A 56,365-nucleotide genomic window follows, 5' to 3' on the forward strand; every position below is an offset into this window, starting at 1 on the left:
CTCGGGCCGTCACCCGGGCTGGGCCATTCCTCACGGAACGGCACCATCATAAGCGATCGCGCTAATACAAGGGTGGGTTAGCGAAGCGTAACCCACCTCTTTCGCTTCCGCGGAGGTGGACCGTGGTGGGTTACGCCTTCGGCTAACCCACCCTACGACTGTGTCTCATCCAGCGCCACGAACCTGAACGCGTCCCCGTCGCGCCTGATATGCCCGCCGGAAAAATGCCCGCCGATCACCAGCGTCGGGGTGTCGGCGAAGCGCGAGAACAATTCGCGCCGCGTCCCTGCCGATTGCTGCGGGTCGGAATCCACCGTCGAGCACCAGTCGAGATGCGCCATCTGGCAGGGGTGGTGGGCCGCGTCGCCCGCGAGCAACGCCTGCTCGCCGCGGGACCGGATCAGGACGCTCATATGTCCGGGGCTGTGGCCGGGCGTCGGGATCATGCTGATCTCCTCGCACAGCCGGTGATCGCTCGGGATCAGCTCGGCGAGGCCGGCGTCCACGATTGGTTTCACGGAATCATTGAACACGGCCGCCTTGTCCGGCTCGGTCGAGTGATCGCGCCAATAGTCGTATTCGGTCTTGCCGAATACGTAGCGGGCCTTCGGGAAGCTCGGCACCCATTGGCCGCCATTGAGCCTCGTGTTCCAGCCGACATGGTCGACATGGAGATGCGTGCACAGCACCGTGTCGATGCTGTCGGGCGCAAGGCCCGCCGCCGTCATCATCTCCAGGAACGGCGTATTGCGGTTGTTCCAGGTTGGGACGTTGCGGCCCTGCTTGTCGTTGCCGAGGCCGGTGTCGACGATGATGCGGCGCGACGGCGTCTCCACCACCAGCGAATGGATCGACATTTTCAGCCGGCCCTCGTCGGTCGCGAAATGCGGGATCAGCCAGGGCAGTTTCTGAATTTCCTCATGGCTCGCCAGTGGCAGGATGAAGCGCGTCGAGCCGACCGTCTCCATTTCCACGAATTTGGTGATCCTCACCTCTCCGACCGTCCACTGCATCCGGCGCGTCCTCTTGTTCTGGTTGAGGCCGACATTGCGTGTTTCCGTGGGGCGCCGCAATGGATCATCGGGTGCGATGCGGCGTTATCGGGGAACCCGAGGAAAGCCAAAAGAGGGAGCCATGCCTGAGCTAGCGATTTCCGCCGAGAAGATCGCCTTCCTGATCGAGAAGGCGCGCGAGTACGACGTCAAGGAGGCAGACTCCGATCCGGACTCCGGGTCCAATCCGACCGATGACGATGCGATCGACGTGTTGCAGGACAACGGCTCCGATCCGGTCGGCGAGGAGCTCACAAGCTTCATCAGCGCCCTGAACGAGGACGAGCAGATCGATCTCGTCGCGCTGATGTGGCTCGGGCGTGGCGACGGCGGGCCGGACGACTGGGACGATCTGCGCGCCCGCGCCGTCGAGGCGCGCACCGAACATCAAAATCCCCGGCGAGAAACCGCGCACTATCTGCTGGGAGAGCCGATGCTGGGCGACCTGCTCGCCGATGGCCTCGACGCCTTCGGCGTCGACTGGACCGACGAGCGCCCGAGCGCGGATTCATCGAGCTTCAGCGAGCGCGACGAAAACGAGCCGACCAAGCGGCGGTGAGCTGTCACTTAACCTCTCCCCGCGAAGGGCGGGGAGAGGGAGAAGAGGAACTTACAGCGTCCCCGGGAACGCGCCGCCGTCGAGCAGGATGTTCTGCCCGGTGATGAAGCCGGCCTTGGCGCCGCACAGGAAGGCGCAGGCGTAGCCGAACTCGTCGGGATCGCCGAAGCGGCCGGCGGGGTTGAGCTTTGCGCGCTCGGCCAGAATCTGCTCCGGGGCGATGCCCCGCTTGTCGCCTTCGGCCTTCGCCGTACCGCGCAGGCGATCCGTTTCGAACGGGCCCGGCAATAGCGCATTGATGGTGACGTTGTTGATCACGGTCTTGCGCGAGAGGCCGGCAATGAAGCCGGTGAGGCCGGCGCGCGCGCCGTTGGACAGGCCCAAGATATCGATCGGCGCCTTCACGGCGGCCGAGGTGATGTTGACGATACGGCCGAACTTGCGCGCCATCATGCCGTCCACCGTCGCCTTGATCAGCTCGATCGGCGTCAGCATGTTGGCGTCGATCGCCTTGATCCAGTCGTCGCGGGTCCAGTTGCGGAAATCGCCGGGCGGCGGGCCGCCGGCGTTGTTGACCAGGATGTCCGGATCCGGGCAGGCCTTCAGCACGGCCTCGCGCCCCGCTGATGTCGTGATGTCGCCGACGATCTCGGTGACCGTCACGCCCGGGTGGGCCTTCCGGATCTCCTCGGCCGTCGTCTTCAGCGCGTCCGCACCGCGCGCAGTCAGCGTGACATGCACGCCCTCATTGGCGAGCGCCATGGCGCAGGCGCGCCCCAGGCCCTTGCTGGATGCGCAGACGATGGCGCGGCGACCTTTGATCCCAAGATCCACTGTTTCACTCCGTAATGTCAGGCAGGTTTGGAGGCGCCACTGTAGCCAACCTCACCACCGTTGATAAGAGACGGGCTGTTGCCAAAATGCATGGCGCGCCCGCGGAAGAAGGTCACGCGCGTCAGATGGGCCGCTCCCTCTTGATACGATCGATGGCGGCTGCGGCTTCAGGCGGCAGGGACTTGAATCCCATCTGTCCGGCAGCGGAGAACAGTGGGCGCAATTGCGACCCGACGAGGAACGGCGGCTGCCGGTTGGCGGGCACCAATTGATCGAAGACCAGGACCAGCGTTGTTGCGACGAGGCCGACCCGCACGGCTCCCAGCGCTGCGCCGCCGATGCGGTCGCCGAGCCCGGCTTCGCCGACCGCATCGTCAAGCGCGGCGCGGCCAAGATGTCCGAGCGCCATGCCGGTCGCGACGAAAACGCCGAAGAACAACGCCCAGCCCTGAAGCAAAGGCGGGGCGGTCTCACCGGCCGTGTGAGGCGTGATCAGCGACATCAGCCAGATGGCGATCGGTGCAGCCAGAAGATAGGCGAGGATCGTGATCGCACTGCGCAGCAGGCCGGTCCTTAAGCCAAAGCCGATCGCCACGGCCAGCGCTGCATAGACTGCGAGATCGAAACTGTTCACGAGCCGGGCCCCTGCATGTATGGAACGAGTGAACGGCGAACCGATCATTCCGGTTTCAGATCGCTAAAATCGTCGGTATCTATGCGGGGCACACCCTGGGAACTTCGCCATGTCAGACCTATTCGGCGTCAGTAAAGAAACCATCCTCGTCACCGGCGCGAGCCAGGGCCTGGGGCGGCAATTCGCTCGGGTTCTGGCTGCGCATGGCGCGGCCGTTGCACTCGCGGCGCGCCAGACCACCAAGCTGAAGCGCCTTGAGGACGAGATCCGCGGGCGTGGCGGCCGCGCCGCGGCGATCGCGCTCGATGTCACCGACACGGCGTCGATCGCGAGGTCAGTCGATGAAGCGGAAGCGGCGCTCGGTCCCATCACCGTGCTGATCAACAATGCGGGGATTGCGATCGAGAAGCTCGCGACCGAGCAGACCGAGGCGGACTGGGACGCCGTGGTCGGCGCCAATCTCAAGGGCGCCTATTTTCTTGCAACCGAGCTGGCGCGACGAATGATCGCACGCAAGCAGTCGGGCAATATCGTCAACATCGCCTCCGTGCTCGGCACCGGCGTGTTGAAGGCGGTCTCGCCTTACGCCATCTCCAAGGCCGGCATGATCCAGGCGACGAAAGCGATGGCGCTTGAGCTGGCCGGCAACGACATCCGCGTCAATGCGCTGGCGCCCGGCTATATCGACACCGAGATGAACCACGATTTCTGGTCGACGCCATCAGGCGAACGGCTCACCAAGCGCATCCCGCAGCGCCGCGTCGGCGCCGAATCCGATCTCGACGGCGCGATCCTGCTGCTGGCCTCAAACGCGTCGCGGTATATGACGGGGAGTGTGGTGACGGTGGATGGTGGGTTCTTGTTGAGTTGAACCATCTCGTCGTTCCGGACAAGCGCAGCGTTTTACTCAGATGTCGTCCCGGCCTTCGCCGGGACGACAACGTGAAGATAGCGCCGCTCTAACTCGCCCGCATCTCTGCCCTGATCATATCCGCGGCCTTCTCGCCGATCATGATGGTCGGGGCGTTGGTGTTGCCGCCGATCAGGGTCGGCATGATCGAGGCGTCGACGACGCGCAAAGCGTCCAGGCCATGCACCCTGAGCTTCTGATCGACCACGGCGAGCGCATCGGTGCCCATCTTGCAGGTGCCGACGGGGTGATAGACCGTGTCCACGCGGGCGCGCAGGATGTTGCGGATATCGTCGTCGGTTTTCACGTCGGACGTAATCATGTCCTTCTTCTGCAAAGCGCGCATCGAGGGCGTCTCCATCAGTCGTCGCGTTGTCTTGTAGCCAGCGACCATCGCTTCCACATCGGCTTCCTCGCCCAGGAAATTCGGATCAATCAGCGGCGCCGCTGTGGGATCGGCGTTCTTCAGCCATACGCTGCCGCGGCTCTTCGGCCTGAGCAGGCAGACGTGGCATGAGAATCCCGCCTCCTTGTGACGTTTGCGGCCGTGGTCGTCGAGCATCGCAATGACGAAGTGCAGTTGGATGTCGGGCAGGTCGAGATCGGGCCGGGTTTTCAGGAAGCCGCCGCACTCGGCGAAATTGGTGCTGATAAGGCCGCGGCGCTCGCGGCGGTACCGCTGGATGGCGCGGAGCAGGGATGGCAATCGGCCAAGCGATGAGTGAGCGAAATGCGGATAGTCGGAAGCGTAGATGAACACGAAATCCGGATGGTCCTGCAGATTGCGGCCGACGCCCGGCAGATGATGGACAACGCCGATGCCGTGGTTGTCGAGCGCAGCGGCATCGCCGATTCCAGACAGCATGAGGAGCTGCGGCGACTGGAAGGCGCCCGAGGCGAGGATCACCTCGCCCCTCGCACGGAGCTGCCTCTTCTGCTTGCCCTGCAGATATTCGATGCCGACCGCGCGCCTGCCCTCGAACAGGATTTTCGTCGCCTGTGCCTCGGTCTCGACGCGCAAGTTCGCGCGCGTTCCGATGTGGGGTTGCACATAGGCGCGCGCCGCGCTCCAGCGCTCGCCATTGTGTTGCGTCACCTGGTAGCTGCCGAGCCCTTCATGGTCCTCGGCATTGAAGTCCTCGCGGGTCCGAAACTGCGCCTCGCGCGCGGCCTGAAGGAAGACGTCGTGGATCGGATTGTCGGAGCGCAGCTTGTTGACATGCAGGGGGCCGTCCTTGCCGTGATACTCGCCGTCGAAATCGGCGTTGTTCTCCGAACGCTTGAAATAGGGCAGCACGTCCGCGTACGACCAGCCGGTGTTGCCGAGCGAGGCCCAGTGGTCATAGTCCCATTTGTTGCCGCGGATGTAGACCATGGCGTTGATCGCCGAGGAGCCCCCCAGACCCTTGCCCCGCGGTTGATAGCCGACACGGCCGTTCAATCCCTTCTGCGGCACGGTGTCGAATGCCCAGTTGGCCGCACTGTACGGCAGGGCGAGCCCGAACGGCGTGGTGATCCGCCAACTGTCGTTCCGACCGCCGGCATCGAGCAGTGCGACCGAGGTCTGCGCATCCTCCGACAGCCGTGCTGCCACAGCACAGCCGCCCGAGCCCGCGCCGACGATTACGAAATCGAATGTGTCAGTCATTGTTCTTCCCCCTGCAATGCTCTTATTGTTTTCGTCATTGCGAGCTCGCAATGACGGCGTTGAGAACTACGCCATGAACCGCGTCACCTCCTCCAGCCGCGCGATCTTGCCAGGCTCGGGGGCCTGCTCAGCCCGCGCCACCGTAGCGTGAAGCGAATCGCCGAGCGCAGCCCACGGGCGGCTGGTCAGTGATTGGTCCACGGCGTTCCCCCGTCATCATGTTGCCGCAAGCTGGCCCTTTGCGGAACTTATGACAAATACTGACCTTTTTGCCCCCAATGGGTGCATTTTGCCTGTCATAAAGTCGAAAAAAAACGTCCCCCGGCCTTTCCAAAGGCCCCCGCGGTTGATACATAGCCCTCGCACCCGACGGGCTTCGCGCCCCGGGTTGCCTTCCAAGGAAGCCTTTGGGACGCGAAAGCAAGCCACGCCACCCGCGCTGGTCCAAATTCACCGTCCCCGGGACTCTCATCGAAGGCGCTGCAAAGGTTTAACGCGGGGTGGAGCAGCCCGGTAGCTCGTCAGGCTCATAACCTGAAGGTCATAGGTTCAAATCCTATCCCCGCAACCAAACGAGAGAAGGCCCCAGCAATCTGAAGGATTGGCTGGGGCTTCTGCTTTCTGGTTGGCCATTTCGTCGGGCGACCCGCCTTCGGGGCGTATTGCAGCCTGCTTCGCTGAATTGTTGCTCGATTTCAGTGTGCGCCCAGATAGGCGGCCTGGATGCTCTCGTCCGACCGCAGTCGCGCGCCGCTGCCCTGATCGACGATCATGCCGTTCTTGAGCACATAGCCGCGGCTGGCGATTGCCAGCGCCATGTGGGCGTTCTGCTCGACGAGCAGGATCGTGACGCCGCGCTTGTTGATCGTCTCGATGATATCGAAAATGCGCTCGACGAAGAGCGGTGAGAGTCCCATCGACGGCTCGTCAAGCAGGAGGATTCGAGGCCGCTGCATCAGCGCGCGCGCGACGGCGAGCATTTGCTGCTCGCCTCCCGACAGCGTGCCGCCAAATTGCTTGCGGCGTTCGGCGAGCCGCGGGAACAGCTCGAACATCTCGTCCATCCGGCTGGCGATATCGGCGGTCGAGCGGACCGTGAAAGCACCCATTTCGAGATTCTCGGTCACGGTCAAATCGGCAAAGATGCGCCGCCGCTCCGGGACATGGGCAAGGCCAAGCCGCACGACGTCGTGTGGCGGCACCGATCCGAGAGAGCGTCCGTCCAGCAGGACGTCGCCGGAGCGGATCGGCAGCAGGCGCGAGATCGCACCAAGCGCCGTCGTCTTTCCGGCGCCGTTGCTGCCGATCAGCGTAACGATTTCGCCTTCGTTCACGATCACCGACAGGCCGTGGATGGCGTGGATCGCCCCGTAGAACACGTCGATGCCTTGAACCTCGAGAAGAGGGCGAGCCGTCGCTTTCGATGCATTCGTCATGACGCCTCTTCGCTCTCCGGTGTGGCCGTCCGCGCCGCGACGCCACGGCCGAGATAGGCTTCGATCACTTTCGGGTGCGTCCTGATGTCATCCGCCCCGCCTTCCGCGATCTTGCGGCCATAGTCGAGCACGACGATATGATCGGAAACAGTCATGACGAGCCGCATGTCGTGTTCGATCAGCACCACCGCGATGCCGAGTTCGGACCGGATCCGCAGGATCAGCGCCTTGGCATCCTCCGTCTCTTGCGGATTCATTCCAGCCGACGGCTCGTCGAGCAGCAGCAGCTTCGGCTTCGTCGCGAGCGCGCGCGCGATCTCGAGGCGTCGTTGCTCGCCATAGGCCAGACTCCCCGCCAGCGCGTCTGCTCGCTCCGCAAGGCCGACAAACCGAAGCAGCTCAGATGCGTCCGCAACCGCGGAACGCTCCTGATCCGCGTAAACGCGCGTGTGGAACAGAGCGCCCCAGTACCCCGAACGCATATGCATCGATCGCGCGACGAGCACATTCTCGAGGGCCGTCATTCCCGCGAACAGACGGATATTCTGAAAGGTCCGCGCGAGGCCCGCGGCCGCGACCTGATCCGGTCTCAGGCCAACGAGGTCGACGCCGTCGAGCAGCGCCGTGCCAAGGTCGGGTCGGTAGATTCCGGTGATGAGGTTGAAGAACGTGGTTTTGCCCGCGCCGTTCGGCCCGATCACCGAAACGATCGATCCGCGCTCGACCTGCAGGGTGACGTCATCGACCGCGGTCAGGCCGCCAAACGATTTGCGCAGGCTCGCCACGTCCAGGAGAAGATCGCCGGTCACGAGACCCTCCCGGCGTTCTTGGCGGAGATCGGACGTCGTTGGGCGGGGACCAGCCCGCGCGGTCGATACAGCATCATGGCGATCAGAATGAGGCCGAAGATCAGCCGCTCGTATTTGGAGGGCTCGAACTGCGTTGGCAGGTTGGCGAAGGACCAGCCGAAAATCTCAAATCCAGTCGCGCGCAGATGGTTCAAGCCGGCCGACAGCGATTTCAGGACCTGCAGATTGAGGATGGTGACGAGGCCGGCCCCCATCATCACGCCACGTATCGAACCGAGGCCGCCCAGCACGATCATCGCAAGGACGCCGATCGACTGATTGAAGTCGAAGCTTTCCGGGCTGACGAAGGTCTGCTTCGCGGCGAACAGGACGCCCATGGTTCCCGCGAAGGCTGCGCCGGTCGCGAAGGCGATCAGCTTGGTCCTCACCAGCGGAATGCCCATAGCCTGCGCGGCGATCTCGTCCTCGCGGATCGCCAGCCACGAGCGCCCGATGCTGGAACTGTCCAGCCTGCGATTGGCCAGCACGGCCACGAGAACCAGCGTGAGCACAACCGCATAATAGATCAGTGCCTGCCATTTGAAGGCCGGCGCGGTGGTGGTTGCGAGGGCGCCGGCGACTTCCGTGAGCGGCTGCGCGATCGCGGCGATTCCCTGCGGGCCGTTTGTGATGTTCACGGGCTTGTCGAGGTTGTTCGCGAGGACACGGATGACCTCGCCGAACCCCAGCGTGACGATGGCGAGATAGTCGCCCTTCAACCTCAGCACCGGCAACCCGAGCAGTGCGCCCGTGCCGGCCGCGACAAAGACGGCGGCGACCGCGACAACGAAGAAGGCGTCGCCTTGCAGCGGAAATCCCACGCCGAGCAATGCGGCTCCGTGGGGAGAACTGACAATGGCCCAGAGATAAGCCCCAACCGCGAAGAAGGCGATGAATCCGAGATCCAGCAAACCGGCGAACCCGACCACGATGTTCAGCCCCAGCGCCAGCACCGCGAAGATGCCGACTTGAATGGCGACATCGAGATAGAAGGTGTTGCGCATCCCGATGATGGGCAAGGCGCACAACAGCACGAAGGCAAACACGGGCATGCCGACGCGCGGATCGCATTTGTCGAAGTCGCTGGCGATGAAGAGCGGCACGAGCAGCGCGAGGAACGCGGCGGTGTCGATCAGACCGTTGCCCGTAAATACGAATACGCACAACAGAGTCACCGCCAGTGTGTAGGCGATCAACCACACCGATCTCTTGGGAAAGCCGGGGGCCATGGATCAGACCTTTTCCGTGGAGGGACGCCCGAGAAGGCCCGTGGGTTTGAAGATCAAGATGAGGATGAGGATACCGAAGGCAAAAATGTCCTTGTATTCGGTACCGATCGCATTGTTCGTCAGGATCGGAACGAACGTGCCGATCAGCATCTCGATCAAGCCGAGCACGATGCCACCAACCATGGCCCCGGGGATCGACCCGATCCCGCCGAGGACCGCGGCGGTGAATGCTTTCAGACCGGGTATGAAGCCCGAGAACGGATCGACGCGCCCGAACTGCAGCGCGTAGAGAGTCCCCGCGACGCCGGCGAGCGCGCCACCGATCAGGAAGGTCAGCATCACGATGCGATTGACGTCGATGCCCATCAGGCTTGCCGCCATTCGGTCCGTTGCGACCGCTCGGATTGCCTTTCCAAGGCGCGTCTGATTGACGGTATATCTGAGCCCCGCCAGCATCGCTCCCGCGACGATGAGGATGACGAGCGATTTCATCGGAACGCTGTCGTTCGGCGTCAGCGGCAGGGGGATGTCGAAGAAGGGCATCGATGGGAATGGCCGGATGAACTGGCCGAAGAGGCTTTCGACGAAGCGCACGGCGTCCTGGAGGAAAAGGCTGATCCCGATGGCCGTGATGAGCGGCGCCAGCTTTGGCGCGTTCGAGCGTCGCAGTGGCCGGTAGGCGATCCGCTCGGCGAGCCCCGCGAGCGCGGCTGAAACCGCGGCCGCAACGATCATCGCGAGCACCAGTTGCGCGACGGGGTGGAGCGAGGAGCCGGCCAGAACATAGGTGAGCAGTTCGACCGCGACGACGGCGCCCACCATGAAAATCTCAGAGTGGGCAAAATTGATCAGGCCCAGCACACCGTAAACCATCGTGTAGCCGAGCGCGATCGTGGCATAGAGAAGGCCGAGGATCAGCCCATCCGCCAGGGTCGGCGGAAGCAATTCGAGAGCCAACTGGAAGGACATGTCGACGTTTTCCGAAGGCGCTATCCGCCATAGTGCCGGGTCTAAGTCAGGGATCGGAAGAAGGCCGCGGGGCGGGCCCCCGCGGCCGCACTACTTGTCGACCCTGGTCAGGACCCGCCGGGGGCAGCGACGTCGATGATCTTGACGATCTTGTTGGCATCGGCCGATTTGCCAGCCTCGATCACGACATACTTCGCGCTCGCGATGTCTCCGCGATTGTTGAAGGCGATCGCGCCGGTCACACCGTCGAACTTGACGCCGCGAACGGCTTCCGCCACCGCGGCGCGGCTGGGCATGGTGCCGCCCTTGGCCTTCGCTGCGGCGACGATCGCCTCGATGACGACGCGAGCGCTGTCGTAGCCGTAGGCGGAGTAGACCTCGGGGTCCTTGTTGAACTTGGCCTTGTAGGTCTGCGCGAAGGCCGCGGCGGCCGGCATTTGAGACAGTGGTAGCGCGGTCGTCGTGAAATAGGCGTTCGTCATGTTCTCCGGCCCCGCGATCTTTTGCAGGTCGCCGCTATCCAGGCCGTCGCCGCCAAGGAACGCTGCCTTGAGGCCCTTCTGCCGCATCTGCTTGATGATCAGGCCGCCCTGGGGGTAGGTGCCGCCGTAATAGATGAGGTCCGGCTGGTCGACGCGCGCGCGGTTCAGGATCGATGAGAAGTCGGTCTCGTTCTGGTCCATGCCGGTGGACAGGATGACATTCGCGCCGTTCTTCCGGGCCGCCGCTTCAAAGGTCTGGGCGATACCGGAGCCATAGGCGGACTTGTCGTTGATGATGTAGACCTTCTTCGCTTTCAACGTGTCCATTGCGAAGTTGGCGCCCGCCGGTCCTTGAATGTCGTCGCGACCGCAGATGCGGTTGGCGATCGCCCGCGTCGTCTCACGATCGGTAATCGCCGGATTCGTGTTGGCCGGGGAGACCATCACGAGATTGTCCTTGGCATAGACTTCCGAGGACGGGATCGCGACGCCGGAATTGTAGTGGCCGACGACACCGAGCACCGCGGGGTCGTTGAGGATTCGGTTGGCGTTGGCGACCCCGACGTTCGGCGTGGCCTGATCGTCCTCCGGCTGGAGCGACAGCTGGAAGCCCATGTCGGTCAGCTGCTTGCCGAACTGGGCGACAGCCAGCTGTGCGCCGAGCATGATGCCTTCGCCGGCGACGGATTGCTGTCCCGAGAGAGGCGATTGCGTGACGATCTTGATCGTCCCTTTGTCCTCGGCGATTGCCGCGCCGGTGAGCAGCAGCAGGCTGGTGGTTGCCGCAGTTAAAGTCTTCATCAGTCTCATGGTGACTTCCCCGTGTTCGAGAGCGCCCGATCAGCTTGCCCAGATCGGCACAAAGACGCTGGGAGCGATCATCGAGTGGGGGATTTCGTCCGGCTATTTGGCGGCTTGCGTCATCTTGACGTTTGCTTACGCTCAGGCAGCGTCAAATAGCGCCAGAAAATGCCGGACCGAGGTCAAAGGCCATGTTCAATCGGACCTGGACCCGGCCAGCGACTTGCGGAGCTCATTGGTCGAGAGCAGGGCGGGCAGTCCCGTCTGCGGCAAAGGTCGGCAACCGTCATGGCCCGGGCGACACTTGATTTCCCTGCCAGCTGGCGCGGCAGTCGAGCCTACGAACTGGGCACCGCGGGATGAGCGCCGCAGTTGGCGAACAGCGCCAGTTTGGCGATCTCCGTGGGAGCAATCCTCTCGTGGATCATGCAAGCGGTGCGAAGACCCCCGGGGGATCACTGGTTGGGGGCGCCTCTGCTTGCGCTGTCGCGGAGTTTCCATATTATGCTTTTGGAGCGTCAATTAGCGTCAGGTATGGATGGCCAGGGCGAAGGGCACTATGGGGGCGGCCGAGGATTCCGCCAGCGAGATGCAGCGGTCCTTCTCGGAAAATCTTCGTCTGGCCTGCAGCTACGCGCCGTCCGTCTCGGAGGTCTGTCGTCGTCTCGACATCAACCGCACGCAATTCAACCGCTATCTGCGTGCGGCGGCGCGACCGTCACCCAACATCCTCAACCGTCTCTGCGACTATTTTGGCGTTGAGGCGACCGAGTTTCATCTGCCGCCTCCGCAGTTTGCGCGCATCATCGCGCTCAAGCGGCACACCTCGAAACCGCGCCCGCCCTACGCCGATGCCATCGACAAGCTGCGCGCGGCATCGCTCCCGACGCTGCGCGGCTATGTCGGCTACTATTACGTGTACTATTACTCGATGAGTTCGCCAGGGATGATCCTGCGCGGCCTCATGCATCTGTTTACGCACGACAACGAAGTCTACTACCGGCGTATCGAGCACTTCTCCAATCAGGAGCGGACGGATGCCGCCTTCAAATGCCGGTATTCCGGCGCCGCCTTGTTCTTGGAAGACCGGATCTTTCTGATCGATTCCGAGACGTTGACCAGCAACGAGATCACTCAGACCATTCTGTTTCCGTCGCGGCGAAACAAGATCGCCCGGCTGACCGGGCTGATCATGGGCGTGTCATCGGGAAACCAGCGCAGAATTGCCTGCTCCCGCGTTCTCCTGGAATGGTTGGGCGCAGAGATCGACATCCGACCTGCGTTGGCGAATTGCGGGCTGTTTGCGCCTGACGCGCCGTCGATACCGCGGTCCATACGGGATATGATCGACAATACGATGCCGCCGGGAGCACCGCTGTTTTATCCGGTTGACGCATGACACGTGCGCGGCCGTTCAAGACAACGGCCACGACACACCAGTTTCACTGCTGAGCGCCCGAAGGCACGAGCTGCTCGAGACCTTGCTCCGGCTGAGCTTCCGACAATTCGAGCCAAAGCCGAACGAGAGCTGCCTCGGCCGTTTCTTCGCCCCCGTTCTCCACGCCAAGACGCCATAGTGGGGCGCCGGCGGCGTAAGCGCCTGGTGTAAGGCCGCCTTGCTCGCACTGGCTGACTGCCCGCAACCGGCATCCTCTCCGGATGGCAGCATCAAAAGCACCAAGCAGATCGTCGCGGCCCGCGATCGTGCCTGCCCCGAACAATCGTATGACGGCACCGTCCAGCTCCGCCAGCGCCGCCGAGATCATGCGGGCCGGCATACCCGGTGAAATCGTCAGAATCGACACGCGCGCATCACCGAAACGCCGCGGACGAAAATGCGGCGCGTCGACCTGCGGTGTGATGGCGCGAAAGGAATCTGACGCGCGGGAGTGGCGCTTGACCAGTCCGGATGCCGCGATCATGCGCCCCGCGAAGGCAAGCCACACACCGGGTGGCGCGCTGAGGGCCGATTGAAGCGCGAGCGCGAGATTCGATTCGGCGTCTCCGTCCGTGCCGAGCGGACGCATGGCGCCGCACAGGATGATCGGAAACGGCGCTCCCGCCAGCGACTGGCTCAGCGCGGCGCCGGTGAAGCTCATCGTATCCGTGCCATGCGTGATGACGGCACCGTCGCCGGACCATCCTTCGAGATGTGAAATGATCTGGTTCCAGTGCTCGCGGCCAATGTCGGCGCTATCGACGAGGGGGGCGAATGAGCGGATCGACAACCGCGCGCCCGGTGGTCCAAGTGCTGTGGCCGCATCCTCCAGCACACCGGTGGCGGGGGCCAGCCCGTCGGCAGATCCGCGCATGCCGATCGTGCCGCCCGTGTGAATGAGCAGGATTTCGCGGCAACGTTGGCCCGACGCCTTGGCGATCTGATCCGCGTCCACGTTCATTGAACCCGGGCCGCCGATGCCTGGCCTTGTGCGCCAGCAAGCGAACGGTCGACCAATTCACGTGCAACGAGGTCGGTGACGTCGATGAGCCTCTTGCCGGTTTCGATATCCGAGATCAACGGCAACTCGGTACAGGCCAGAATGACGTGATCCGACGTCAGGCCTTCAACGAGGGTCTGGAGGCGTGGCCGCAGCGAGGGATCGCGGCTGCCGAGACGCTTCACGTCGAGAATGAGGTTGTGCAACTCCGCGGTGTCGGCCGGTGTCTCGATCGCCACGAGATCGCTCAGTGACCGGTAGGCAGACCACGGTCCAAGACTCGTCACCGGAGCGGCACCCAAGAGGGCGATGCGGTCGACGCGATTGCTCGCAACCCAGGCCGAAAGCGCGGATTGGAAGGACACGAATTCCCCGGGCAGGCCCAGCGATGCAATGCGCGGCGCGAACAGGTTGAGGGTATTGCAGGCGATTGCATAGGCGTCCGCCTGGACCGCGATCGCGGCGATCGTCTGTTTCAGGCTGTGCCAGACGATGTCTTCGTTCTCTTGGAGATCCATCGACAAGCCCAGTGTGGGCTCGGACAAGACCACGACCCGCGGGGCGTCGAGATCTCCGCGAAATTGTTCGCCGAAAAGCGTCTGGTTGCGGGCAAGGACCTTGCTCCAAAGATCGATGCCGGCCTCAGGCCCCGAGCCCGCGACAATCCCGATCGACGCCCGCGTCGCCCCTTCTCTCGTCGGCCTCATAGCGTCGCCCTTGTTCGTCGAACACATGCCCGTAGATTCTCATTCGCAACCTCCATGCCAATTTCGCTTTCTGTCGCTTGATGATGCGAAACGATGCTGGAATCGCGTCAAAGAGTTGCCGCCGGCGCTTCGCGGTCCTGACCCGGCCGTGCCGGCCGGGCGAGGGCTCGTCACTTCAGGGCCGCCATGTAATCGCGGATCGAATGGTCAGGGATCGCCTTGCGCGCAATCAAGTGGTGAACGCAGTTGGCAGCAAGGTCGAACGAGCGGTAGCAATGATGCGCAATCATTGCCAGATGCTTGAGTTGCTCGACCGTCATGTCGGCTGGCCGCATGAAGTTTCGCACATAGACGATGTCCGCCTCCAGCAACTGGTTCATGGTCGCATTGGGATTGGACGGGTCGCTCAAGGGAGCGATCATGCGACGCTTGATGCCCGTGAAGGCGTGGGGGACGAACCCCTGCTTGCGCAATTCGTTATCGATATCGCCGAATGTCGGCTGCTCCTTGTAGAGGCAAAGAAACGGGACCTCCGTTTGGATGGCGACCGCCTGCTTCAGCTTTTGCCGCCCGCTTCCGAAGACGGCCAGTTCGGCGCCCTGAACGTCGATCTTCAGGAAATCCAGATCCCGGATTTCGGTGATATCGTCGAGCCGGCGGGTCTGGACCGGATGTTCACTGACCACGCTGCCCCATTCGGCGAATTTCGCGAAATGCGAGAGCACATTCTGATCCGGGAGCAGCAGGCTTGTCATTCCCGGTAGTTGGCAGAGACGCAGCTTTGCTTTGTGCCCGTTTCCGACGACATAGTGATAGTAGCTCTCTAGGTCGCTCTTGCGGGCATTGAGCTCGGCGAGCGCCGAGTCCTGCGGTTCAAAACCGACGACGGTGCAAAGTCTTCGTTGCAGCATCGCCTTGTAGGGCGGCTCACCGTCGATCGGATTGGCCCCGACATCGACCACCGAGGTCAGCCGCGCCGGCTGGATGAGATCGTTCAGAAGGTCCGGTTCGTTGTTGCTCATATGACCGCCGTGGCCGCTCCTGGTTCTTCGGTCAGATCCGATGGTGATGCAATGAGGACTCTAAGAGCTTGGGCGTCGAAAGGCAGGGATTTGACAGCAGTATCCTGTGTCGATTGCGCCAGATATATCTCAGAATCCGGGAAAGAAAATGGCCCGCATGATGCGGGCCAGAGGTCACGAATGATGCGCGTCTTCCGCGCGTCGCGGCAAAGTGCGTGGCGGCAGTGTCCCGCCCGTTTCAGGAGATCATGGCTTTGACTTGCGCAGTGTCCGCAAACTCGGTCAGCTCGACGATTTTTCCGTCCTGAAATCTGAACAGGTCCAGGATGTCGGTCTCCCAGTTATTCCCGGTCGGGCGATATCTGACGAGGACGCGGGACTGCACCGCGGCACGCTGCCCCTCGACCAGGTCGCTCAGGATGTCGCGCTTTAGGAAGTCGAAGTTGGCAATGAATTGACCGAAAGCCTCTCGCAAGGCCTGGTGTCCCTGAACCCTTCCGGTGAGCTCGAGCGCGCTTTTGTCGCCGACCAGCGTGAAAGCACCTTCGGGATGAAAAGCTGCGACGAGGCCCTCCACATTGCCGGCTGCGCGCGCCGCATAAGCTGCCATGATGACTTCGATCATGTCTTCGCGATGTCCCATGTCGGGCTCCCTGCAACATATCTCACGTCGGGACAGACTAGCTACCTTTGCGTGCAAAGGCAAAATCCCAGCGCTCGTGCGCGAGCTCGCCACGGACGATTTGCCGCAAGTGATCCAGTTCACACTTGGTGTGATGGAACCTGTTGTAGCCTAAGGTTGCATTTGGAAAGCGACCCATTTCGAACGAGGCCCCTGGATTTCATGGGCCGGATTGCCCACGCGGCACGCTGATCTTTTTAAGGGCGTATCCCTGTCTCGGGTCCGTGCCGCGGCTGACGGGCAGGCGATGGAGGGGGCAGCATGAGCGAATCGACCGCCCAACAGCGCGTCAACTGGCGGACATTCGAGTGTAACCAGCACGCAATGGTCCGCATCTCCTTTGGTCCCGACGAGATCCTTGTCGCGCCCCCGACGGCTGACGCCTGGCAGGCGCTGGCGATGGTGCTGGCAGCGCACGGCTACAACATCAGGACGGCCGACACCGACAGCTACAACTGCCGCGCCATCACCGGTGGTACCGAGAAGAGCCTGCACGCCTACGGCATTGCGCTCGACGTCAACTGGACGACGAACCCGTACAAGGAGACCTCGGACCAGCGCAAGGTCCGCTTTTCCGACCAGACGACGCAGGATCTGCGCGCCCAGGACGTCAAGCGCAACCTCGCCGACACCGACATGACCCAGGCCATGATCGACGACGCGCTTGCGATCAGGACGGTCAACAAGAAGCGGGTGTTCGAGTGGGGTGGCAACTGGATCAATGTCAAGGACACCATGCATTTCGAGATCGACGTCAAGCCGGACGATCTCGCGACGGGCATCGACTGGAGCTCGGTGAAGGGAAACACCCCAAACGGCCGGCCCGTGCCAAGCCGGCTGGTGGAAACGCGCGGCGGCGGCTCGCCCCTGCAAGGCGATATCAGGCTCGGAAACTTCGAGAAGGTGCACGCGCTCATCGAGAAATGGGAGGGCGGCTACACGAATCATCCGCGCGATCCCGGTGGCCCGACCAACATGGGCATCACGCTGAAGGACCTGTCGGACTGGCGGCACGCACCGGTCACGGCCGATGACGTGCGAAACCTCACGCGGGACGAGGCGCTGCAGATCTTCCGCGCCAACTACTGGACGCCGGTGCATGGCGACGAGATCCCACTGCCGGCCGCCCAGGTCGTCTACAACACCGCCGTGCTGAGCGGGACGGGGCGCGCCATCCGTTTGTTGCAGCAGGCCTTGGCCCGTCAGCAGAGAGGGCTCGACGTCGACGGTCGCATGGGGTCGTCCACCATCGACGCCTGCCTTGCCGCCGATCAGAAGATGCTGGTCGAGGACTACTGCTCGACCTACGAATCCTATCTGCGCGGCCTTCCCATCTTCGACACGTTCGGCCGCGGCTGGCTCAACCGGCTCGCCGAAATCCGGCAGACGGCGCTCGGATGGGCGGAAGCGCCAGAGATCAGCAGTCCGGACATCGTGCCGCGGGAACTGCAGCCGACGCCCATCCTGGGGACCGAACTCAGGTTCGGCGACAAGGGGGCGCTGGTCGAGGGCCTGCAGCGGAAGCTGACGGAGCTTGGCTATTCGCTGGGCGAGATCGACGGCCAGTTCGGCACGCTGACGCGCGAGGCGCTGCTGGCGTTCCAGGCCGACAACAACGTTTCTCCGACCGGTGTCCTCGATGCGGCCACCCAGGCCGCCTTCGCCCGGCCGCAGCCGCGTCCGCTCTCGCGCGATCGCCTGTCCGCGACGCCGGACGATCTGCGGGCGAGCGGCTCGCAGACGATCAAGGCCGCTGACAATACCAAGATCGCCGGCTGGATCTCATCGATCCTCGGCGCGCTCGGCATCGGCAACAGCGCCGCGGTCCAGGTGATCAACAACAACGTCGCGACGCCCCCGCCGCCCAACCTGTCCCAGTTCCTGGGAGAAGTGCAGAAGCTGCTGACGTCACCGCAGTTGCGTGCCGATCCGGCGAACACCCAGCAGGTGCTCGATGCCGCCAAGCAATTGCAGAATTTCAACGTCAAGCAGCTGGTGTCGCCGGAAAATATCCAGATCCTCGACAATATCCGCGGGCTCATACCCGCCAATGTCATCAGCTCAAATCCGGCACTTTCCAATTTCTTTCAGATCATCGACGGAGCGCGCGGGTTCACCCAGTTCCATACCATCTTCGACGCCTTGCCCGGGATGTTTGCCAACGACTCGACGCTTCAACTCTTGTCGAAGGGACTGTCGGTCGCGGCGAGCAGCGTGATCCCGGGCTTCGGCGGATCGCTCGCGGCGCTCGCGATTGGCCTTGCGACGAACTATTTCAGCAATCGCGTCATCGACGCCCGCACGCGCGACCACGTCACGGGCGCCAACACGAACCGATGACCATGAACGACACCACCCAGACAATCATGTCGGCCGCAACGGCCATTCCGTCCAACTCGGGGGCGAGCCATGATCATTGACACCAACATGCGGACGACTCCGCTTCTAGCCTCCCTGAGGCAGAGCGGCGTCGATACCATCATCCGCTATTATTGCCGCCACACGCGGCAGCCCGAAAAACGGCTGACGCCCGACGAAGCCGAAGCCATCATTCGCTCAGGGATGAGGCTTGCCGTCGTCTACCAGGGCGCTGGCGATTCCGCAGGCTCGTTCTCGGCGGATGCAGGTGCTCAGGACGGCGCCTACGCACGCGACTATGCGGCGAACGTCATCGGTCAACCCGGCGGTTCGGCGATTTACTTCGCCGTCGACTATGATGCGTCCGATGCGGACATCCGCACGCGCATCGTTCCGTATTTTGCCGCGGTTCGGAAGGCCCTGACGGGCGGGGCGGGCGCGGCCAGCTACCAGGTCGGGGTCTATGGCAGTGGCGCGGTATGCCAGGCGCTGCTCCAGGCCGGACTGGTGTCGTTCACCTGGGTCTCCCAATCGGGCGGTTTCAACGGCACTACCGCCTTCCTGCGCTCCGGGCAGTGGAACCTGCATCAGCGCCTGCCTTCGACGCTCTGTGGCCTGAGCGTCGACCAGGATGACCCCAATCCGCAACGGCCGCAGTTCGGTGCGTTCAATCAACTCACGACGGGCGCGCCTGCGCTCGCAAACATTGGTGTGGCGAGCAACTACGCACCGCTGCCATCCATCAGCACGACGTTCGTGCAGCAGCAGCTCCAGCGTCTCGACTACCCGCCGGGGGCGATCGACGGCGAATACGGGCCGCTGACGCGCGCGGCGCTGCTCGCGTTCCAGGCCGACAACAATCTGCCGCTGACGGGAGTGGCCGATGCCGCGACCGCCGCCGCATTCGAGACCGCGCGCCCGCGTGCGCTCGACCCGAGCCGCGTGCGGGCGACGGCCGACGATTTGCGCAAGATGGGCTCCCAGACCGTCAAGCAGGCGGATCATACCAAGACCGCCGGCTGGATCGCGTCGATCCTCGGTGCGTTGGGCATCGGCAACAGCGCGATCGTCGGGATGGCGAATTCGGCAGGCGCAGCAGTGCAGCCCGCGCCAAGCGGACAGTTGCCGCAGGGGTTGTTCAAGTTTCTGAACGACCTCCAGATCTTCCTGTCGTCGGGACAGTCGGCCGACAAGCTGGAGTCGATCAAGGAAGGTCTCCGCCAGCTGCAAGGCGTCGACCTGAAGAACCTGATCACCCCGGAAAACGCCAACCTGCTGCAGCAGTTGAAGGCTCTGATTCCGACGGACGTGCTCACGAAGAACCCCGACCTCGCCAAGATCCTGCAGCTGGGCGACATCGCGCGCCAGGCCAGGCCGCAATTGCAGACGGTGTTCGACATGCTGCCCAGCTTCTTCACCGACGGCACCGCCTTGCAGGTCCTGGCGAAGGGCGCTGCCGTGGCTGCGCAGTCGATGATTCCCGGTTTTGGCGGCAGCCTCGCCGCGCTCGGCATCGGCCTTGCCGCCAACTATTTCGGCAACAAGATCATTCAGGCCCGCGTCGAGGACCACCAGACCGGCGCCAACAAGAGGCTATAGCGGTGGTCGGTCGCGCAATCACCAGGACTGCGTGAGGCCTCGCGTCGTTCCGTCGCTTGTCGTGCTGTATCCAGGCGGCTTCGACGCGGCATCGCGGCAACACGCTCTCCAGAGACGATTTTGTCTCTGGTAGTCCGCACCGGAGTTCCGTCGAGTCCGAGCCAGGCAGTTCACTCGATCTTATGGTGCCGCGCATTGAGGGCGCGAGGAGAGCGTTTGTCGCATCTTAAGTTTTCGACCGATGCCTTCGCCGACAACGACAAGATCGAGGCCTGGCGCGAGGTTTTCGGCCGTTCGGTCGTGAAGATGGAGATGAACCCGGCCCGGGGCGAGCCCTTCCGCAGCGCAGCGCAAATTCATGCCCTGCCTGGTGTCACCATCGCCTCGATCAGCAGCTCCGCCAATCGGGTGACGCGCACGCCGAACCTGGTTGCAGACGGCAGCGACGATTTCGTCTTTGCCGTGATGACCGACGGCGAGGCGACGATCAGCCAGCGTGGGCGCGAGGTGGTTTTTCGCAAAGGCCAAGCGGTGCTCTGGTCCAACGCTTCGGTTGGAAGCTGCGACTACGGCATGCCGATCGATTTTGTGGCGCTCGTCGTTCCGCGCGCGCTGATCCCTGTTGCCGACATCGACGGCGCTCTGATGCGCCTGCTGCCGGCGGATCTGGCGCCGATGCGTCTTCTCAGTAACTATCTCGCGCTTCTACAGGAAGGGCGCCTTGAAGCTTCAACGCCGGACCTCAGGGCGGCGTGCGCAGCCCACTTGCGGGATCTCGTTGGATTAGCGGTGGGCGCGACACGCGAAGCGGCGGATGTCGCCAGCGGACGCGGCGTTCGCGCGGCGCGGCTCAGGGCGCTCAAGGCGGACATCACTGCGAATATCATGCGGCGCGACCTTTCCGCGGAAGCGCTCGCTCTGCGGCACGGCATTTCGCCGGCCTACATCCGCAAGCTGTTCGACAATGACGGCACCAGCCTCAGCCATTTCGTTCTGATACAACGGCTGAGCCGCGCCTATCGCATGCTGGTCGATCCCACCCTCGCCGATCGGCCGATCAGCGTCATCGCCTTCGAATGCGGCTTTGGCGACCTGTCCTATTTCAACCGGTCCTTTCGCCGCTACTACGGCGCGACACCGTCGGACATCCGAACGCGGCCGACGCGCAAAGGCTTCGTGCCCTGACGGCCCAGTCCGTGTGGTCGTTCCGCAACACACGCCGCGAACCCGGCGATGTGTAGCGCAGAGGCCTAGCCGTTGTTCGATCCGGTCCAAGCCCGCGCGCGGGTCGCCGACTATCGTTCTTTGCGGAACGCCAATTCACCGTATTCGCCAAACGTTTCCTCCGTCAGTTCGTCCTGAGAGTCTGCATGATGATTAGCTTCGCCTGCGCCAAATCCATTCGATCCGACGGCTCCCGCGGGGCGCTGCGACGGCGCCTGAGCAGGCCGCTTGCGGCTCTGCTGCTCGGCTCGACTGCGCTGGTGGGCGTAGGTTGGATGTCGTCGGCCGAGGCGGGGACCACGGACTGGACCGGTGCGAACTCGAACGACTGGTACAACCCTGGGAATTGGAGCGCGAATGTACCGCAATCGACGGATGCGGTCACCGTCGACGCCGTGACGCCGAATGGGGCGGTCGTCAGCGGCGGGAGTGCAAACGCCCAGACGCTCGTTGTCGGTCAGAGCGGCTGGGGAACCGTGACGGTCGTGAACGGCGGAACACTCAACGTTCTAGGCAATGTCGACATCGCGCAGCTTGCCGGTTCGACCGGCGACGTCGCCGTAGTCGGGGCAGGCTCGACATTGACCTCTGGCGGCTTCATTACAGTCGGAACGGTCAGGGCTGGATCGTTATCGGTCCTCGCCGGAGGCGCCGTCACGGCCTACGCCGTCGAAACGTCAGCAAATTCGGGTGCCTACGGTAGCATCGACGTTGATGGTGCAGGCTCCTCCTTGAAGGTCACCACTTCGCTCACCGTCGGCAATGCCGGCGAGGGGCTTTTGCAAGTCGCAAATGGCGGCTCCGTCACAATCGCCAAGAACAGCCTCATCGGCAACACCGGCACCGGCGCCGGCTTAGTTTTGGTGGATGGTGCGAATTCGACATTCGCAACCACCGGCCAGCTCATCATCGGCTCCATGGGCGCTGGCGCGCTGACCATCAGCAACGGAGCCGTTGTTTCGGCGGCCGGCGTTGGTCCCTTTGTGACCTCTGCCGTTGCGATCGCGGATCTGGGCGGGACAGGCACGCTCAACATCGGTGCGGCGCCGGGATCGACGCCGGTGGCGCCGGGTACGCTGAACGCGACGACCGTGCAATTCGGCATCGGCACCGGCACCATCAATTTCAACCACACCGGTTCGGGCTACGTGTTCGCGGCCGCCATCAGCGGTAACGGTACGATCAACCAACTCGCGGGCGAGACCATCCTGACCGGCGATTCCAGCGGCTTCACCGGCGGGACCAGCGTAAGCGGCGGCCGGCTCGCGGTGAGTGGTTCGTTGGGCTCCCTGGTGATGGTGGCGAACGGCGGAATCCTCGGCGGCAGCGGCACCGTCGGCGGCATTGCTGCCAATACGGGCGGTATCATCGCCCCTGGCAATTATTCCACGCTGAGCGCCCTCGGCAACGTCAACTTCGCACCCAATTCGGTTTACCAGGTCGCAGTCAATGCCGCAGGGCAGAGCGACAAGATCGCTTCCGGCAATATTGCGATCATCAACGGCAGCACGGTGCAGGTGCTGGCCGGCGCCGGCAATTACGCCGCAAGCACCAACTACACCATCCTCACCGCCGCTGCCGGCGTCAACGGCACCTTTGCCGGCGTCACCTCGAACCTCGCCTTCCTCACGCCGTCGCTCAGCTACGATGCCAACGACGTCTATCTCACGCTGACCCGCAACAGCGTCAGTTTCGCAGCCGTCGGCGTCACGCCGAACCAGATCGCGACCGCTGGCGGCATCGACAGCCTGGGCATGGGCGGCGCCGTCTCAAACGCGCTGCTCAATCTCTCGGCGTCGCAGGCTCAAAATGCCTTCGACCAGCTTTCCGGCGAGATCCATGCCTCGGCCAAGAATGTCCTGATCGACGACAGCCGCTTCACGCGGGACGCTGCGCTGGATCGCCTGCGCGCGGCGTTCGACAGCGTCGGTGGGCCGTCGATGGCGGCGATGGCCTACGCCGCAGTCGGGCCGGTGACGGCGCCAGCCGACACTGATCGGTTTGCCGTGTGGGCGCGCAGCTTCGGCTCCTGGGGCTCGACCGGCGCCGACGGCAATGCCGCCTCGCTCGGCCGCAGTGTTGGCGGGATCGTGGTCGGCAGCGATGGCCGCGTCGCCGAAACCTGGCGCGTCGGTTTGCTCGGCGGCTACGGCCATTCCAACGTACGGGTCGGCGACCGCATGTCGTCCGGCAGCAGCGACGACTACAGCCTCGGCCTTTATGGCGGCACGCAATGGGGCAACCTCGCCTTCCGCACCGGCGGCATCTACACCTGGCACGATCTCAGCATGTCCCGCACGGCCGCGTTCCCGGGCTTCGTCGATATGCTGAGGAGCAGCTACGGCGCGCGGACGGCGCAGGTGTTCGGCGAGTTCGGCTATCGCATCGACGCCGGGCGCACCTCGGCCGGCAAGCTCTCGTTCGAGCCCTTCGCCAATCTGGCCTATGTCAATCTCTCGACCGGCGGCTTCGTCGAGCAGGGCGGCGCGGCGGCTCTCACCAGCCAGGCCGACAAGACCGGCGTTACCTTCACCACGTTGGGCCTGCGCGGCGCATCGCAGGTCGCGACGCTCAGTGGCATGGGCATGACCGCGCGCGGCACGCTCGGCTGGCGCCACGCATACGGCGACACCGTGCCGCTCTCGACCCTCGCCTTCTCGGGCGGCTCCGCCTTCACCGTCGCCGGCGTGCCGATCGCGCGCGATGCGGCGCTCGTCGAAGCCGGACTCGATCTTGCCATCACCCCGACTGCGACGTTCGGCGTCGCCTATGGCGGCCAGTTCGCGCGGAGCGCGACCGACCAGAGCGTCAAGGGGACGTTTGCGGTCAGGTTCTGATGACGATCGGTGACGCTGTCATCGCGACGATTTACCGGCGACAGCCGCTTCAGCGGCAAGGAATTGGGGCAAATGATGAAATCGAGAAATGGTGCGGTGCTGATGAAGACTGTGAAATTGCCGGCATTCGCCGCCAAAGTGCGATTCGGGCGCGCCCCGACGTTCGCCGCTCCGTTCTTGTTGTCGGCGGCCGCGATGGTCGCGATCCCCGCAAGGCCGGCGATCGCCGCCTGCGTGCAGTCGGGCAGCACCGTGAGCTGTGACGGCGCGAGCACCACCGGCTTCGGCACCGGCACCGAAAACAACCTGACCCTGACGGTCCAGTCGAACGCCTCGATCACGGTCGGCCCGGGGCAGGTCGGGATCATCGTCGCGGATGGCAACACCGCGCTCAACAACGGCAGCATTACGACCGGCAACCTGAGCGAGGGCATGCAGGGCGTCAACAACAATACCTTCACCAATGCCGGCACGATCACGGTTGGCGACCAGGCCACGGCGATACACATGACCGCCGACAACAACACCGTGACGAACTCGGGTGCGATCGGCTCGACAGGGAGCTACGTCGGCGGCCTCCAAGTCGGAGGCGACGGCAACCTGGTCATAAATTCCGGCACCATCACCCTGACCGGGGCCATCAATACGACCGGTATCCAAGTCGACGGCACCGGCAACACCATCCAAAATTCCGGCACCATCACGGTCGGCAGCAGCAGCGGCTCCGAAAGCGTGGGCGTCTACCTGTGGAAGAGCAACAATTTTACCAACAGCGGCACAATCAAGGCCGCTGGCGATGGCGGCCTGGGCATCGTCGACAATGGCAACATCGTAATCAATAGCGGCACCATCGTTGCGACCGGCACCGCCGGCTCTGGGGTGTTTCTCGGGGGGAGCGGCAATAAGCTCATCAACAACGGCATGATCAAGGGCGGCGTCGGCGGCTACTCGCTGGTTTCCTCCGGCTCCACCGGCAACACCATCGCCAACAACGGCACGCTCGATGGCGCCGTGTCCCTCCTTGGCAACGCCGGCACGCTGACCAATAACAGGCTCATCACCATCACCGACCCAATGACGGCGTTGACGACCGGCAACATCGCGTTTGGCGGCGCGTTCACACAGACGGCGCAGGGCACGCTGGCACTGCGCGTCGACAATGCGGGCAACAGCGACGGTCTGCTTGCCAATTCCGCCCAGCTCGGCGGCACCTTGCGTGCGGTGGTGCAGGCTGGCCTCTATCAATCGTCGACGACCTATAGCGGCGTGGTGCAGAGTTCCGGCGCGGTGACCGGGCAATTCTCCAGCATCGTCTCGTCGTCAGTCTTCTTGACGGCAGCAGCGACCTATAGCACCGGCTCCGTCGACCTGACGCTCACTCGCATCGGGTTTGGCAGCGTGTCGGGCGAGACCGCCAACCAGCGCGCGGTCGGCAATGCGCTCGAGGCCGGCTATTCGACCGCGCTGACGGGCAGCGCGGCGACGTTCTATTCGAATCTGTTGCAGTCGGTCTCAGTGCGTGTGCTCGATCAGCTCTCCGGCGAGGGCACCAGCGGAGCGCAGAACACGGCTTTCGCCGCCGGCGCGCAGTTCGGCCAGACCATGGACGGCCAGATGAATGCCTGGCGCGCGGGCAGCCGGGGCAGCGATGCGAGCGCAGGCGCGCTCGGCTATGCCGAGGAGCGGCCGACGACCTCAGCCTTCGCCGCGCTGAAGGCGCCGCCGCTGGCGCAGCCGCAATGGCATGCCTGGGCTTCCGGCTTCGGCGCCGCGCAGTCGCTGTCGGGCGATGCGGCGACCGGCAGTGCCGGATTCAGCGACCGTGTCGTGGGCGGCTCCATCGGTGTCGATCATCTCGTCAATCCCGACCTGCTGGTCGGCATCGCCGCCGGCGGCTCCAGCGCAACCTTCAACGTCGACGATCGCGCGACCTCCGGCAGGCTCGACGGTGCTCATGTCGGCGCCTATGCGATGCAGCGGTTCGGCGCGGCTTACGTCTCGGCGCAACTCGCCTACAGCCATTTCAACAACTCCACCACGCGCAGCATCACCGGCATCGGCGCGGACGAGATCGCCAAGGGCTCATTCGGCAGCGACCAGCTCGGCGGGCGGTTCGAGGTCGGCCGCAGCTACGATTTCGCCCGTGTCTCGGTCACGCCCTACGCGGCGATCCAGGCCGCGCAACTCTGGCAGGCTGCCTACACCGAAACCAGCACCACCGCCGCCGGGCCGGGCGTGCTCGGCCTGAGCTACGCTGCGCACACCGTGTCCTCCCTGCCGGTGTTCCTCGGCACCAAGTTCGACGGGAGAGTCGAGGTCGGCAACGGCATGATGTGGATGCCGTTCGCCAACGTCGCCTGGGTGCATGAATTCAGCCCGACCCGCGCCGTCACGGCCACGATGATCTCGATGCCGGTTGCGGCCTTCACGGTCGAAGGTGCCCGCGCGGCCTCCGACGCCGGTCGGATCGAGGTCGGTTCGCGCCTGGCCCTGAACCGCTGGTCGGAATTGTCCGCGCGCTTCACCGGCGAGTTTGCCAAGGGCAGCCAGAGCTACGCCGGCACGGGATCGTTCAAGGTGAGCTGGTGAGAAGCGGCTGGATGGAGAATTCAGGCATTCCTCTTGAAGAGGCGATGGCGCGACGCAGCGCCATCGCTCGGTGAGACCAGGTCTATCGCGTCAGTAGCCGGGTCATTCTTGTAGCAGTGCCGACCCCTTTTTCGACCCCGAAATCTCCAAGGTGCTCCGCCTTCACGCAGGTGTCTGCATGTTCGATCTCGTAAGCCGCGATCTTGAAATGCTAGACGACTTGCGGAAAAATTGGTGGCGATACTACCTGGCTGAGGTTGCGCGCCTCCTCCTCAAAGAGCAGGTCGAGCGGCGAGGCACTGTCCTCAGGTACGTCACCTCGCCGGCGCGCCATGCGCGAACCAGCGGCGAGGCTGACACCGGGGTAGAGCGGGAACCGCATTCATAGTCGTCTCCCGAGTAAGCGCGCGCCGATGCAAGGCTCTCATCTATGGAGTCAACACCCTCACCGGGTCCCTCGGCTGCGCCGCGTCTCCCCCCGAACTTCCGACGGGGACGTGCCGTACGCGCGACGGAAGGTTCGGTTGAAGTAGGACAGATCATTGAAGCCGGTGTCGCGGGCGATACTGCTGACCGGACGATCGGTGAGGCGGTGATCGGTCAGCATCCGATACGCTGCAGTTAGCCGACGGCTGAGGACGAATTCAGTGAATGTCGTTCCCTCGGTCTCGAACAGCTTGCGAACATAGGCGGTGGAGATGCCGGTGTCTGCCGCGACCGTGCCCAGTGTCAAATCGCGCCGCCCGATGTCAGCGACGATCAGCTGCTTGATGCTTCGCAACCGCGCGGCGGCCACGCCACGCTTCTGCGCAATCTCCGCGCCTTCCGGTCCGGCGCCCAGCATGAGCGCGCTGAGATCGATCAAATGGAGCCCGACTGAGCGGCGCGCCTCCGGAGACGCAAGCGCAATATCCTCCTTGAGGAGCCCGGCGTAGCCGAGAAACAATCTCAGCTCGGGGCTTGCACGATCGATCGGTTTGCCTACGGCGTCGTCGAGATTCGGAACCAACGGTGCGATCAGGGATCGGCTAATCCGCAAGTGGACGATGCCGGTCGCGGTATGCCCGATCCCGGTCCCGACGACCCCGTTCGACGTCAGTGCAGCTTCTCCGGCTCGCAGTGTGGTCTCGTGACCGTTCTGCCGATAGGTTGCGACGCCGCTTTGGACGAACACAAGCACCGGATCGTCGTTGTCGATCATGCTCGATGTATGGCGGCAGGTCATCGCAGACATCTGCGCCGTTGCGATCGAGAGCCCCGGTAAGGCGCGCAGATTCATCTCCACGTCGAACGGTACCTCCTTTAGCGGGTCCATCTCCAGCTTCAGGATATTGCGGCCAAACAGCTCGCAAAAGGCTTCGGTGCGTTCGCGGTCGGCAAATGAGCGGCTGGAGATGGTGATCTGGTCGAATTCGTCGGCGTTGGCCAAGACGGCCTCCAGGTTACGCGAATACCGGCGCACCCTTGTCGCACGAAAGCCGTAGCACGTTCAAATGCCATGGAGATCCGTTCTCCGGTTCTTTGGCTCTCGCCCACCATCGCGGCCGCATGCTGCGCACGGGCGGCAGCGTGGCTCGAGAGGCTGGGACTAAACGATACTCGACTGGGACCAAACGCTACTCGCCGTCGGCTTCGCAGCGGCCAGCGCGAACAAACCTGCGCTGCGCGCTGATTTCGATAGCTATTTCGAACCAGCCGCAACATAAAATCGACCAATCACCGCGCGGGATAATCGGGGCGGACATCCGCTGCAAGCGGCCTTCGGTATTCATTCAACATCGAAATCCATATGCAGAACTGCGACACCAACGATTTCTCGGCCATGCACTTCTCGACCGACGCGTTCCCGGAGCGCGACCGACAGGAAGCCTTTTGCGAGATCGTTGCCCGTTCGTTGCTCAAGCTGGACGTCACTCCGCTCCACGATCAGCCGCTTGCCGCGACCATGTCATTCCGTGCCCTGCCGGGGCTCGGCCTCTCGACGGGCCGGCTGTCGCCGATCCACTGCCGTCATCTGGTCACTCAAGCGGACGACGACGACTTCGTGCTCGTGGTGAGCTGGACAGGTGGTGGGTGCAGCGTGTTGCAGGGGGATCAGGAGACGGAGCTCCACAACGGGCAGGCGACGCTGACAGCCAACGGCGTGCGTGGTGAAATTTGGGGCGCGAGCTCAACAGCATGCGATTATCTGAATTTGCGGCTCTCGCGCAGTTTGCTCGAACCCCGGCTTTCCGATTTCAGTGCAGCCCTGGCGCGGCCGATCGGCGCGGATAACCCGGCCTTGCGTTTGTTGCTCGGATACTGCCGCATACTGAACGACGAGAAAGCGGGCTTGACGCCGGAGCTCGGTAGCGCGGTCATCACGCACGTTCTCGACCTCGCCGCGCTGGCAATCGGCGCGACCCGGGACGGGACGGAAATCGCCCGGCGCAGTGTTGCGGCCGCGCGGCTGCATGCCGTCAAGGCCGACATTTGCGCGCATCTCGCCGATTGTAAGCTATCGGTTGCGGTCCTAGCCGCCCGTCACCGCGTGACGCCACGCTACATCCACCGGCTGTTCGAACTTGATGGCACGACGTTTTCCGAATTCGTCCTGACCCTGCGGCTGAGGCACGCCGACAGGATGTTGCGCGACGCTCATTTTCTGGATTGCACGATCAGCACGATCGCCTTCGACTGTGGATTCAGCGATCTGTCCTACTTCAACCGGACCTTCAAGCGCTTCTACAACGCCACGCCGTCGGACATTCGCCGAACAGTGCGCGGAACAGATTGACGCTGGCACGGCTGCACTTCAATCGGCTTCCACACATTCAATCGCCGGCGATGATGGAATATTGCCGGCGATTTGCCCGACGCGTCAAGCCAGTTCGTAAAATCAGCAATGTGACATGCTGGCGGCCGTTTTCGAGATCGTGATGCCGGTATGGGAAGCAGCGCATCACGAGAGCTGCGCGATATGTGTCTCGTTCGGTGCAATTGAATCCAGCGGCAGCGTTGCTGGTCCAGACACTCGTGCCTTGCCAAGCGCTGCTCGCGGGCGCGAAGGGTGTACGACGAGAATCGTGCCAATGCGTAATCGCTCAAGAAAGAACCCGTCGAAACTCCAGCTGTCTGCCTCTGCGCTAAAGCGATCGCGAGAAGCGATAAAGGTATCATTGAAGCATAGTCGAGTATCACTAAAGCCTAGTACGAGTTTCAAAACTGTATCGCTGCCTAAAATTAGGATGGGCAGCTTTTCCGTTTTTTTAGTGTTGCCCAGTTAGAACGATTGCCGGGAGTTCTGCTGTGCAGGTGGTCGTTATGGAAGAGCTAGACTCTGAGCATAAACCCGTTTGGACCAATGGTTGGATCGCCGCCGCTTTGGCGGTGGTTGCGACGGTGTTGCTGGGCGTTGATGTTGCGGACCAGAACTTGGCGTCTCCCGCCGAGGGCGTCGAAAGTGCTAACTCCTATGCGGCGGTGTTTGCTGCCGGAGCGACAGTCAGCCCGACCGATCACGGCATACCCGTGGGCGGTCGCGCACTTCTTGCGCAGAACCGATCCGAGAAAAAGGTTGTGGCCGTGCGAAGCGAGGCGCTCCGCGTTGCCGCCGACTAGGCGGCAAGTGACACGCTTTGAAAGGTCACGGCAACTCGACGCGGATCTTCGATACGATCTGGTCCAAGACAAAGAACGAGCCACCCAGGTTCGCCGTCGCAAAGTATCTTACACGGGTAACCTGGAGTGTTGCCAATGAAGCATGCGATCGTTGCTCTTCAGATTTTGACGGCGCTGATCTCGCCCGCAAGAGCCGAGAACTTTACTCGCGAGCAGAAATCGACCATCGATCTTGTGGCGCGCATCATCGTAGCGGGCACCGACGACAACTGTCGGCATCTAGTGACAATCGACCGCGCGATTGCCGAAGAGCTCCTAAACGCTGGAGTTACACCTGATCAGCAGATGGATACAATGGAGGTCGCCCTGTCGGTTTCGAGAGCCGATGCGCGCTCGAGCTACGACTCGAATCCTTCTCGGTTCTGCAAGGAGGCGTGGCAATTTGCTGGAAAAAACGGAGCTTACAAGCGGCAAATGCTTGAAATAAAATAGCCCGGGCCGGGTCCTTGTCGATTGGATGAGAGCGAACGCGGTGCGCAATCTTGTTGACGCAGATCGACGAGGTTGGAGGCCGCCAATATTCCAGCCGCGACCGCCCTCGCCAAATGCTAACGTAGGCGATGATAGACTATTACCCCTGATTTGCCCGACGCGTCAAGTGATTTCGTAAAATCCGCATCGCCTCGTGCCGGCGGCCGTTCTCCTTTGCATGGGGTTGTTTTCGACATTTTAGTTTTGGGCCGGTCTCGCGCCGCGCAGGCTGGCGAGCAGGTCTTGCGACGGCCAGCAATCGACGGTCAGGCCCGCGCGCGTTGGTATTGTCCGATCGCCCGCCTTGTGACCGTGCCCAGCCGGCCATCGATCGCATCGGAATAATAGCCACTCCTGTTGAGCTGCGTCTGGATCGCCGCAACCTCGCTGTTGCGCAACGGCTTGAGCCTGGCCCAGGGCGTCACGAACGGGGCGCCGCCCGCGATGAGGTCGGCGAGATGCCCGACGAACAGCGCGTAGACGTCGGACTGGTTGTAGCTGCGGATCGCCTGGAAGTTGGCGAAGACGAGGAAGGCCGGACCGTAAACACCGGCAGGCATGACCAGTTGAGCCGGGTCCTGCAGCATGCCGGTGGCGATGCCGGGATCGCCCACGGGCATGACGCCGAGCTTCAGCCAGGCTTCGAGCGGCCGCTTGACGTCAGGCGAGCTCTCCACGCAACTCACAGTCGGCGGCAGCCGAACCTTGAATCCCCATCGCTTGCCGCGCTGCCAGCCATAGTCGCGAAGCTGCTTGGCGCCCGAGGCGAGCGCGTCGGGTATGGAGCGCTCGAGATCGATCTTGCCGTCGCCGTCGCCATCGGCTGCGAATTTGAGGAAATCCGAGGGCTCGAACTGGGTGTGGCCCATCGCTCCCGTATAGGAGCCCTTCGCGTCCATGCTGATGGTGCCCTGCTGGACCAGGTCGAGCGCGATCAGGAGCTCGCTGCGGAACAGGTCCTTGCGGCGGCCGAGATAGGCTTGCGTCACCAGCGCCTGGAACACGGGATGGCGCTGCACCTCGGCGCCGTAATCGGTCTCGCGGCCCCAGATCGCAATGACGACGTTGCCGGGGACGCCGTAGTCGGCCTCGATGCGCGCGAGCAGGTCGCGATAGCTCTGGAAATGCCGCGCGCCCGTCCTGGCAAGCCCGGTGAGCTGTTGCCGGGGCAGGTAGTCCGCCGGCAGCTTCACGAATTCGGCCTGCTCCTTCACGGGGCGGCCGGGGATGACTAGATCCGGCAGGCCAAGGTCGAGCTGGACATTGGTCGCGCGGTCGAACACTGCCTGCTTCACGCCGCGCGCCTGCGCCTCCAGCCAGAGCTGCGCGCGCCAGGCGTCGAAGGCCGGCTCGGCACGAGCCTCCAGCGCCTGCATCAGCATGACGAGCGCGATTGTCCCGGCGATCGATGTGCGCCGCAAAATCCTGAGCAGCGCCCGTGCCGGCGAACCCGAGCAGCCCTTGTCCGAGAGGCCTTTGGGCGTGTTGCCAGCGAGCTCGCGCAAGATCCGTCCTTCAGTGGGAATCACGGGGGTAGGCTAGCACCTAAACCGATCGATGCGCCGGCCAATGAGAGCGGCTCACGCGACCACCAGTCCGACAGCCAGCGCCAGCCCGCTCAGATAGGTGAACAATGCGCCGGCAAAGCGCGCCGGGTTGGGCCGGTTGAGCGACTTGCCCCACAACAGCCCGGCGGCAAGCGAGAATCGCGCGATGGTCGCCACCACGATCGTCACGATGATCCAGCCAGGGGCCGGGCGCGTTGCAAACCAGAGAAACATCACCGCGAAGAACGGCGCGTATTCGGCCGTGTTGGCATGCGCCCGCACCGCGCGGTGAATAGGGTCGGTGGGGCCGAAATCATGGCCGATGCTCCGCCTGAACCTGCCGCGCAGGATCGAGACATAAAGCCCCAGGCCGAACAGCAGCAGGCCGAGCAAGGCGGTACAAATGATGGCGACGTTCATCGCGTGGCTCCTCCCCAAGGACGATACGAAAGGAGATCAGATCGCGGCGTTGCGGGAAAGCCCGACGAGGCGATCCGGTTACCCCTCACCCGACAAAGCTTCTTTTCCGCGGAGCCGATGTCCGCTAACCTTGGCTGCTAGCCACCGGGTTAGGTGGCGCAGTTGCATCGATTTCAGCATTGATTGATTTGGCGGCTCATCGGCCGCGAGACTGTCCTTAAGACTGTCCTTGGAAAACGGGGCGGAGCCATGATCAACCGGGAAACGGCAGCTCTCTTGACTCCGATCGAGCGCGACCTTCGGCTCGATCTCTTCCGCGGCATCGGCTTGTGGATGATCTTCCTCGATCACATCCCGCACGACGTCGTGTCGTGGCTGACCTTGCGCAACTACGGTTTCAGCGACGCCGCCGAGTACTTCGTCTTCATCTCCGGCTATCTCGTCGGCTGGATCTACACGCCGATCGTTGAAGGCGGCCTGTTCTTCGCGGCGCTCAAGCGCCTGTGGAAGCGCGCCGCGGAGCTGTATGTCGCGCACATCATGCTGTTCCTGATCTTCACCGCGCAGATCGCACGCACGGCGCGGCGGTTCGACAACCCGATGTATGAGAACGAGTTCAATGTCTTCAATTTCCTCCAGCATCCGGACGAACTGATCGGCCAGGCCATCCTCTTGAAATACAAGCCGGTCAATCTCGACGTGCTGCCGCTTTACATAATCCTGGTGCTCGCCGCACCCTTCATCGTGTGGTGCCTTGTGCGCCGCCCGAACCTTACGCTGCTTGGATCGGCGGCGTTCTATGTGCTTGCGCGCAAGTTCGACTGGAATATCGCATCCTATCCGCCTGGCACGACCTGGTACTTCAATCCGTTCTGCTGGCAGCTGATGTTCGTGTTCGCTGCCTGGTGCGGCAGCGGGCAGGTGAACAAGATCGCGAAATGGGTCTGGTCGAAGCCTGTCATGGGAATCGCGGTGGCGTGGCTGGTGTTCGCGTTCGTGATCGTGATGACCTGGCACGTTCCCGCGCTCGAAGCGCTGATCCCGAAATGGATGATCAAGATGATCTATCCGATCGACAAGACTGATCTGGACCTGCTGCGCTTCACACATTTCCTCGCGCTGGCTACGATAGTGACCTATTTCGTCTCGCGCGACTGGGTGACGGTCAGGAAGACATGGCTCCGTCCCGCCATTCTTTGCGGCCAACACTCGCTGCCGATCTTCTGTCTCGGCGTGTTCCTGTCGTTCGCCGCGCATTGGATCCTGACCCAATATACCAAGGGGGTCTGGGAGCAGCTTGCGGTCAGCTTTGCCGGCATTCTCATCCAGATCGGCGCTGCGTGGGTGCTGGATCGCGCCGCGAAAGTGCCCGACCTGTTTGTGGACGTGATTGAGGTCGAGGAGCCCGAACCCGCACTTGAGGTCGCAAAGGCAGGAACGGTCGCCGCGGCTCCCGCGCACGGCTGACAATGGATTCGCGGCGCCCAGGTAATTTGTCATGGAGAGGTCCATGTCCAGACGTTTGTTGACGATTGTCGGTACCCTTCTGCTTCTCGTCTGCAGTGCGTCGGCGCAGGCGCCGTCGCCCGAGGCGATGGGCGCGGCGCGCAAGCTCGTGATCACGATGAAGACGGCCGAGCAATATCGCGCGCTCCTGCCGCTGCTCCTGCTCAAGCTGCGCCCCGTTCTGTCCCAGGACAGGCCCGAGATCGAGCGCGACTTCGACGCCATGACGGCGACGAGCTCGAACATCTATGCGCCGTTCGTCGACCAGATGATCGACCAGATCGCCGCGGTCTATGCCGCCACCTTCACCGTCGACGAGCTGCGCCAGATCGAGGCCTTCTACGCCCAGCCGGCGGGGCGGAAGCTGCTGGAAAAATCGGACGCGCTTGCGCAGGCGAGCGCGCAGATCGCCCAGGACGTCAGCCGCAAGGCCGGCGACGAATTGAAGCAGCGCCTGACTGAGGCGCTGCGCCAGAAGGGGCACAAGCTCTGAGCCTGCCTTGGAGGCCCTGCTCAATCGCGCGGCGACTTGCGTTTAGGCGTCAGGACGCCGCAACGCGCGATGCGCGCCCCGGTCCGCACGAAATTGACCGGAAACGCCGTTGAAATTATAGCTTCCCTCAACGCCACGAACAACAGAATGACGGGGGAAGCCACATGACCGGCGACATCGGAGCCACCATCTCCAAAGCCCGCGAGCATTCGATCGGCGACCTCCTGCGCCGTTCGGCGCAACGCGAGCCGAATAAGCCGGCCCTGAGCTGCGGCAGCGTGAAGTGGACCTTTGCCGAGCTGGACGCGGTCTGCAATCGCCTGGCGCGCGGCCTGCGCGGCCTCGGTATCAGGAAGGGCGATCGTCTTGCGGTGCTGTCGCGCAATTCACATGCGTTCGCGGCTCTGCGCTTCGCCGTGGCGCGAATCGGCGCGGTGCTGGTGCCGATCAACTTCATGCTCAATCCGGACGAGATCAATTTCATCCTGAAGAATTCGGGCGCAAAGGTGCTTGCGACCGGTCCCGATTTCGTCGAGCCCGCGCGCGCCGCAAGTGCCAAGGATTGCGCGGTGGAGAAGCTGATCTGGCTGCCGGGCGAGGATCCGGCGTCGCCGCCCGCTGAAATCACCACGTTCGACGATCTCTTGCATTCCGACGGTTCGTTCCTCGAGGCCTCCGTCGACAGCCGCGATCTCGCCCAGATCATCTACACCAGCGGCACGGAATCGCTGCCCAAGGGCGCGATGCTGACCCATGAAGCCGTCATGTGGCAGTATGTGAGCTGCATCATCGATGGCGGCATGAGCGCGCATGACAACGTGCTGCACGCGCTGCCGCTCTATCATTGCGCCCAGCTCGACGTGTTCCTGGGGCCGCAGATCTATCTCGGCGCCTCCGGCGTGATCACGGGCAAGCCGACCGCCGACAACATTCTGGCGCTGATCGCGGCCCACGGGATCACCGCGTTCTTCGCGCCGCCGACAATCTGGATCGCGATGCTGCGCTCGCCCAATTTCGACAAGACCGATCTGTCGACGCTGCAAAAGGGCTATTACGGCGCCTCGATCATGCCGGTGGAGGTGCTGCTTGAATTGCAGCGCCGCCTGCCGAACGTCAAATTCTGGAATTTCTACGGCCAGACCGAGATCGCGCCGCTCGCCACCGTGCTTCAGCCCGAAGACCAGCTTCGCAAGGCCGGCTCGGCCGGCAAGCCGACGATCAATGTCGAGACGCGCGTGGTCAACACGGCGATGGAGGATGTCGGGGTTGGTGACGTCGGCGAAATCGTGCACCGTTCCCCGCATCTTCTGTCCGGCTATTACAACGATCCCGTGAAGACGGCGGCGGCGTTCTCCGGCGGCTGGTTTCATTCCGGCGATCTCGCCACCGTCGATGCAGAGGGCTACATCACCGTCGTCGACCGGGTGAAGGACATGATCAAGACCGGCGGCGAGAACGTCGCGAGCCGCGAGGTCGAGGAGATGGTCTACCGGATTCCCGCGGTCTCGGAGGTCGCGGTGGTCGGACTGCCTGATCCGCGCTGGATCGAGGCGGTCACCGCGATCATCGTGGTCAAGACCGGCGAGACGCTGGATGAGGAGACCGTGATCAGGCATTGCGCGGGATCGATGGCGCATTTCAAGGTGCCGAAGCGCGTCGTGTTCGTCGACAGCCTGCCGAAGAATCCGAGCGGCAAGCTGCTCAAGCGCGAGCTGCGCCAGCGTTTCGTCGGCAGCGATACGCTCGACAAGGCGATCCAGAAGAACTTTGGGACGTGAGGTGCGGCATCGTCGTGCCACTGTGTCGTCATTGCGAGCGAAGCGAAGCAATCCAGGAATCTCTCCGCGGTGACAGTCTGGATTGCTTCGCTGCGCTCGCAATGACGGAGAGGAGGGGGCTCCGCAGGTCCAACTGACATCGTGTTCGCGGCAGCGACCCCTCACCCCGCGACGGGCGGGGAGAGGGTCAAGGGTTCTCAATACTTCTTCATCGCAGCCCCGAACGCCAGCCACAGCGCCGTCGACGCGAGTCCAAAGCCGCCCAGAAGCAGGAAGGTCGGGCCGTAGCCGATCCATTCGGCGATCCAGCCGCCGAGCGCGGGGCTGAGGCTTGCGCCGACGCCCTGCACGGTGATGACCGCGCCCTGGCCGAGATTGATGCGGCCGGTGCCGTTGAGCGAGCGTGCGACCACGCCGGGCACCGCCACCGTCTGTAATCCCGTGCCGATGCCGTCGAGCACCTGCACCGGCACCACGCCCCACCATCCCGTGAGGAAGAAGGCGAGCACGCCCCGGATCGGCAGGAACATGAAGGAGACCAGGATCACCGGCCAGTAGTTGCGCTTGCTCGCGGCCTTCATGGCGATCAGTGACGTCACCACCATCACGCCCTGCGCGATCACCACCGTGGTTGCGACGAAGCTCGGTCCGTTGGCCTGGCCTTCGGCGACCGCCGCAAGACCATAGAGCGGTACGATCGCGGCATTGCCGAGATGGAAGATGGCGAGCGCCAGCGCCAGGACGAGCAGCGGCTTGTGCCTGAGCAGCATCGCCATCGCATCCGGCGGAGCCTTGGAGTCATCCTCCTTGCTGCCGCGCGCGACGCGGTCGTCGATCGATTTCGCCGGGATCATCAGCACGCAGGCGATCGCGATGAGGCCGAATGCCGCGGCGAGCACGAACACGGCGACATAGCCGTAGCTGTAGCCGAGGTAGCCCGACAGCGCTGCGCCGACCATGTTGCCGGCATGGTTGAACGCCTGGTTGCGGCCGTTCAGCGCATTGAAGCCCTTTTGCCTGGCGATGCCGAGCGTGATGCCGGTCACCGCCGGCACGATCGCGGCGCTCGCCAGCGACTGCGCCACTTGCGAGAACGTCACCGCCCAGAAGTTCTGCGAGATCAGGATGATCGCGGAGGCGAGGACGACGCAGACGCCGGGGATCACCACCCAAAGGCGCTTGTTGCGGCTGGCGTCGATGAAGCCGCCAATCGGCGTCGTGATCAGCATGCCCGCGACGTTGCCGATGGTCATGGCGGTGCCGATCAGCCCGCTCGCCCAGCCGCGCTCCTGGAGGAACACGCCGACGAACGGCCCGATGCCCGACTGCATGTCGGCCATGAAGAAATTGAGCGCGAAGAGGGGCCAGAGACGAGGTGAGGATGGGGACCGCGATGTCATCGATGCGTCAAGCGTGGTCTCAACCGAATCCGGTGTTGGCGGGGCTGCCTTGATCTTGTGTGGACCAAAACGTAACGGATGATGATGGCGTTGGTTCCAGCCGCCCTTGCGGAGGAGCGATCTGCACGTCACATCTTTGAATCGTTGTTGACGGATGTCTTTCCTGGAGCACGCCATGCCACTCTGGACCTGCGAAACTTGCGGCGCGCAATTTCCCTCGAGCGAACAGCCGCCGTCATCCTGTCCGATCTGCGAGGACGAACGGCAATTCGTGAACTGGAAGGGGCAAACCTTTCTGTCTCGCGAGGCTCTCGCGGCGCGTTGCCGCGTGGTGTGGCGGGACGATCTCGGCCTGACCGGCCTGTCGCTCGATCCAGGTTTTGCCATCGGCCAGCGGGCGCTGCTCGTTCCCGATGGCGGTGGTTGCGTGATGTGGGACTGTATTCCGCTGGCAACCACCGAGGCGATCGAGCATGTCAGATCGCTCGGCGGGCTGAAGGCGATTGCGATCTCGCATCCGCACTACTATGGCGCGCTCGCGGACTGGAGCGAGGCCTTTGGCGACGCGCCCGTTTATCTCCATGCCGACGATCGCCAATGGGTGACGCGGCCGCATCGCGCAATCGAGCACTGGACCGGTGACAGTCATCGCCTCTCGGACGAGATCACCCTGTTGCGCAGCGGCGGCCATTTCGCCGGCGCCTCCATGCTGCACTGGCCGCGTGGCGCGGATGGCAAGGGTGCGCTGCTCACCGGCGACATCGCGCAAGTGACGATGGACCGCCGCTTCGTCAGCTTCATGTATTCCTATCCGAACTATACGCCGCTGAACGCAGCCGCGGTGCGGCGGATCGCAGGCGTCGTCGCGCCGCTCGCGTTCGACCGCATCTATGGGGCCTGGTGGGGTCGTAACATCGCGGGCGGTGCCAGGGCGGCGTTCGACGCATCCGTCGCGCGCTATCTCGCCGCGATCGCCTGACCGACGCCTAGGCCCGCTGCCGCAGGGCGGCGGGCAGGTCCTGCCGCCTGGACCAGGAGATGTAGTAGGCAACCGCTGCGATGGCCCCGAGGCCCACGAGGCTGACCAGGATCTGGATTGCGACGAGATTGGGTCCCGTGATCAGGATCAGATGCGCGGCAAAGGACAAGAATACGCCGACGCAGAACACCGCGAGCCATTCCTCACCGCTCAGGATCACCGGTTGCAGCGATTTCCATTTCAAGGCCGGATGATCGGCCGGGACCAGATACGTGGCGAGGTAGGCGAGTGCGAGGAAATGCAGCACGCGATGCGGCGCGAGGTTTTCCTTGTCGTTCGGCGTGAAGATGCCGAGCACGGCATCCGGCAGATAGGCGGACAGTGCCGGCGAATGCCGCGCCAGCGTGACCGCCATTGCGAACACGAGATAGGCGCCCGCGAGCGCACGCAGCCAGGACATGCCCTGAAGCGCGCGGGCCGGCGCGCCGGTCACCGCAAACCAGCCGCCCAGCACCATCAGCATCTGCCAGCAGAACGGATTGAAGGTCCATTCGCCGTCCGGAGAGATCCGGAACGTCCAGCCGAAATACCTCGCCGCGAAGTACACCGCGATCGAGGCGAGCAGCGTCAGGTGCGGGCGGCGGAGCAAGCCCCACAGCGCCAGCGGAAAGAACGCCATCAGCGGGATCATCAATTGCAGCAGGTCGAGGTTGAGCGGCTCTTCCTGGAGCACCAGCCCACGCACCAGGATGCGCAGGGGATGCTCGAGAATCCCCGAGATGTTGTACTCGTGGATAATCTCCGGCGCGGTCGATTGCGAGGCGACGTAGGCAATGGCGTCGATATAGATCACGAACAGCACGACGTAGGCCGCATAGAGTCGCCAGACTCTGCGGAAGATGCGGGTTGCCGCGACGACGAAGCCGCGCTCCATCGCCATCTTGCCGTGGATGATCGTGACGCCGTAACCCACCACGAACACGAACAGGTCGGCGGCGCCGCTGAAGCCGAAATTGCGCAAGGTCAGCAAATTGGCAACATTATTCGGAATGTGGTCGAGGAAGATCGACCAGTTGGCAATCCCGAGCGTGAGATAAAGCCTGGCATCGTGGCTGAATGCCGTGAGGTTTGTCTTGGCAGTTGGATTCATTGCTAAAGAATGGTGATTGGAATCGATGGGGCGACGCTTCTAGCGGCAAGAATATCCCGATCCGAGTAGCGTTTTCGTGAACAAAGGCCCGGCACTTTTCTTGCCCTCTCCCGCAAGGGAGGAAGGAAGAAATGCCCCATCACAACCTCTTGATCTGCCGCGCCCGTGCGCTATATCCCGGTTTTCCTCAACCCATTTTCGATCCGGGTAAACGCATGACGACGTCAGATACGGCTGTGCATTCGCAGCCCTTCCAGGCCGAGGTGTCCGAGCTCCTGCACCTGATGGTGCACTCCGTCTATTCCGAGACCGACATCTTCCTGCGCGAGCTCATTTCCAACGCGTCGGATGCCTGCGACAAGCTCCGCTACGAGGCGATCGCGACCCCGGCGCTGCTCGGCGAGGGCGACGCCCCCAAGATCCGCATCATCCCCAACAAGCAGGCCGGCACGCTGACCATCGCCGACAACGGCATCGGCATGGAGCGGCAGGAGCTGATCGACCATCTCGGCACCATCGCCCGCTCGGGCACCAAGGCTTTCGTGGCGAAGCTGAAGGAGGCCAAGGACGGCCTCGGCCTGATCGGCCAGTTCGGCGTCGGTTTCTATTCCGCCTTCATGGTTGCCGACAGGATCCTCGTCATCAGCCGCAGGGCCGGCGAGAGCGACGTCTGGACCTGGACCTCGTCGGGCGGCTCCGGTTTCGAGATCGCGCACGCGGGCGAAGAAGATGCCGCGCGCGTGACCCGTGGCACCGAGATCGTGCTGCACCTGAAGGAGGATGCGAAGAAATATCTGGAAGACTACGAGATCCAGCGCATCGTCTCGGCCTATTCCGACAACATCCTCTTTCCCATCGAGCTCGTGCCCGCAGAAGGCGAGCCGCGCCAGATCAATTCGGCGAGCGCGCTGTGGCAGCGCTCGAAATCGGAATTGACAGCTGACGACTACAAGAAGGCCTATCAGCAGATCGCCACCGCCTTCGACGATCCCGCGATGACGCTGCATTATCGGGCCGAAGGCCGCTATTCCTACGCTGTGCTCCTGTTCGCGCCGGCGACGAAACCGTTCGACCTGTTCGAGCCGTCGCGCAAGGGGCGGGTGAAGCTCTACGTCCGGCGCGTCTTCATCACCGACGATGCCGATCTGTTGCCGGGCTATCTGCGCTTCATCCGCGGCGTCGTCGACAGCGAGGACTTGCCGCTCAACATTTCCCGCGAGATGCTGCAAAACAACCCGCAGCTCGCGCAGATCCGCAAAGCGGTCGCCACCCGCGCCGTCTCCGAGCTCGAAAGCCTCGCCGAGAAGGACGCGGAGAACTTTGCGAAGATCTGGGACGCTTTCGGCGCGGTCCTGAAAGAGGGTATCTACGAGGACTTCGAGCGCCGCGAGAAGCTCTTGACGCTGTCGCGGTTCACGACGACCTCGGGCGAGAAACGCTCGCTGAAGGAGGTCGTCGCCGACTTCAAGCCGAACCAGACCGAGATCTATTACCTCGTCGGCGACAGCATCGAGCGGCTGAAGTCCAGTCCGCGCCTGGAGGCGGCGGCTGCGCGCGGCATCGAGGTGCTGCTGCTCACCGATCCCGTCGATGCCTTCTGGACCTCGATGCCGATGTCGTTCGACGGCAAGCCGCTGAAGTCGCTGGGCCAGGGCGATCTCAATCTCGACCTGATCCCGCGCGTCGACGACGCGCAGAAGGACGAGCCGGCGGCTGACGAAGCCGCGACCATCGCGCTGATCAAGGGCTCCCTCAACGAGCGCGTCAGCGACGCAAAGGCGTCGACGCGCCTCACCAGCTCCGCCTCGTGCCTCGTCGCCGACAGCCATGGCCCGAGCCGCGAGCTCGAGCGCATCCTGGCGCAGCAGAACCGGGGCGAGCGCTCCAGGCCGATCCTCGAGGTCAATCTGCGCCATCCGCTGGTCACTGCGATTACCAGGGCGCCGGCCGGCTCGACGGTGATCGATGATCTCTGCCTGCTGCTGCTGGAGCAGGCCCAGATCCTGGACGGCGAATTGCCGGAAGACCCGTCTGCCTTCGCCGCCAGACTGAACCGCCTGGTGCTGCAGGGGCTGGGCGGGTAGGCGACGCCGCAACCGCGTCGAATTTTCCAAGCGCGCGTCACAAACGGGCGAGGTATGTTGCGAAACGGTCGCGTCCGGCACCGTGTTGTGCCATATCGGATCGGCGCGACGCCCGTCGTCGCCACCGATTCGAGGAATTTCCGATGCGCATACCACTCCTATCCATCATCGCGATCGCCACCCTCCAGGCCGCGACGCCTGCCAGCGCACAGCGTTACGACCCGCGCTATCCTGTGTGCATGCACGTCTACACGGGAGGCATCCGCGGTGGCGGCGGCAGCGATTGGTTCGACTGCTCGTTCACGTCGCTGGAGCAGTGTCGCGCCTCGGCCTCCGGCCGCGGCTTGACCTGCGACCTCAATCCCTACTACGCCTACGACCAGCCGCAGCCGCGACGTCGTCCCAAGCAGCCTTACTAGCTCGGAGCGGGCGAAGCCTTCATCGCCGGCCACCATTCCGACGCAAGGGGAGCAAGGGGGGGAGGGAACGCAGCGGGATTGCGGCTCGGTCAGCACTTTCAGTCGCTGAGTACTTCTAGCGCCGCTACTCCTTCTTCGCCCCCGACAGCTGTACCACCTTGCGCCAGCGCGCGGTCTCTTCGGTCAGCATGCTGCCGAACTCGCTTGCATTGCCATGCAGCACCGTCGCGCCGAGCTCAGCGATGCGGCTCCTGATCTCGTTGTCGGAGAGCGCCGCGTCGATCTCGCGGTTCAACAGATCGATGATCTCGCGCGGCGTATCCTGCGGTGCGCCGACACCGTAGAAGGACGAGGTCTCGTAACCCGGCAGCGTATCCGCGATCAGCGGCACGTCGGGCAGGACGTCGGAGCGTTCGCGTGTCGTGACACCGAGTGCGCGCAGCTTGCCGGCCCGCACCAACTCGAAGGACGAGGTGACGTTGTCGAACATGCCGTGCACCTGGCCGGTCATCACGTCGGTCAATCCTGGCGCTGATCCGCGATACGGCACGTGGGTGAACTGCACGCGGGCAAGCGCCTTGAACAGCTCGCCGGACAGATGGAGCGAGGTGCCGATGCCGGAGGAGGCGATCGAAAGCATGCCGGGATTTGCCCTGGCGTAGAGGATGAAATCGGAAACGGTCTGCACCGGCAGGTCGTTGTTGACGAGCAGCACCAGCGGAATACGCGCCACGCCCGCAACCGGCGCAATGGTCTTGGCGAAATCATAGGGCAGCGCGGGATCGAAGGACGCGTTGATCGCGTTCGCGGTCGAGGTCAGCAGCAGCGTGTAGCCGTCCGGTGCCGATGCGATCACCGCCTGCGTGCCGATATTGCTGCCGGCGCCGGGCTTGTTCTCGACCACGAAGGTCTGGCCGAGCCGGTCGGACAGGCGCTGGCAGAGCAGCCGCGACAGCACGTCGGTGGCGCCGCCGGGCGCGTAAGGCACCACCCATTTCACGCTGCGCGAGGGATAGGAGGGATTGCCGAGAGCGAATGCGCGAGGAGCCGCGACGCTTGCGGCGGCACAGGCGGCCGCACGGAGGAAGTTGCGCTTGGTGATCATTATTCTTGCCTCAAATGGAGGAACGCTATCGATGCGAGTGGTGCGTCCGCTGTCTCTGCAACCCTGTGAGCTTGCGCGCGGTTGAAATCGATATCGCAAGAATCGCCCGCTGCCGCACGCCGTTCCCGTCGCCTTGGTAAAGGATGACTAGAGTTAATCGCGGACTAACCGTGTTTTACCTTGTCTCTTAACGCCTGGTCAGGGGCTCGCGGTCTATAGCTACCGCGACAGACGACTGACCAGCCGAAAGACATCAACAACATGAGCACCGGCGTCATCGAGCAGGCGAAATCGACGCCCGCGCCCTCGGCCTCAAAGATCTGGCTGAAAGCGATCGAGCTCACCGCGCGCATCGAGACCCTGCCGGGCCGGCTGTTCGCCGATGTCGTCGAGGATTGGGCGAGGCGCCAGCCGGATCGCGCGGCGCTCGTCACCGACGACGAAACGATCAGCTACGATCAGCTCGCACGACGCATCAACCGCTACGCGCGCTGGGCGCGTTCGGTCGGCCTCGCGAAGGGCGACACCGTCGGTATGATCATGCCGAATGGTGTCGACTATGTCGCCGCCTGGCTCGGGATTAGCCGTATCGGCGGCGTCGTTGCCCTGATCAACACCAAGCTGGTCGGGCAATCGCTGGCGCATTGCATCGATGTCGCAAGGCCGTCGCACCTCATCGTCGCGCATGATCTGTCCGAGGCGCTTGCGGACGCTACGCCGCACCTGAATTCGACGGCAAAGATCTGGGCCCATGGCGATGCGCGCAGCGAGCGCTCGATCGACGTGGCGCTGGCCGCGCTCGACGACGGCCCGCTCTCGCAGGACGAGCACGGCGACGTCACCATCAACGACCGCGCGCTGCTGATCTACACCTCCGGCACCACGGGCCTGCCGAAGGCGGCCAGCATCAGCCATCGCCGCATCCTCAACTGGGGCTTTTGGTTTGCCGGGCTGACCGGTGCGACGCCGCAGGACCGGCTCTATGATTGCCTGCCGCTGTTCCATTCCGTCGGCGGCATCGTCGCGCCCTGCAGCATGCTCGCCGCCGGCGGCTCGGTGGCGATCGCGGATAAATTCTCGGCGACGAATTTCTGGCCCGACATCGTCCGCCACGACTGCACCCTGTTCCAATATATCGGCGAGCTCTGCCGCTATCTGCTAAAGGCGCCGCCGTCTGAATACGAGAACCGTCACCGCCTGCGGCTCGTCTGCGGCAACGGACTGCGCGGCGACATCTGGGAGGATTTCCAGGCGCGCTTTGCGCTCCCCCGCATCCTCGAATTCTACGCCGCGACCGAGGGCAATTTCTCGCTGTTCAACGTCGAGGGCCGGCCGGGCGCGATCGGCCGCATCCCGCCACTGTTGGCGCATCGTTTCCCGGCGGCGATCGTCAAGCTCGACGCTGCCGCCGGCGTGCCCCTGCGCAATGCCGACGGTCTCTGCGTGGCCTGCGCGCGCGGCGAGGCCGGCGAAGCCATCGGCCGCATCGGCATTGCCGATGAGGGCGGGGGCCGTTTCGAGGGCTATACCGACGCCGGCGAGACCGAGAAGAAGATCCTTCGCGATGTGTTCGCGAAGGGGGATGCCTGGTTCCGCACCGGCGATCTGATGCAGATCGATGACAAGGGCTTCTTCCATTTCGTCGACCGCATCGGCGACACGTTTCGCTGGAAGGGCGAGAACGTCGCGACATCGGAGGTCAATGACGCCGTGCGGGATTGCACCGGCGTGGTCGATGCAACGACTTACGGCGTCGGCATTCCCGGCACCGACGGCCGCGCCGGCATGAGCGCGATCGTGGCCAACGAGGGTTTTGATCTCACCGCGCTCGCGGGTCATCTCGCCGCACGGCTGCCTCCTTACGCCCGTCCTGTCTTCATCCGCGTATCGAGCGAGCTGGATGCGACCGAAACCTTCAAGCAGAAGAAGAGCCAGCTCGCGCGCGAGGGGTTTGATCCGGGAGCGATCGCCGATCCGCTGTACATCGCCGATCCGAAATCGGGGGCCTATGTTACGCTCGATCAGGAGGCGTATGCGCGGATTCTCGATGGTTCGATAAGGCTCTAGAGAAAATCAGGGATAGGTCCAATTTTATCTGAATTGTCCAAGAAGCCATTTACTTCTGTCCGGTAAACCACGGAGCAACGGGAGGCGGGCACTCCGCCGAAGACGTAAACGACAACAAAAACGAAGCGAGCGCAGCCATGTCGGTAAGGTTAAAGGTCACTGAAGCGATCAAGCAGATTGCCAAGGAGCAGCACGTCACGTTGCCGGAGCTGACGGACGGTCTGTCGCTGCATGAGACGGGGTTCGATTCGCTCGCCTTTGCGATCCTGGTCGCGCGCCTCGAGGACGAGCTCGGCGTCGATCCCTTCACGATTTCCGAGGACGCTGCCTTCCCCGCGACCGTCGGGGATTTCGTGCGGGCCTACGAAAATGTCCCCGCGTGAGATCTTCGCACTCCGCAACTATCTCGGCGCGGAGCTGAAAGGGCGGACGCTGTCGGATGCGCACCATTCGGTGTCGCTGACCGACGTGCTGTCGCAGACGGTGCGGGGCGGCCGTCTCGGCGAGCTGTCCGGCCGGTCGGTGCTGCTGAAACTGTCGGACCAGCTCAAATCGGGCCTTGCCATGATCGAGCTCGACGGCATCGCCCGTCGCATGCTGCTGTGCCCGCCGGATCTCAATCCTGCGCATCTCGACGCGCTGATTGCGGATGCGGAGATCGACGCCGTCGTCACCGACGAGCCGGAATTCTGGAAAGACAGCGCGATCCCGTTCGTCGTGATCGCGCAGCTGCCGCTCACGCCCGCCGCGCCTGCGGAGACCGAGCGCGCCACGGAATGGTTGATGCTGACCTCGGGCACCTCCGGAGTGCCGAAGATCGCCGCGCATACGCTGGAAGCGCTGACCGGCGCGATCCGCGCCGAGGCGCCTGCGCGCGGTCCCGCGCCGGTCTGGGCGACCTTCTACGACATCCGCCGTTATGGCGGTCTTCAGATTTTCCTGCGCGGGGTCCTTTCCGGTGGCTCGATGGTGCTGTCGGACCCGCACGAGGTCCTCGCGGACCATATCGCGCGTCTGAACGCGCGCGGCGTTTCGCACATCTCCGGCACGCCCTCGCATTGGCGCAAGCTCTTGATGAGCGGCTCGGCCGCGCAATTCGCGCCGCGCTACGTCCGCCTCTCCGGCGAAATCGCCGACCAGGCCGTGCTCGACGGCCTGAAGGCGGCATTCCCCGATTCCTCGATCGGCCACGCCTATGCCTCGACGGAAGCCGGCGTCGGCTTTGCCGTCAATGACGGGCTCGAAGGTTTTCCCGCCGACTATATCGGCGTCAACGCGAGCGGCGTCGAGATGAAGATCGTCGACGGCTCGCTGCGGATTCGTTCCGAGCGCATCGCGCACGCCTATATCGGCCGCGATGTGACAAAGCTCGCCGATGACGACGGCTTCGTCGACACCGGCGACATGATCGAGCTGCGCGGCGACCGCTATCATTTCGTCGGCCGCCGCGGCGGCATCATCAATATCGGCGGGTTGAAGGTTCATCCCGAGGAGATCGAGGCGGTCATCAATCGTCATCCGGACGTGCGGATGTCGCGTGCAAAATCGCGCAAGAGCCCGATCACCGGCGGCATCGTCGTGACCGACGTGATCCTTGCCGACGGCACCGATCCGGCGCGGGCCAACGAAATCCGCGAGCAGATCCTGGACCAGTGCCGGGCGCAGCTTGCCTCGCACAAGGTGCCGGCGGTGATCCGCTTCGTCGAAACGCTCGACGTCACCCCGGCCGGAAAGCTGGCGCGCACCGATGCATAACGTCCTCGTCACCGGCGGAAGCCGCGGCATTGGCCTTGCGATCGCGACGCGACTCGCGGGCGCCGGTTACAACGTGATCGCGGTGGCGCGACGCGAGACCGAGGAGCTCGCCGCTGCGGTGCGCGCGTCGGAAAAGCGTCTGCATTTCCGCGCCTGCGACCTTGCGGTGATCGACGCGATCCCGGCCTTCGCAAAGCTGGTGCGCGACGAGTTCGGTGCGATCTATGGCCTCGTCAACAATGCCGGCCTCGGCACCGAGGGCCTGCTTGCGACCATGCACAATTCCGAGATCGAGGCGCTGGTGCAGCTCAACGTGCTGTCGCCGATCATCCTCACCAAATATATCGCGCGGCACATGATGGCGGATGGCGCGGGCCGCATCATCAACATCTCCTCGATCATCGCTTCCACCGGCTATAACGGCCTGTCGGTCTATGGCGCGACGAAGGCGGCCGCGACCGGTTTCACGCGCTCGCTGGCGCGCGAGGTCGGTAAGCTCGGCATCACCGTGAACGCGATCGCACCAGGCTTCATCGACACCGAATTGACGCACAATCTTTCCGACGAAGGCCGCAAGCGTATCGCCGGGCGTAGCGCGCTGCGCCGCTTGCCGGACACCGAGGACGTCGCGCGGATGGTCGAATATCTGCTCGGCGAAGGCGGACGCAACGTCACGGGAACGGTGTTCACGATCGATGCTGGAAATACCGCTTGAGGGAACAGCTCAAGGAACTTCTGGCGCCACAATTGAGTTGATCGGGCTCAATTTCATTTCAGCGCGTTTGGCTCTAAGATGCCCAGCAATCGGTTGGGTTACGTCAATCGATCTGCCCTAATCGACAGGGAGCAGTGCATGACGGCTTCGAACCTTCCCCGCGCGTCAGTGCAGTCATCTCAAGCAAGAGAGAGCATCAACAACTGCAAGCCGATGTCGCATCAGAATTCCGGCGATCACGGCTATGAAATGTATCCGCAGCAATTCGTCCGGCTTGTCGGCTGCCATGACGTGCAGGCGCCCCCGGCGGCGGAGAGGGAGAAGCTGCACTAAGCGCGCTTGCGCACACGCTCGTTTCAATCGATCAGATCGCGGGACATCCAATTCGCTCCGCCGTGCCGGCCACGCGCGGAACGCGTTTTGGCGGCGCGCGGGCTCTTGTTGTCTCGGCCTGTTTCGGCCAATTATTGCGGGACCCCTCCGAGGTGAGCCGCCCGGCGAACCTTTTTCATTCCGTTCCCGTATCTTGATTGCGCGAAACACATTCGGCCTCAGGCGATGACAGCAGGCGTCTCCTTCTACGGCGGCATCCCCGTCTTCCGCGGCTTCACCAGCCTGATGGATCCCGCCCTCTATTCGCCGCTGCCGGATGACTGGACCATCGGGGTGGCCGACATCGTCGATTCCACCAAGGCGATAGCGGCGCAGCGCTACAAGGCGGTCAACATGGCCGGCGCCTCGGTGATCGCAGCCGTCACCAATGCGCTGGAGGGACGGGAATTTCCCTTCGTGTTTGGCGGCGACGGCGCGAGCTTTGCGGTCGCGCCCGGCGATCTCGATCGCGCCCGCGACGCGCTGGCCGCGACCGCGACCTGGGTCCGGCAGGATCTCGATCTGAAAATGCGCGTCGCGCTTGTGCCGGTCAGCGCGATCCGCGCGCAAGGGCTCGATGTGCGCGTCGCGCGCTTCGGGCCGTCGGCCAACCTGTCCTATGCGATGTTCTCCGGCGGCGGGCTCGGCTGGGCCGAAGCCGCGATGAAGCGCGGCGAGTTCGCCGTTGGCGAGGCGCCCGACGGCACGCAGCCGGATCTGTCCGGCCTGTCCTGCCGGTTCGAAGAGATCCCTGCCTCACGCGGGCTCATCCTGTCCGTGCTGGTGGTGCCGGCGCGCGGCGGCGATCCGCAAGCGTTCCGCAAGGTGATCGAGGACGTCATCCATCTCGTCGAGCGCAGCCCGGATGCGGGCCGTCCCGTGCCGGCGCTGGGCCCGCCGCTGAAATGGCCGCCGCAGGGGCTCGACTATGAGGCGCGCGCCAGGCGCGGAGGCTCGCTGCTCAAGCGCCGCGTCAGCGTGCTGGCCTATACGCTGTTCGCCTACATGATCGTCCGCTTCGACATCAAGGTGGGCGGCTTCGTGCCCAAAACCTATACGCGGCAGGTCGTCGAGAACTCGGACTTCCGCAAATATGACGACGGCCTGCGCATGATCCTCGACTGCACGCCGGAGCTCGAGCGCGACCTGAGCGATCGTCTCGCCTCGGCCGCGAAGAGCGGCATCGTGCGCTACGGCCTGCACCGGCAGGATGCGGCAATGATGACTTGCTTCACGCCCTCGGCGCTGCGCAGCGACCACGTCCACTTCATCGACGGCGCCCGCGGCGGCTATGCGTCGGCGGCAACGGCGCTGAAGGCCACGGCGGCGTGAAGGCTCAGCGCCCGACCCGCGTCCACGTTTCGCCGCCGCACAGTGCGCCGACGCAGCCTTCGATGCGGAGCGTATCGGTGCCGGTGACCGAGATGTTGCTCGCATACATGCTGCCGTCATCGGCGTTGTAGATCTGCCCCGACCATTTGTTGGGACCGGTGGCCTGCATGCCGTTGAAGAGCGGCAGGCCGATCAGCGGGCGCCTGGCGAGCGCGGGATTTGGATTCTTGCTGTCGCTGGCGGGCTGGCCGGTCGCGGTGTCGTAGGGCTCCTTCAGCCAGACGATGACGCCGCAGATGCCGCCGCCGCATTTGCTGACCTTGACGCGCGCATCGCCCGCCTGGGTCAGCCAGGTCCCGCTCGCATCCGCGCTCTGCGCGCGCGCTGAGGGGGCGCCGAACAATGCAGCGAGACAGGTGATGAGAACGGCTAGACTGCGGATCATGGAGAGCCCCGGAAAATGGAGGCGTCTCCATAGCAGCAAATCGCCATCATGCAACGTGCTGGAGAATCACATTCCTGCGTTCATTTGCCCCAGCGCGTAAGAAGCACGGAGCCTGCGGTGGACAGCCCGAACACCGCCATCGCGCCACTGATCAGGGCGAACAGCGTCCAGGCCGGCGCCTGCGCGAGCGCGAGGCCGCCGACGGCAACGATCAGCAGCCGCCCGGTGGACGCAAGCACCGGACCTCCGACGCGCGCGGCACCTTGCGATGAGAAATACAGCGACACGCCGACGCCGAAGAAGACGAAGGCGGGTCCCGCCCAGTGGAAATAGCTGTGCGCTGCGGCGGTGACGCCGGCATCGCGGGTGAACAGCGAGACCCACAGCGCCGGATCGAGCGCGACGACGAGGCCGATCAGGCCCACGGTGAGGCCTGAGGCTGCGGCCGCCGTCCAGGCGACACGCCGCGCGCGCTGCAACTGCCCGGCACCGATCGCCATGCCGACCATCGGCACCGAGGCGATGCCGAAGGCGAAGGTGATCGGGATCAGCAGGAATTCCAGCCGCGAGCCGATGCCGTAGCCGGCGAGCATCTCGGTGCCGAAGCTTGCGAGGATTTTCGTGAAGATCAGGATGGTGAGCACGGTTTGCAGCGGCGACAGGCAGGCGACCGCGCCGACCTTGAGGATGTCGAAGAACATGCCGCGCTCGAACCGGAACGCGCTGACATTCAGCGGCAAGCGGCTGCGGCCAGCGAGCAGGTACCAGACGAAGAAGACTGCCGCGAGCGTGAAGGCGATGAGCTGGCCGGAGGCGACGCCGCGCATGCCGAGTTGCGGCACGCCGAACAGGCCGAGCCCGAGCGTGCCGCCGACCACGACCTGCACCAGGCTCGCGCCGATCAGCGTCATCGAGGGCAGGCGCATGTCGCCGGTGCCGCGGATCACCGAGGCGAGCGTGTTGACCAGCCAGATCGCGATCGCGCCGGAGAACAGCACCTGCGAATAGTTGCAGGCTTCTTCCAGCACGCGGCCGCGGCCGCCGAGCAGCGTGAAGAAGTCGCGGCCGAAGAGAAGCATCATCACGGTGAAGAACAGCCCGCCGCAAAGGCCGATGATGGCGGCGTGCAGCGCCAGGGTCGCGGCGCGATCCCGGTCGCCGGCGCCGAGCGCCCGGCTGATCGCGGACGACACGCCGCCGCCCATCGCGCCCGCGCTCATCATCTGCGTCAGCATTGCGAAGGGAAACACCAGCGCGATCGCGGCCAGCGGAATGGTGCCGAGCCGGCCGATATAGGAGGTCTCGGCGATCGCGACCAGCGTGCTGCCGACCATCGCGATCATGTTGGGAATCGCCAGCCGCAACAGGGTCGGCAGGATCGGCGCGGTCAGGAGGCTGGCGATGGGGGATGTCACCGGGGCACGCGACGGTGCGGCGTCTATGGGGGCGTCGATCGTCATGCGTCACCGGACGGAATTAGATGATGATCGACATATTAAAGGCAAGCAGCGCCCGCGCCAGCCCTCCGTTCACGCAGGGCTCACCACGGCAGGCCGCATAGGTCGATGGTGCCCTGGCGCGGCGCGCGGCCGAGGTCGAACACGAAAGGCGCCGTGTGATCGAACAGGATCCGGCCCTCTGGCTGTTCAGCGTAGACCTCGCCGGTGAAGGGGTGCCAGTTGCGCGCCTGATAGAACGGGAAATTGTGTGGCTCGCAGAACAAAAGAGCAAAACGCGCCGCCTCGTTGGCGCGCATGGTCTGGGTGGCGGCCTCGAGCGCCAGTGTCGCATAACCGCGTCCTCGGCAGTCCTCGCGCGTGCAGACTCCGCCGATGCCGCCGACATGCATCTTGTGGCCATTCCAGGTGATGGTACGGAAGTAGATGCCGACGTGGCTGGCAAGCCCGCCCGAGGGCTCCGCGATCAGGACGCGCAAATCGGGATTCGCCCATTTTATATGTCCCCAAGGCAGTTTCTCCACCACATCGCGCGGATAGACCGCCTTGAACAGCGGCTCGGCGATCGGCCATGAGGCGTCGCCGTTCAAAATGTCGATCTCGATGCTCATGGGTCCGCTTTCCTCTATCCGCGCGACGGCGCATTCGTTCTCTCTTAAAGGCTTCAAAGGCAATGATATTTTGCGTCGGTCCCGCAAGCCTGATGTTCTGGGCTGAATTTGAGCACTCAAGCCATGCCGCCGCACCATGCGGTTTCGAGAAATTCGCGGTATTTAACGGCGCAGGAACCTTCTATAAGGGGTGACCGTTAGAACACGTTCCCCACCAGTTGCGGACAACAACCCATGACCTTTACGCTGCCCCCACTCCCTTACGCCTATGACGCCCTCGGCCAGTATATGTCGAAGGAAACGCTGGAATATCACCACGACAAGCATCATCAGGCCTACGTCACCAACGGCAACAACGCGCTCAAGGGGACCGAATGGGAAGGTAAATCCCTTGAGGAGATCGTCAAGGGCTCGTTCGGCAAGAACCCCGCGGTGTTCAACAATGCCGGCCAGCACTACAACCACATCCACTTCTGGAGCTGGATGAAGCCCAATGGCGGCGGCACCAAGCTGCCGGGCAAGCTCGAGAAGAAGATCAACGAGGACCTCGGCGGTTTCGACAAGTTCAAGGCCGACTTCCAGGCGGCCGGCGTCGGCCAGTTCGGCTCCGGCTGGTGCTGGCTCCAGGTCAAGAACGGCAAGCTCGAGATCTCCAAGACCCCGAACGGCGAGAATCCGCTGGTGCACGGCGCCACCCCGATCCTCGGCTGCGACGTCTGGGAGCACTCCTACTACATCGACTATCGCAACCGCCGCCCGGACTATCTGAAGGCATTCGTCGAGAACCTCGTGAACTGGGAATACGTGGAGTCGCTGTTCGACAAGGCGTAATCATTTGGAGTCATTCCGGGCGCGCGAAGCGCGAGCCCGGAATCCATTTATCCGCTCGGGCTGACGCCCGATGGATTCCGGGCTCGGCGCTGGTGCGCCGCCCCGGAATGACGAAAGTAAAAGGGCGGCCGCTCACGCGGTCGCCTTTTTGCTGGGCGAACCAGCCCTGCGCAAAGCGCGCACAGGTCTGTCATCGTACTGTTTGCATCACTGGGGCGGTGCCCTTAATCAGGACGGGCATCCCACCCAGTCGACTCTCGCCCGTTGTCAGAACCTTCCCCGAACAATCCGGCGCCTGCCGAGGACGCGGAGTCCGCGCCGCGGCCGGGGCGCATCCGCAAGCCGATCGGCTGGTCGACGATCATCATCGCAGGCCTGGTGGCGGTGAGCGCGGCGCTGGTCTGGCGGCGTGACGGCACCGACGGCGTCCTCGACATCCTCACCCACGATCTCTCGCTGTTCGGCGGCATCCTGCCGCGCGTGCTCGCCGGCTGCCTGCTCGGGGCCTTCATCTCGGAGATCCTGCCGCACGAGAGGGTGTCGCGCTCGCTTGGGCCGAAATCCGGCCTGATGGGTCTTCTGATCGGCACCGCCTTCGGCGCAATCCTGCCCGGCGGGCCGTTCACCGCCTATCCGGTGGCGAGCGCGCTGCTCGCGGTCGGCGCCGATTTCGGCGCCACCATCGCCATGGTCGTGAGTTGGACCCTGATCGGTTATGGCCGGGCGGTTGCCTGGGAAATCCCGATCATGGGCACGGATTTCACGCTGTGGCGGATCGTGATCTCGCTGCCGCTGCCGGTGCTCGCCGGCGCGCTCGGCCGCTTCGTCTATGTCCGGCTCTATCCGAAGCCTGACGCCGAGGACGACGAGACATGAGTGCCGCGCTCCTCATCGATATCCTCTTGTGGGGCTCGGTGCTCGGCGTCGGCCTGATCGCCTTCCGCCGCGGTCCTCCGGTGTTCAAGGCCTCGCTGCGCGAGGGCTCGATGGATTTCATCAACATCGTGCCGCGCATTGCGCTGGGTGTGATCGGCTCCGGTTACATCGCCGCGATCATCCCGCAGGAAGTAATTACCGGCTGGCTCGGTCCCGACAGCGGCTGGCTTGGAGTGGCCACCGCCGTGGTCGCCGGCGCTGCCACGCCCGGCGGCCCCGTGATCGGCTTCTCCATCGGCACGGTGGCGCTGAAGTCCGGCGGCGGCGTGCCGCAGGTGGTCGCCTATGTCGTCGCCTGGGCGCTGTTTGCCTTCCAGCGGGTGATCCTGTGGGAAATCCCGTTCATGCCGGCCCGTTTCGTCTGGTTCCGCTGTGCCGTCTCGGTGCCGTTCCCGTTCCTGGCGGCGGCGATAGCCATGGTGATCGGCAAGCCGTGACCTTGCTTCACTTCTCCCGCTTGCGGGAGAGCATAGGCCGCCTTCGGCGGCCGTCCTCTCAGGAGACGCCGAGGCGAAGCCTCGGCTATGCCGAAGGCGCGGGTGAGGGCTCTCTCCTCTTGGGGGCTCTCGATTGCTGAGACACCCTCTCCCCAACCCTCCCCCGCAAGCGGGGGAGGGAGCGCACCGTCTGGGAGGTTCGCGGCCCGCCCCAAGCCGTGGACAGGAGTAATGTTATAATATAACGTTTCCGGATGGTTCCCGCCGCGTCCCACGCCCATCATCACGACCATTCCCATGACCACGCCCATGCGCACGATCATGCCCATGGGCACGACCACACGCATGCCCACGTCCACGATCCCGCCGCGCCGCATCCGGCCCAGGCCGCACCCTGGTCGATCCTGCGCATGACCATGGCCGGCCGCCTCGGGGCCGCGCTGGCCGTCTGCGCGGTGCTCTGGGGTGTGGTCTTTCTGGCGATGAGGTGACCATGGTGGGGCTCGGTTTCCACAACGTCACCCTCGGCTATGACCGGCACCCGGCGGTGCATCACCTCAAGGGCGAGATCGCGCCGGGGGCGCTTGTCGCGGTGATCGGGCCGAACGGCGCCGGCAAGTCGACGCTGCTGCGCGGCATCGTCGGCATCCTGAAGCCGCTCGCAGGCGCCATCCATCTCGGCGGGCTCGATCCGCGCGATATCGCCTATCTGCCGCAGACTGCCGATATCGACCGCAGCTTCCCGATCTCGGTGTTCGATTTCGTCGGCACGGGGCTGTGGCGTGGGATCGGCCTGTTCGGCGGAATCGGCAAGGCCGCGCGCACGAAGATCCTGGGCGCGATTGCAGCCGTCGGGCTGAACGGTTTCGAGAACCGCCCGATCGGCACGCTCTCGGGTGGGCAGATGCAGCGCGTGCTGTTCGCGCGCGTGCTGCTCCAGGATGCTGCGCTCATCGTGCTCGACGAGCCCTTCAACGCCATCGACGGCAAGACCACGGCCGATCTGCTCGCGCTGGTGACGCGCTGGCATGGCGAGGGCCGTACCGTGCTCGCTGCGCTGCACGATATGGAGATGGTGCGGGCGCATTTCCCGCAAACCCTGTTGCTTGCGCGCGGCCCGGTGGCATGGGGCGCGACCGCCGAAGTGCTCACGGCGGAAAACCTCATGGTGGCGATGCGAATGTGCGAAGCCTTCGACGACACCGCGGCGGCCTGCGCCGACGATGACGGGCGCTCGCAGGCGGCATGACGCACGATGTATGACGCGCTGATCGGCCCCTTCACCGAATTCGAGTTCATGCGGCGCGCGCTCGCCGCCGTGATCGCGCTGTCGCTCGCCGGCGCGCCGATCGGCGTGTTCCTGATGCTGCGGCGGATGAGCCTCGTCGGCGACGCCATGGCACATGCGATCCTCCCGGGAGCCGCGATCGGCTTCCTGCTCTCCGGCCTTAACTTGTTTGCGATGACCGCCGGCGGCCTGATCGCGGGCTTTGCGGTGGCGATCCTCGCCGGTGTCGTCGCGCGCTCGACCGGGCTG

The 56,365-nt window shown here is 63.9% G+C and carries 54 protein-coding genes and 1 tRNA gene (1 of these 55 cut by a window edge); 30 read left to right on the top strand and 25 right to left on the bottom strand.

Annotated features, from left to right (window positions below; genetic code table 11):
- Nucleotides 1-152: 152 nt before the first annotated feature.
- A complete protein-coding gene (locus tag QQL28_RS20320) occupies nt 153-1,013 on the bottom strand; it encodes an MBL fold metallo-hydrolase (protein ID WP_284268103.1) in 861 nt (286 codons plus the stop codon).
- Between the two features lie 121 nt (nt 1,014-1,134).
- On the opposite strand from QQL28_RS20320, the gene QQL28_RS20325 reads away from it, so the two are divergent.
- Nucleotides 1,135-1,611, top strand: coding sequence for a DUF3775 domain-containing protein (locus QQL28_RS20325; RefSeq protein ID WP_284268104.1), 477 nt, complete (start codon nt 1,135-1,137; stop codon nt 1,609-1,611).
- Nucleotides 1,612-1,662: 51 nt separating this feature from the next.
- Here QQL28_RS20325 and QQL28_RS20330 read toward each other — a convergent pair whose 3' ends face one another.
- Both QQL28_RS20330 and QQL28_RS20335 read right to left on the bottom strand, forming a co-directional pair.
- On the bottom strand, nt 1,663-2,445 hold the full coding sequence (locus QQL28_RS20330; RefSeq protein WP_284268106.1) for an SDR family oxidoreductase: 783 nt from the start codon (nt 2,443-2,445) through the stop codon (nt 1,663-1,665).
- Nucleotides 2,446-2,566: 121 nt separating this feature from the next.
- Nucleotides 2,567-3,079, bottom strand: coding sequence for a CvpA family protein (locus QQL28_RS20335; protein ID WP_284268108.1), 513 nt, complete (start codon nt 3,077-3,079; stop codon nt 2,567-2,569).
- A 109-nt stretch (nt 3,080-3,188) separates the two neighbouring features.
- On the opposite strand from QQL28_RS20335, the gene QQL28_RS20340 reads away from it, so the two are divergent.
- Nucleotides 3,189-3,950: an SDR family oxidoreductase gene (locus QQL28_RS20340; protein WP_284268110.1), complete on the top strand. Its 762-nt coding sequence runs from the start codon at nt 3,189-3,191 to the stop codon at nt 3,948-3,950.
- An 88-nt stretch (nt 3,951-4,038) separates the two neighbouring features.
- Here the strand turns inward: QQL28_RS20340 and QQL28_RS20345 are convergent, their stop codons facing one another.
- Together QQL28_RS20345 and QQL28_RS20350 are read right to left on the bottom strand one after the other, a co-directional pair.
- Nucleotides 4,039-5,637 (bottom strand): GMC family oxidoreductase, encoded by a 1,599-nt coding sequence (locus tag QQL28_RS20345; protein WP_284268111.1) that lies wholly within the window; start codon nt 5,635-5,637, stop codon nt 4,039-4,041.
- A 66-nt stretch (nt 5,638-5,703) separates the two neighbouring features.
- A complete protein-coding gene (locus QQL28_RS20350) occupies nt 5,704-5,838 on the bottom strand; it encodes a hypothetical protein (RefSeq protein WP_284268113.1) in 135 nt (44 codons plus the stop codon).
- 293 nt (nt 5,839-6,131) lie between these two features.
- Here QQL28_RS20350 and QQL28_RS20355 point away from each other — a divergent pair.
- Nucleotides 6,132-6,208 (top strand) — tRNA-Met (locus tag QQL28_RS20355).
- A 124-nt stretch (nt 6,209-6,332) separates the two neighbouring features.
- Here the strand turns inward: QQL28_RS20355 and QQL28_RS20360 are convergent.
- The 5 genes from QQL28_RS20360 to QQL28_RS20380 form a co-directional block, all read right to left on the bottom strand.
- Nucleotides 6,333-7,073 carry an ABC transporter ATP-binding protein gene (locus tag QQL28_RS20360; protein WP_284268115.1) on the bottom strand — a complete coding sequence of 247 codons (741 nt, stop codon included), beginning with the start codon at nt 7,071-7,073 and terminating at the stop codon, nt 6,333-6,335.
- Nucleotides 7,070-7,882, bottom strand: a complete 813-nt coding sequence (locus QQL28_RS20365) for an ABC transporter ATP-binding protein (RefSeq protein ID WP_284268117.1) — start codon at nt 7,880-7,882, stop codon at nt 7,070-7,072. The genes QQL28_RS20360 and QQL28_RS20365 overlap by 4 nt, the downstream gene beginning before the upstream one ends.
- On the bottom strand, nt 7,879-9,117 hold the full coding sequence (locus tag QQL28_RS20370) for an ABC transporter permease subunit (RefSeq protein ID WP_284268119.1): 1,239 nt from the start codon (nt 9,115-9,117) through the stop codon (nt 7,879-7,881). The genes QQL28_RS20365 and QQL28_RS20370 overlap by 4 nt, the downstream gene beginning before the upstream one ends.
- 36 nt (nt 9,118-9,153) lie before the next feature.
- Nucleotides 9,154-10,119: a branched-chain amino acid ABC transporter permease gene (locus QQL28_RS20375; protein WP_284268120.1), complete on the bottom strand. Its 966-nt coding sequence runs from the start codon at nt 10,117-10,119 to the stop codon at nt 9,154-9,156.
- 107 nt (nt 10,120-10,226) lie between these two features.
- Complete coding sequence (locus tag QQL28_RS20380) at nt 10,227-11,411, bottom strand: branched-chain amino acid ABC transporter substrate-binding protein (protein ID WP_284268122.1); 1,185 nt, start codon at nt 11,409-11,411, stop codon at nt 10,227-10,229.
- A gap of 529 nt (nt 11,412-11,940) precedes the next feature.
- Here QQL28_RS20380 and QQL28_RS20385 point away from each other — a divergent pair.
- Nucleotides 11,941-12,801, top strand: coding sequence for a helix-turn-helix domain-containing protein (locus QQL28_RS20385; RefSeq protein ID WP_284268124.1), 861 nt, complete (start codon nt 11,941-11,943; stop codon nt 12,799-12,801).
- Nucleotides 12,802-12,844: 43 nt separating this feature from the next.
- On the opposite strand, the gene QQL28_RS20390 is transcribed toward QQL28_RS20385, so the two are convergent.
- The 4 genes from QQL28_RS20390 to QQL28_RS20405 form a co-directional block, all read right to left on the bottom strand.
- Nucleotides 12,845-13,801: an asparaginase domain-containing protein gene (locus QQL28_RS20390; RefSeq protein WP_284268126.1), complete on the bottom strand. Its 957-nt coding sequence runs from the start codon at nt 13,799-13,801 to the stop codon at nt 12,845-12,847.
- The gene (locus QQL28_RS20395; RefSeq protein WP_284268128.1) at nt 13,798-14,547 is read right to left on the bottom strand and encodes an aspartate/glutamate racemase family protein; all 750 of its coding nucleotides are present in this window, start codon (nt 14,545-14,547) and stop codon (nt 13,798-13,800) included. The genes QQL28_RS20390 and QQL28_RS20395 overlap by 4 nt, the downstream gene beginning before the upstream one ends.
- Before the next feature lie 170 nt (nt 14,548-14,717).
- Entirely contained in the window at nt 14,718-15,569 is an 852-nt protein-coding gene (locus QQL28_RS20400; protein WP_284268130.1) for an FkbM family methyltransferase, read from the bottom strand.
- Between the two features lie 238 nt (nt 15,570-15,807).
- On the bottom strand, nt 15,808-16,212 hold the full coding sequence (locus QQL28_RS20405) for a nuclear transport factor 2 family protein (RefSeq protein WP_284268132.1): 405 nt from the start codon (nt 16,210-16,212) through the stop codon (nt 15,808-15,810).
- Nucleotides 16,213-16,512: 300 nt separating this feature from the next.
- On the opposite strand from QQL28_RS20405, the gene QQL28_RS20410 reads away from it, so the two are divergent.
- The 5 genes from QQL28_RS20410 to QQL28_RS20430 all read left to right on the top strand — a co-directional run bounded on the left by QQL28_RS20410 (nt 16,513) and on the right by QQL28_RS20430 (nt 26,858).
- Nucleotides 16,513-18,591 (top strand): glycosyl hydrolase 108 family protein, encoded by a 2,079-nt coding sequence (locus tag QQL28_RS20410; RefSeq protein WP_284268133.1) that lies wholly within the window; start codon nt 16,513-16,515, stop codon nt 18,589-18,591.
- Nucleotides 18,592-18,660: 69 nt separating this feature from the next.
- Nucleotides 18,661-20,208, top strand: coding sequence for a glycoside hydrolase domain-containing protein (locus tag QQL28_RS20415; RefSeq protein WP_284268135.1), 1,548 nt, complete (start codon nt 18,661-18,663; stop codon nt 20,206-20,208).
- Between the two features lie 216 nt (nt 20,209-20,424).
- Nucleotides 20,425-21,393, top strand: a complete 969-nt coding sequence (locus tag QQL28_RS20420) for an AraC family transcriptional regulator (RefSeq protein ID WP_284268137.1) — start codon at nt 20,425-20,427, stop codon at nt 21,391-21,393.
- A gap of 185 nt (nt 21,394-21,578) precedes the next feature.
- Nucleotides 21,579-24,269, top strand: a complete 2,691-nt coding sequence (locus QQL28_RS20425) for an autotransporter outer membrane beta-barrel domain-containing protein (RefSeq protein WP_284268139.1) — start codon at nt 21,579-21,581, stop codon at nt 24,267-24,269.
- A gap of 72 nt (nt 24,270-24,341) precedes the next feature.
- Nucleotides 24,342-26,858 carry an autotransporter outer membrane beta-barrel domain-containing protein gene (locus QQL28_RS20430; RefSeq protein WP_284268141.1) on the top strand — a complete coding sequence of 839 codons (2,517 nt, stop codon included), beginning with the start codon at nt 24,342-24,344 and terminating at the stop codon, nt 26,856-26,858.
- A gap of 211 nt (nt 26,859-27,069) precedes the next feature.
- On the opposite strand, the gene QQL28_RS20435 is transcribed toward QQL28_RS20430, so the two are convergent.
- The 3 genes from QQL28_RS20435 to QQL28_RS20445 all read right to left on the bottom strand — a co-directional run bounded on the left by QQL28_RS20435 (nt 27,070) and on the right by QQL28_RS20445 (nt 28,630).
- Nucleotides 27,070-27,240 (bottom strand): hypothetical protein, encoded by a 171-nt coding sequence (locus tag QQL28_RS20435; RefSeq protein ID WP_284268143.1) that lies wholly within the window; start codon nt 27,238-27,240, stop codon nt 27,070-27,072.
- 63 nt (nt 27,241-27,303) lie between these two features.
- Nucleotides 27,304-28,287, bottom strand: a complete 984-nt coding sequence (locus QQL28_RS20440) for an AraC family transcriptional regulator (RefSeq protein WP_284268144.1) — start codon at nt 28,285-28,287, stop codon at nt 27,304-27,306.
- A 187-nt stretch (nt 28,288-28,474) separates the two neighbouring features.
- Nucleotides 28,475-28,630 (bottom strand): hypothetical protein, encoded by a 156-nt coding sequence (locus QQL28_RS20445; RefSeq protein WP_284268146.1) that lies wholly within the window; start codon nt 28,628-28,630, stop codon nt 28,475-28,477.
- A gap of 17 nt (nt 28,631-28,647) precedes the next feature.
- Between QQL28_RS20445 and QQL28_RS20450 the strand changes: the two genes are divergently transcribed.
- The 3 genes from QQL28_RS20450 to QQL28_RS20460 all read left to right on the top strand — a co-directional run bounded on the left by QQL28_RS20450 (nt 28,648) and on the right by QQL28_RS20460 (nt 30,950).
- The gene (locus QQL28_RS20450; protein ID WP_284268148.1) at nt 28,648-29,634 is read left to right on the top strand and encodes an AraC family transcriptional regulator; all 987 of its coding nucleotides are present in this window, start codon (nt 28,648-28,650) and stop codon (nt 29,632-29,634) included.
- A gap of 512 nt (nt 29,635-30,146) precedes the next feature.
- Complete coding sequence (locus QQL28_RS20455; protein WP_284268150.1) at nt 30,147-30,458, top strand: hypothetical protein; 312 nt, start codon at nt 30,147-30,149, stop codon at nt 30,456-30,458.
- 135 nt (nt 30,459-30,593) lie between these two features.
- A complete protein-coding gene (locus tag QQL28_RS20460) occupies nt 30,594-30,950 on the top strand; it encodes a hypothetical protein (protein WP_284268152.1) in 357 nt (118 codons plus the stop codon).
- 305 nt (nt 30,951-31,255) lie between these two features.
- Here the strand turns inward: QQL28_RS20460 and QQL28_RS20465 are convergent, their stop codons facing one another.
- Nucleotides 31,256-32,494 (bottom strand): lytic murein transglycosylase, encoded by a 1,239-nt coding sequence (locus QQL28_RS20465; RefSeq protein ID WP_284268154.1) that lies wholly within the window; start codon nt 32,492-32,494, stop codon nt 31,256-31,258.
- 75 nt (nt 32,495-32,569) lie between these two features.
- The gene (locus tag QQL28_RS20470) at nt 32,570-32,956 is read right to left on the bottom strand and encodes an MAPEG family protein (RefSeq protein ID WP_284268156.1); all 387 of its coding nucleotides are present in this window, start codon (nt 32,954-32,956) and stop codon (nt 32,570-32,572) included.
- Nucleotides 32,957-33,205: 249 nt separating this feature from the next.
- Here QQL28_RS20470 and QQL28_RS20475 point away from each other — a divergent pair, with 249 nt between their 5' ends.
- From QQL28_RS20475 to QQL28_RS20485, 3 genes are all read left to right on the top strand, one after another.
- Nucleotides 33,206-34,423 (top strand): OpgC domain-containing protein, encoded by a 1,218-nt coding sequence (locus QQL28_RS20475; RefSeq protein ID WP_284268157.1) that lies wholly within the window; start codon nt 33,206-33,208, stop codon nt 34,421-34,423.
- A 43-nt stretch (nt 34,424-34,466) separates the two neighbouring features.
- Entirely contained in the window at nt 34,467-34,955 is a 489-nt protein-coding gene (locus tag QQL28_RS20480; protein ID WP_284268158.1) for a DUF2059 domain-containing protein, read from the top strand.
- Between the two features lie 164 nt (nt 34,956-35,119).
- Nucleotides 35,120-36,733: an acyl-CoA synthetase gene (locus QQL28_RS20485; RefSeq protein ID WP_284268159.1), complete on the top strand. Its 1,614-nt coding sequence runs from the start codon at nt 35,120-35,122 to the stop codon at nt 36,731-36,733.
- Nucleotides 36,734-36,930: 197 nt separating this feature from the next.
- Here the strand turns inward: QQL28_RS20485 and QQL28_RS20490 are convergent, their stop codons facing one another.
- Entirely contained in the window at nt 36,931-38,133 is a 1,203-nt protein-coding gene (locus tag QQL28_RS20490) for an MFS transporter (RefSeq protein ID WP_284268164.1), read from the bottom strand.
- Between the two features lie 175 nt (nt 38,134-38,308).
- Between QQL28_RS20490 and QQL28_RS20495 the strand changes: the two genes are divergently transcribed.
- Complete coding sequence (locus tag QQL28_RS20495; RefSeq protein WP_284268165.1) at nt 38,309-39,112, top strand: MBL fold metallo-hydrolase; 804 nt, start codon at nt 38,309-38,311, stop codon at nt 39,110-39,112.
- Nucleotides 39,113-39,119: 7 nt separating this feature from the next.
- Here QQL28_RS20495 and QQL28_RS20500 read toward each other — a convergent pair whose 3' ends face one another.
- Entirely contained in the window at nt 39,120-40,262 is a 1,143-nt protein-coding gene (locus QQL28_RS20500) for an OpgC domain-containing protein (protein WP_284268166.1), read from the bottom strand.
- A gap of 215 nt (nt 40,263-40,477) precedes the next feature.
- Here QQL28_RS20500 and htpG point away from each other — a divergent pair, with 215 nt between their 5' ends.
- The gene (gene htpG / locus QQL28_RS20505) at nt 40,478-42,346 is read left to right on the top strand and encodes a molecular chaperone HtpG (protein ID WP_284268167.1); all 1,869 of its coding nucleotides are present in this window, start codon (nt 40,478-40,480) and stop codon (nt 42,344-42,346) included.
- Nucleotides 42,347-42,489: 143 nt separating this feature from the next.
- The gene (locus QQL28_RS20510; protein ID WP_284268168.1) at nt 42,490-42,765 is read left to right on the top strand and encodes a DUF3551 domain-containing protein; all 276 of its coding nucleotides are present in this window, start codon (nt 42,490-42,492) and stop codon (nt 42,763-42,765) included.
- Between the two features lie 124 nt (nt 42,766-42,889).
- On the opposite strand, the gene QQL28_RS20515 is transcribed toward QQL28_RS20510, so the two are convergent.
- Nucleotides 42,890-43,870, bottom strand: a complete 981-nt coding sequence (locus QQL28_RS20515; protein WP_284268169.1) for a Bug family tripartite tricarboxylate transporter substrate binding protein — start codon at nt 43,868-43,870, stop codon at nt 42,890-42,892.
- Nucleotides 43,871-44,122: 252 nt separating this feature from the next.
- Between QQL28_RS20515 and QQL28_RS20520 the strand changes: the two genes are divergently transcribed.
- The 6 genes from QQL28_RS20520 (at nt 44,123) to QQL28_RS20545 (ending at nt 50,111) form a co-directional block, all read left to right on the top strand.
- Entirely contained in the window at nt 44,123-45,937 is a 1,815-nt protein-coding gene (locus QQL28_RS20520) for a long-chain-acyl-CoA synthetase (RefSeq protein WP_284268443.1), read from the top strand.
- Between the two features lie 137 nt (nt 45,938-46,074).
- The gene (locus QQL28_RS20525; RefSeq protein ID WP_284268170.1) at nt 46,075-46,320 is read left to right on the top strand and encodes an acyl carrier protein; all 246 of its coding nucleotides are present in this window, start codon (nt 46,075-46,077) and stop codon (nt 46,318-46,320) included.
- A complete protein-coding gene (locus QQL28_RS20530; RefSeq protein WP_284268171.1) occupies nt 46,307-47,692 on the top strand; it encodes a class I adenylate-forming enzyme family protein in 1,386 nt (461 codons plus the stop codon). The genes QQL28_RS20525 and QQL28_RS20530 overlap by 14 nt, the downstream gene beginning before the upstream one ends.
- Complete coding sequence (locus QQL28_RS20535; protein ID WP_284268172.1) at nt 47,685-48,407, top strand: SDR family NAD(P)-dependent oxidoreductase; 723 nt, start codon at nt 47,685-47,687, stop codon at nt 48,405-48,407. Before QQL28_RS20530 ends, QQL28_RS20535 begins: the two co-directional genes overlap by 8 nt.
- Before the next feature lie 138 nt (nt 48,408-48,545).
- Nucleotides 48,546-48,740, top strand: a complete 195-nt coding sequence (locus QQL28_RS20540; protein ID WP_284268173.1) for a hypothetical protein — start codon at nt 48,546-48,548, stop codon at nt 48,738-48,740.
- A 225-nt stretch (nt 48,741-48,965) separates the two neighbouring features.
- Entirely contained in the window at nt 48,966-50,111 is a 1,146-nt protein-coding gene (locus QQL28_RS20545) for a DUF3095 domain-containing protein (RefSeq protein ID WP_284268174.1), read from the top strand.
- Nucleotides 50,112-50,115: 4 nt separating this feature from the next.
- Here QQL28_RS20545 and QQL28_RS20550 read toward each other — a convergent pair whose 3' ends face one another.
- From QQL28_RS20550 to QQL28_RS20560, 3 genes are all read right to left on the bottom strand, one after another.
- Nucleotides 50,116-50,556 carry a DUF2147 domain-containing protein gene (locus QQL28_RS20550; RefSeq protein WP_284268175.1) on the bottom strand — a complete coding sequence of 147 codons (441 nt, stop codon included), beginning with the start codon at nt 50,554-50,556 and terminating at the stop codon, nt 50,116-50,118.
- A gap of 80 nt (nt 50,557-50,636) precedes the next feature.
- On the bottom strand, nt 50,637-52,016 hold the full coding sequence (locus QQL28_RS20555; protein ID WP_284268176.1) for an MATE family efflux transporter: 1,380 nt from the start codon (nt 52,014-52,016) through the stop codon (nt 50,637-50,639).
- An 80-nt stretch (nt 52,017-52,096) separates the two neighbouring features.
- Nucleotides 52,097-52,624: a GNAT family N-acetyltransferase gene (locus QQL28_RS20560; protein WP_284268177.1), complete on the bottom strand. Its 528-nt coding sequence runs from the start codon at nt 52,622-52,624 to the stop codon at nt 52,097-52,099.
- Nucleotides 52,625-52,858: 234 nt separating this feature from the next.
- Here QQL28_RS20560 and QQL28_RS20565 point away from each other — a divergent pair, with 234 nt between their 5' ends.
- From QQL28_RS20565 to QQL28_RS20590, 6 genes are all read left to right on the top strand, one after another.
- Nucleotides 52,859-53,455: a superoxide dismutase gene (locus tag QQL28_RS20565; protein WP_284268178.1), complete on the top strand. Its 597-nt coding sequence runs from the start codon at nt 52,859-52,861 to the stop codon at nt 53,453-53,455.
- Nucleotides 53,456-53,719: 264 nt separating this feature from the next.
- Complete coding sequence (locus QQL28_RS20570) at nt 53,720-54,331, top strand: permease (RefSeq protein ID WP_284268180.1); 612 nt, start codon at nt 53,720-53,722, stop codon at nt 54,329-54,331.
- Nucleotides 54,328-54,828 (top strand): hypothetical protein, encoded by a 501-nt coding sequence (locus tag QQL28_RS20575; RefSeq protein ID WP_284268182.1) that lies wholly within the window; start codon nt 54,328-54,330, stop codon nt 54,826-54,828. The genes QQL28_RS20570 and QQL28_RS20575 overlap by 4 nt, the downstream gene beginning before the upstream one ends.
- A gap of 254 nt (nt 54,829-55,082) precedes the next feature.
- On the top strand, nt 55,083-55,319 hold the full coding sequence (locus tag QQL28_RS20580; protein ID WP_284268184.1) for a hypothetical protein: 237 nt from the start codon (nt 55,083-55,085) through the stop codon (nt 55,317-55,319).
- A 2-nt stretch (nt 55,320-55,321) separates the two neighbouring features.
- Nucleotides 55,322-56,077 (top strand): metal ABC transporter ATP-binding protein, encoded by a 756-nt coding sequence (locus QQL28_RS20585; RefSeq protein WP_284268186.1) that lies wholly within the window; start codon nt 55,322-55,324, stop codon nt 56,075-56,077.
- Between the two features lie 6 nt (nt 56,078-56,083).
- Nucleotides 56,084-56,365 carry the beginning of a metal ABC transporter permease gene (locus tag QQL28_RS20590; protein WP_284268188.1) on the top strand. 585 nt of this gene lie beyond the right edge of the window, so only the first 282 of its 867 coding nucleotides appear in the window; it begins with the start codon at nt 56,084-56,086; its stop codon lies beyond the right edge, outside the window.

It is taken from the genome of Bradyrhizobium iriomotense (genome assembly GCF_030160715.1).
GTDB classification, from domain to species: domain Bacteria; phylum Pseudomonadota; class Alphaproteobacteria; order Rhizobiales; family Xanthobacteraceae; genus Bradyrhizobium; species Bradyrhizobium iriomotense.

Coding starts and splice junctions, on each gene's coding strand:
- QQL28_RS20510 (WP_284268168.1), top strand. CDS start 42,490: ATGCGCATACCACTCCTATCCATCATCGCGATCGCCACCCTCCAGGCC.
- QQL28_RS20530 (WP_284268171.1), top strand. CDS start 46,307: ATGTCCCCGCGTGAGATCTTCGCACTCCGCAACTATCTCGGCGCGGAG.
- QQL28_RS20325 (WP_284268104.1), top strand. CDS start 1,135: ATGCCTGAGCTAGCGATTTCCGCCGAGAAGATCGCCTTCCTGATCGAG.
- QQL28_RS20500 (WP_284268166.1), bottom strand. CDS start 40,262: ATGAATCCAACTGCCAAGACAAACCTCACGGCATTCAGCCACGATGCC.
- QQL28_RS20345 (WP_284268111.1), bottom strand. CDS start 5,637: ATGACTGACACATTCGATTTCGTAATCGTCGGCGCGGGCTCGGGCGGC.
- QQL28_RS20580 (WP_284268184.1), top strand. CDS start 55,083: ATGGTTCCCGCCGCGTCCCACGCCCATCATCACGACCATTCCCATGAC.
- QQL28_RS20565 (WP_284268178.1), top strand. CDS start 52,859: ATGACCTTTACGCTGCCCCCACTCCCTTACGCCTATGACGCCCTCGGC.
- QQL28_RS20575 (WP_284268182.1), top strand. CDS start 54,328: ATGAGTGCCGCGCTCCTCATCGATATCCTCTTGTGGGGCTCGGTGCTC.
- QQL28_RS20560 (WP_284268177.1), bottom strand. CDS start 52,624: ATGAGCATCGAGATCGACATTTTGAACGGCGACGCCTCATGGCCGATC.
- QQL28_RS20550 (WP_284268175.1), bottom strand. CDS start 50,556: ATGATCCGCAGTCTAGCCGTTCTCATCACCTGTCTCGCTGCATTGTTC.
- QQL28_RS20480 (WP_284268158.1), top strand. CDS start 34,467: ATGTCCAGACGTTTGTTGACGATTGTCGGTACCCTTCTGCTTCTCGTC.
- QQL28_RS20360 (WP_284268115.1), bottom strand. CDS start 7,073: ATGACGAATGCATCGAAAGCGACGGCTCGCCCTCTTCTCGAGGTTCAA.
- QQL28_RS20555 (WP_284268176.1), bottom strand. CDS start 52,016: ATGACGATCGACGCCCCCATAGACGCCGCACCGTCGCGTGCCCCGGTG.
- QQL28_RS20395 (WP_284268128.1), bottom strand. CDS start 14,547: ATGAGGCCGACGAGAGAAGGGGCGACGCGGGCGTCGATCGGGATTGTC.
- QQL28_RS20515 (WP_284268169.1), bottom strand. CDS start 43,870: ATGATCACCAAGCGCAACTTCCTCCGTGCGGCCGCCTGTGCCGCCGCA.
- QQL28_RS20430 (WP_284268141.1), top strand. CDS start 24,342: ATGATGAAATCGAGAAATGGTGCGGTGCTGATGAAGACTGTGAAATTG.
- QQL28_RS20390 (WP_284268126.1), bottom strand. CDS start 13,801: ATGAACGTGGACGCGGATCAGATCGCCAAGGCGTCGGGCCAACGTTGC.
- QQL28_RS20525 (WP_284268170.1), top strand. CDS start 46,075: ATGTCGGTAAGGTTAAAGGTCACTGAAGCGATCAAGCAGATTGCCAAG.
- QQL28_RS20400 (WP_284268130.1), bottom strand. CDS start 15,569: ATGAGCAACAACGAACCGGACCTTCTGAACGATCTCATCCAGCCGGCG.
- QQL28_RS20375 (WP_284268120.1), bottom strand. CDS start 10,119: ATGTCCTTCCAGTTGGCTCTCGAATTGCTTCCGCCGACCCTGGCGGAT.
- QQL28_RS20475 (WP_284268157.1), top strand. CDS start 33,206: ATGATCAACCGGGAAACGGCAGCTCTCTTGACTCCGATCGAGCGCGAC.
- QQL28_RS20545 (WP_284268174.1), top strand. CDS start 48,966: ATGACAGCAGGCGTCTCCTTCTACGGCGGCATCCCCGTCTTCCGCGGC.
- QQL28_RS20540 (WP_284268173.1), top strand. CDS start 48,546: ATGACGGCTTCGAACCTTCCCCGCGCGTCAGTGCAGTCATCTCAAGCA.
- QQL28_RS20445 (WP_284268146.1), bottom strand. CDS start 28,630: ATGAATACCGAAGGCCGCTTGCAGCGGATGTCCGCCCCGATTATCCCG.
- QQL28_RS20460 (WP_284268152.1), top strand. CDS start 30,594: ATGAAGCATGCGATCGTTGCTCTTCAGATTTTGACGGCGCTGATCTCG.
- QQL28_RS20490 (WP_284268164.1), bottom strand. CDS start 38,133: ATGACATCGCGGTCCCCATCCTCACCTCGTCTCTGGCCCCTCTTCGCG.
- QQL28_RS20495 (WP_284268165.1), top strand. CDS start 38,309: ATGCCACTCTGGACCTGCGAAACTTGCGGCGCGCAATTTCCCTCGAGC.
- QQL28_RS20385 (WP_284268124.1), top strand. CDS start 11,941: ATGGCCAGGGCGAAGGGCACTATGGGGGCGGCCGAGGATTCCGCCAGC.
- QQL28_RS20450 (WP_284268148.1), top strand. CDS start 28,648: ATGCAGAACTGCGACACCAACGATTTCTCGGCCATGCACTTCTCGACC.
- QQL28_RS20425 (WP_284268139.1), top strand. CDS start 21,579: ATGATGATTAGCTTCGCCTGCGCCAAATCCATTCGATCCGACGGCTCC.
- htpG (WP_284268167.1), top strand. CDS start 40,478: ATGACGACGTCAGATACGGCTGTGCATTCGCAGCCCTTCCAGGCCGAG.
- QQL28_RS20415 (WP_284268135.1), top strand. CDS start 18,661: ATGATCATTGACACCAACATGCGGACGACTCCGCTTCTAGCCTCCCTG.
- QQL28_RS20585 (WP_284268186.1), top strand. CDS start 55,322: ATGGTGGGGCTCGGTTTCCACAACGTCACCCTCGGCTATGACCGGCAC.
- QQL28_RS20470 (WP_284268156.1), bottom strand. CDS start 32,956: ATGAACGTCGCCATCATTTGTACCGCCTTGCTCGGCCTGCTGCTGTTC.
- QQL28_RS20535 (WP_284268172.1), top strand. CDS start 47,685: ATGCATAACGTCCTCGTCACCGGCGGAAGCCGCGGCATTGGCCTTGCG.
- QQL28_RS20320 (WP_284268103.1), bottom strand. CDS start 1,013: ATGCAGTGGACGGTCGGAGAGGTGAGGATCACCAAATTCGTGGAAATG.
- QQL28_RS20380 (WP_284268122.1), bottom strand. CDS start 11,411: ATGAGACTGATGAAGACTTTAACTGCGGCAACCACCAGCCTGCTGCTG.
- QQL28_RS20405 (WP_284268132.1), bottom strand. CDS start 16,212: ATGGGACATCGCGAAGACATGATCGAAGTCATCATGGCAGCTTATGCG.
- QQL28_RS20485 (WP_284268159.1), top strand. CDS start 35,120: ATGACCGGCGACATCGGAGCCACCATCTCCAAAGCCCGCGAGCATTCG.
- QQL28_RS20340 (WP_284268110.1), top strand. CDS start 3,189: ATGTCAGACCTATTCGGCGTCAGTAAAGAAACCATCCTCGTCACCGGC.
- QQL28_RS20410 (WP_284268133.1), top strand. CDS start 16,513: ATGAGCGAATCGACCGCCCAACAGCGCGTCAACTGGCGGACATTCGAG.
- QQL28_RS20435 (WP_284268143.1), bottom strand. CDS start 27,240: ATGCGGTTCCCGCTCTACCCCGGTGTCAGCCTCGCCGCTGGTTCGCGC.